A 55,245-nucleotide genomic window follows, 5' to 3' on the forward strand; every position below is an offset into this window, starting at 1 on the left:
CGCATGGCCATCTTGGCCATTGCCACGTGGATCCGCCCAGGGCGCACCCTGGACGCGTGGCCACTTGGTCTTTCGAAGCGCTCTGGCCCGACCGGGAGGCGAAGCTCTGGCGAGCGGTGGCCGTCCAAGCTCAGACGTTGGGCATCGTCCGCGTGGTGAGGGAGTTCTGGCGCTTCGAGGAGACGGGGGAGTTCTCAGAAACGGCGCTCATGGACCGCAGATCCTTCGAGCAGGAGAAGGTTGACATCGAGCTGCAAAACGCGGTCGCCGACCGCGACATCGACAAGGTGCGCCGCGCGCTGGCGAAGGGCGCCGACCCGGACTGCGACCAGGGATTCATTGGTCTCGCGGCCAAGGTCGCGACCGTCCACGACGAGGCGTTGCTCCCGATCTTGCGGGTGCTTATCGAAGGAGGCGCCGCCTTGGAAGGCGTGGAGATCGGGGACAAGGCCTGGTCCAGCCAACCACCGCTTTGGGCAGCCGCGCGCGAGGAGAACCTGCCTGCGGTGAAGCTGTTGTTGGAGCTCGGGGCGGATCCGGCTTGCGTCTACGACGGGCGCAGCGTTTTGGACTTCGACGAGGACGGCGGCTACGACCCCGACGTCGGGCGCGAGATCAAGGAGATCCTGCGTGCCGCCGTCGTCGAGAAAGAGCGAACGACCATCAAGGTCCACATTCCCGAGGCAAGTCCGGAGCCGGAGCAGGACGTGCGCAAGGACAGGTGGAAGAAGCCGGGCGGCCCGATATAGGCCAACCTGGCGCCTCAAAGGCGACCAGAACAGAGCCGGCAGGCCCCGCTAGCTTCGCTCTACTACGCTGACGGAGCGGGGCTGGCTTCGTTCGCAGCCTCGTGGATCCCAGTGCCCTCGATGGCGGCCTCGACGGCCGCGGCTTCATCGACCATCGTCCGCAGCCAAGGCTTGACGAACGAGCGATGCCTGGCTTCGCTGGCCCAACGGGCCCTCGCGGCCTCGAACGGCGGGAGCCAGACGCAGCGGATCTCGCCTCGCAGCAGGGCTTCGAAGAGCTCCTCGCGCTTGGGCTCGTCGAAGTCCCAAGCTGGCGCGATGAGGATGTCTCGAGCCTGCCTCTCAGTGGAGAGCGGCTCGGCGAAGAACGGCTCGCGGGCGGACACCCAGCCCAGCATCCCCGACTTCACGGCGACCTCGTGCGAGGTCACGCCCGTGCGCTTCTTCTTGTATTCGCGCAGCCCGCCCAATGGATACATCACCGCCTGGTTCTGGCCTCGCGCGCCGGGAAGCGTCACTTTGTAGAAGGGCGGGCCGTCGCCGCCATGCTCGCCGCCAGAGCGCTCAGGAGCTGGCTTTCGGAGTTCGAGCAGCGTGTCTTCCGAGACGCCAAGGTAGATGGCCGCCAGAGTCGCCGGCACGTCGGTGGAGTCGTCCATTGGCGCGAGCTCGTTGCGCACCCGCGCCTCGACCAGCATCTGGTCCACGCTCTTCTTGGTCCGGCCGCCCGTCTTCGGTTTCTTCGCCGCCCCGCCTTCCTGCCGCAAAGGCGTGACCTTGCCCGCTGTCGCCATGGCTCTCCTTAGTGGTTGAGCCATTCTAGGAGCCCGGCGCCTCCCGATTAGGCCGCGTCAGCCCCAGGTTCCATCGGCAGCCCGCTCGCGCCTTCCGCAGGTTGTGGCTTGGATCCAAGCGTCAGTTTCCTTCGAACCTTGATCTCCGGCTGCGCAGGCGCAGCCATTGTCTTGGACGCCATGGCCGGGCTGGGGAGCACCGATTCAATGATGTCGATCACCCGCTGCTTCTGAGCAAGCGGCACTCTGCCTCGTTTCAGCGTGTTCGGATCGTCTGGAAAGAAAGGCTCTTCCACCGGCAGCGCGACGTGCTTAGCGAAGTGAAACCGCGTCTGCTCGTCCAAACCGGTGCCGTTGCCGGCGTCGAGGTCGATCTCGGCAGGCCCGCAAGGCGGACCGTTCTTTTCGATGGTGCCCTGGCCCGTGCCGAAGACCACCAACGCCCACTGCTTGCCATTCGCCTCTTGGATGACGCGCGCGACCAGGACCCGGTGGAAACCTTGGGCGGCGCGGGTGGGATCGCCCCGCTCGGGGAACCTGCACCTGACGATCTCAAGCGGGCTTAGGCGAGTCGCCATGGCCGGCTACTTCTTGGGGGAGTAGCCGAAGGCCGCCTTGACGGCGTCGGGCACGCGATCCCATGCCGCGGCCAAGTCGTCGTCGGAGGGGAGCTCGGAAACGTCCTTCTCAACGAATCGCGCAGGAGTCGGGTTGGCGCGAACCCGGGCCCGTCCGGTCGACGGCGTCGCGGAACCCACCGCCGGGGTGAATGCCATGAAGTCGTTTCCGGGGCGTTTGCGGCTGCTCATTGGTTCTCCTGGGAGACATTTCTACCATGACACGGCAGCAGGTCAAGGAAAAGCGCTCGAACGGACAGATTAGGCCCGTCCGTCAGAACAGGAGCCCTCATGGCGATCACCTCGGGAGCCGCCTGGCCGCCCTCATGGCGCGCGCCGGATCGATCTTGGCCTCGGTGCCGCCTTCGATCCGAGCCCGGTTGCGAGGCCGCAGCGCGTTGTAGACGTCGGGGGCGGTCGCGAGGATCAGCTCCTCGATCTTGGCCATGCGGTTCGCGATGTCTGCCCATTCTGGCGACGTGTAGCGCCCGAGCGTCTCGCCCGCGGCCACTCCGTGGCCAAGCATCCGCTTGGTCTGCCGATCGGTGAAGCCAAGCTTCTCGCACGCCGCGCCAAAGGTGCGCCGCAGGTCGTGGCCGCGCAGGACCTTGATGCCGGCGCGCTCCTTGACCGTGTTCATAGCTACGCTCGGGTCGGAGTAGTGTCCCTTCTCGGAGTTGACCGACCTGGCGGGAAACACCCAGAGGGTCCCTTCGAGCTGAGACTCGCGCCGCAGCTTCAAGAGCTCCATGGCGCAGGGGCCGATCGGGAACTCGTGATCTCCCCGGTTCTTCGCGTCGTTCACGCGCGCCACCTTCTTGTCCATGTCGATCCATCGGTCGGTCACGGCCTCGGCGTCCGTGATCCGGTCGCGCCACTTGAACGTGCGGCACTCGTCGCCGCGCAGGCCCCAAAGCAGGTCGAGGATCAGAAAGTCGCCAGCGACCGGGTTCTCACGGCGGTATTCCCAGGCGGCCTGCACGAAGGGGCCGACCGACTCGGAGAACGAGAGCGGGTTGCGGATCCCCTTCTTCGCGTAGTCGCGCTCCAACTGCTTGGCGCTTCGGTATTTCTTCTTCGCGTGCAGGATGGTGAAGGGGTTGTAGGTGAGGGCCGGCACCCTGCCCTCAGCATGCGCGTCGTGAACTTCGATGTCGATCGCGTGGTTCACTGCGGCGGTGGCCCAACGCCCCATCGCCTCGGCCGCCGTCTTGTGCGCGAGCGTCTTCGCGTGGTAGTCGAAGCGTTCGATGACCTCCGCGGCCGTGATCAGCCGCACCTTCCGGTCCTCCCAATCCTTGAATTTGTCGCGCGCCTTGCGCACCGACAGCTCGGAATTCGGTTTGATCGGGTCGTCCTCGCGCTCCAACAAGTGCTTGATGTAGGCGTCCCAGACCTGTCCGAAGGTCAGCTCGGCGGCCTCCACCTTGTCCGCGATCTTTTTGGGATTCGTCCCGTGCTTGCGGGCGACCTCCACGAGCTTGAAAGCCTCCTCGCGCGCCGTGCCCAACGGCATCTGCTTCTCGGCGCCTTTTCGGCCGGATGCCAAGCCCACGTGGATCTTGAGCTTTTTGCCGGCGACCATCTTCTCGACAAGAAAAATCGACGCCTTCTTGCCAACTCGCAGCGCGAACCCAACAGGAGCGTCGCGGTGCGTGTCGTAAACCAGATAATTCGAAGGCGGCTGCTTGCCCTCGGCCAGGAGCTCTTGGTGGCGCTTCCGGGTAAGGCTCTCCCATTTCTCCATCGGCTCGCCCGCGTGCGGCTCGACCGCGAGACTGAGGTTGGAGACGAGGTCTCTGGTGAGTTGCAGCTTCACGAAGGCTCCCAGGAGTTGGCGGAGGCCTGGCACGGCTTTCCGCCAAAGATGAGCGATTATGGAGCAGCGCGGATAATTTGGCGCCGAGTTGGCGGTTTTGGCGGACCGCCGACTACCACCGACAGAGAGCGATTCCGACCGTTAGCGGTCGATAGAGATTGGACCTAACTTGTTGACTGAGAAGGGGATTTCCGCAGCGACAGAGACGAAGAGCCCGAAGACGGAGGGCCATACGCCAATGATGCAGCAGTACCTGGCCATCAAGGCGGAGCACCCCGACACGCTCGTCTTCTACCGCATGGGCGACTTCTACGAACTCTTCTTCGCCGACGCGGAGAAGGCCGCACGGCTGCTGGACATCACGCTCACCAAACGCGGCATGTCGGCGGGCGAGCCGGTCGTCATGGCGGGCGTCCCGTTCCACTCCGTCGAAGGCTATCTCGCCCGTCTCATCCGGCTCGGCGAGTCCGTCGCGATCTGCGAGCAGGTCGGCGAGGTCGGCGCGTCCAAGGGGCCGGTGGAACGCAAGGTCGTGCGCGTCGTCACGCCGGGCACGCTGACCGATACCGAACTGCTCAACGACAAGTCGGAGGCGGTCCTGCTGGCCGTGCAGCAGGGTGCGCGCAACCGCTGCGGGCTCGCTTGGCTGAGCGTCACGCAGGGCGCGGTGCAGCTCGCCGAATGCGCGTCCGACGACGTCGAAGGCTGGATCGCGCGCATCGCGCCGAGCGAACTGCTGTTCAGCGCGGACGCGACGGCGGCGTTCCAGCTGCGTCTCAAGGCGCTGAAGACGAATGTCACCTTCGCGCTCACGCAACGACCCGCCTTCCAGTTCGACGGCGGGCTGGGCACGCGCAAATTGCTCGAACAGCTCGGCGCGGCGTCCCTCGACGCCTGGAGCGCCAGCGATCTCGCGCATGCGCATGCCGCGGCGTCGGCGCTGCTCGCATTCGCCGAACACACGCAAGGCCGTGCGCTCTCGCACGTGCGCAGCCTGCAGGTGCAGCGCGACGACGAACTGATCGATCTGCCGCTGACCACGCGGCGAAACCTCGAACTCACGCAGACCCTGCGCGGCGAGGATTCGCCCACGCTCTTCTCGCTGCTCGACACGTGCATGACGGGCATGGGCAGCCGCATGCTGAAGTCCTGGCTCCTGCAACCGCGGCGCGAACGGAACCTCGCGCAGCGAAGGCACGATGCCATCGAACAACTGCGCGAAGGGCCGTGGCGTCTCCTGCGCGATGAACTCAAGGGGGTCAACGACGTCGAGCGGATCACCGCGCGGATTGCCTTGAGGCAGGCGCGGCCCCGGGAGCTCGTGGGCCTGAAGCAGTCGCTGGAGAAGGCCGGGGTCGTGGCGCGCATGCCCCCGCCCCAACCCTCCCCCAGCGGGGGGGCGAGCTTGCTCGCGAAGATCGCGGCGGATCTCGTGCCGCCTTCGGGCTGCAAGGAAAGGCTGCACCGAACGCTGCTCGCGGAGCCCGCGGCATTGGTCCGCGACGGCAACATCATCGCCGCCGGCTTCGATGCCGAGCTCGACGAGCTCCGTGCGATCCAGGACAACTGCGACGGCTTCCTGCTCGAACTCGAATCGCGCGAGCGCGCGCGCACGGGCATCGCCAACCTGCGCGTTCAGTTCAACAAGGTCCACGGCTTCTACATCGAAGTGAGCCAGGGACAGCTCGACAAAGTGCCCGCCGATTTCAGGCGGCGGCAGACGCTGAAGAACGCCGAGCGCTTCATCACGCCCGAGCTCAAGGCCTTCGAGGACAAGGCGCTCTCGGCGCAGGAACGTGCGCTCGCGCGCGAGAAGTTCATCTACGAGGCGCTGCTCGACGACCTGCAGGCGCACGTCCCGGCGCTCACGAAGCTCGCGAGCGCCATCGCCTCGCTCGACGCCCTCTGCGCACTCGCCGAGCGGTCCCTCACGCTGCACTGGTCGAAGCCGCAGTTCACGAAGGAACCCGGCATCGACATCGCGCGCGGCCGGCACCCCGTCGTCGAAGCGCGCCTTGCCGAGACGAGCGGCGGCGCCTTCATCGCCAACGACACGCGCCTCGGCCCGAAGCTGCGCATGCAGATCATCACGGGCCCCAACATGGGCGGCAAGTCGACGTACATGCGGCAGGTCGCGCTGATCGTGCTGCTCGCGTCCATCGGCTCGTACGTGCCCGCGCAGAGCGCGCGCATCGGGCCGATCGACGCGATCCACACGCGCATCGGCGCGGCGGACGACCTGGCCAATGCGCAGTCGACCTTCATGGTGGAGATGACCGAGGCCGCGCAGATCCTGCACGCGGCCACGCCGCACAGCCTCGTGCTTATGGACGAGATCGGGCGCGGCACGTCGACCTTCGACGGGCTCGCGCTCGCCTCGGGCATCGCCGCGCACCTGCACGACAAGGCGCAATCGTTCACGCTGTTCGCGACGCACTATTTCGAGCTGACGGATTTCCCCGCGAAGCATCACTGCGCCGTCAACGTCCATGTGAGCGCGACCGAGTCGGGCAGCGACATCGTCTTCCTGCACGAGATCCAGGGCGGCCCCGCCAGCCGCAGCTACGGCATCCAGGTCGCGCGCCTCGCGGGCATGCCGACCGTCGTCGTCAACCATGCGCGCCATACCTTGGCCGCACTCGAAAAGCACCAGGACGACGCGCGCGAGCAGGTAGACTTGTTTGCCCCGCCGCCCGCGGCCGAGGCGGCGGCGCCCAGCGCCGTCGAGGCGGCGCTGGCGGGCGTGGACCCCGACGCGCTCACGCCGCGCGAAGCCCTCGATGCGCTGTACTCCCTGAAGAAACTGGCAGCCAAGACATGACCTACTGCGTCGGCATCAAACTCAACGACGGACTCGTCTTCCTCTCCGACTCGCGCACCAACGCGGGTGTGGACAACATCAGCACCTTCCGCAAGATGATCGTCTACGAGAAGCCGGGCGACCGCTTCATGGTGCTGCTGTCGGCGGGCAACCTGAGCATCTCGCAGTCGGTGCGCGAGATGCTGCAGGTCGAGCAGCTCAAGGAGAGCGACGAGTCCGACCCCATCACGATCTGGAACGCCACGAGCATGTTCGATGCCTGCCGCGTGCTCGGGCAGGCCGTTCGGCACGTGTACGACCGCGACGCGAAGGCGCTGAAGCATGCCGGCGTGGAGTTCAACGTCAACGTGATCTTCGGCGGCCAGATCCGCGGCGAAGGCATGCGCCTGTTCCAGGTCTATTCGGCGGGCAACTTCATCGAGGCGACGCCCGAGACGCCCTACTTCCAGATCGGCGAATACAAGTACGGCAAGCCTGTGCTCGACCGCGTGATCACGCCGGAGACGGCGCTCGACGAGGCCGCCAAGTGCGCGCTCGTGTCGATGGATTCGACGATGAAGTCCAACCTCTCGGTCGGCCCCCCGCTCGACCTGGTGGTCTACGAGGCCAACCGCTTCGAGACAGACAAGGTGGTGTGCATCGACATGCAGAACCCTTACTTCCGCATGCTGCATTCGAGCTGGGGGCAGAAGCTGCGCGAGGTGTTCGACAGCCTCGACGATCCGGTCTGGGACGACGCGCACACCGACACGCCGCTGAAGGTGGACGACACGCGCAGCAAGCCGCTGAAGAAGATCACGCGGCCGGAAGAGCGGTTGATCTAACGGCTGATCCCGGGGGCGGTGCCGCGTTTCGCGGTCAATGCAGCGACGACAGAAACTGCCGCAGCTCCGCCGACCGCGGATTGCCGAAGACGTCCTGCGCCGGCCCCATCTCGTGGACGCGCCCCTGGTGCATGAAGATCACGCGATCGGCGACCTTGCGCGCGAAGTTCATTTCGTGCGTGACCATGAGCAGGGTCATGCCCTCGTCGGCAAGACCTTCCACGACCTTCAGCACCTCGCCCACGAGCTCGGGATCGAGCGCGCTGGTGATCTCGTCGCACAGCAAAACGGCCGGCTCCATCGCGAGCGCGCGGGCGATCGCCACGCGCTGCTGCTGGCCGCCGGAAAGCTGATCGGGCATCGACGCGAATTTCTCCGCGAGGCCCACCCGTTCGAGCAGCTTGCGCGCCTGCGCAGCGGCCGCCTCGCCGCCGGTCTTCTTCACGAGCGTCGGCGCGAGCATCACGTTGCGGCCCACCGAGAGGTGCGGGAACAGGTTGAAGCTCTGGAAGATCATGCCCACGCGCTGGCGCAGCTCGCGCATCGCGGCGGGATTGTCCTGCAGCAGCGGCTTGCCGTCGACGGTGAGCGTGCCGGCCTGGAAGGCTTCGAGCCCGTTGATGCAGCGAAGCAGCGTGCTCTTGCCCGAGCCGCTCTTGCCGATGATGGCGATCACCTCGCCGGGCTGCACGGCGAGGTCGATGCCCTTGAGCACCTCGTTCGCGCCATAGGACTTGCGCAGGCCCGCGATCTCAACGATGGGCGGCATTCAGCTTCCTTTCGAGGCGCTTCGCATACAGGCTGATCGGATAACACAGGGCGAAATACATCAGCGCGACGAAGCTGTAGACGACGAAGGGCTTGAAGGTGGCGTTGGTGATCATCGTGCCGGCCTTGGTGAGTTCCACGAAGCCGATGACGGACGCGAGCGCGGTGCCCTTGATGACCTGAACCAGAAAGCCCACGGTCGGCGGCACCGCGATGCGCAGCGCCTGCGGCAGCACGACGTGCCGCAACTGCTCGCGGAAATTCAGCGCGAGGCTTCGCGCCGCTTCCCATTGGCCGCGCGGGATCGCATCGACGCAGCCGCGCCAGATTTCGGCGAGGAATGCGCTGGTGTAGAGCGTGAGTGCGATACCCGCCGCGACCCAGGGCGAGGTGTCGATGCCGAAGAGCGCGAGGCCGAAGTACGCCAGGAACAGCTGCATGAGCAGCGGCGTGCCCTGGAACAGCTGCACGTACGCACCGACGGCGCGCCGCGCCCAGGGCGAGGGCGTGAGCCGTGCCACCAGCAGCGCCAGCCCCACGAGCCCGCCGCCGACGAAGGCGATAAGCGAGAGCAGCACCGTCCACCGCGCGGCCAGGAGCAGGTTGCGCACGATGTCCCAGGTGGAGAACTCGACCATCTCAACGCCCGAAGAGAAAGCGCGGGCCGAGCCAGTTCATCAGGCGGCGAACGGCGATGGAGAGCAACAGGTAGATCGCCGTCGCGACGATGAACGCTTCGAACGCGCGGAAATTGCGGCTCTGGATCAGGTTGGCGGCATAGCTCAGTTCCTGCGTGGCGATCTGTCCGCAGACCGCCGAACCCAGCATGACGATGATCACCTGGCTCACGAGCGCGGGCCAGACCTTGCGCAGCGCGGGCGGCAGCACGACGCGCATGAACACCTGCGCGCGCGTGAGCGCGAGGCTCATGGCGGCCTCGATCTGGCCGCGCGGCGTGGCCTCCACGCCGGCGCGGATGATCTCGGTGGCATACGCGCCGAGGTTCACCACCATCGCGATGATCGACGCCGCTTCGGGCGACAGCTTCACTCCGGCCGCGGGCAGGCCGAAGAACACGAAGAACAGTTGCACGATGAAAGGCGTGTTGCGCACCAGCTCGACGTAGGCGCCCGCGAGTGCGGCGAGCCACGTCGGCCCGTGGATGCGCGCCCAGGCCGCCGCGACGCCCACCGCGATGCCGGCGATGGCCGAGATCACGGTGAGGCCGAGCGTCCACGCCACGCCGTGCAGCAGCAGCGGCCACTGCGACAGCACGGCGGCGAAGTCGAGCGCGATGCGCACGCGGCGGTCCGCTCGCGCCTTACTCGGGCAGCGTGCCGGCCGGGCGGCCCAGCCACTTCTGCGCCATCTTGTCGATGTCGCCGGCCTTCTTGCCCGCCACGATGATCTCGTTGACCTTCAGGCGCAGCTTGTCCTCGCCCTTGGCCACGCCGATGAAATTGGGACTGTCCTTCAGCAGCAGCTTGTATTCGGCGCCGAGCTGCGGGTTGCGCTGCATCATGTTGCCGGCGACCGACGCGCCGGTCGCGATCACCTGCGTCTGCCCCGACACGAAGGCGGAGACAGTGGCGTTGTTGTCCTCGAAACGCTTGATGTCGGCTTTGGGCGGCGCGACCTTGGTGAGCTCCTGGTCCTCGATCGCGCCGCGCGTCACGGCGACGCTCTTTCCGGCCAGGTCGGCGAAGCTCTTGACGTTGAGCGACTTGGGCGCGAACACGGCCTGGAAGAACGGCGAATAGGCGACGGTGAAGTCGATCACCTTCTCGCGCTCCGGGTTCTTGCCGAGCGTGGAGATGACCAGGTGCGCCTTGTTCGTCTGCAGGTACGGAATGCGGTTGGCGCTTGTCACCGGCACCAGTTCCACCGGCACGCCGAGCTTCGCGCCGATGTAGTTGGCCATGTCGATGTCCAGCCCCTGCGGCTTGAGGTCCACGCCGACGAAGCCGTAGGGCGGGAAGTCGGTGGGGATGGCGATGACGATCTTCTTCGCCTTCATCACGTTGTCGAGGGCGGCTTGCGCGTGCGCGCCGCCGAAGCCGATTGCGAGGGCGGCCGCCGCCATGGCGGTCGCGAATCGGCGCTTGCTGGGGATCATGCGGGGTCTCCTGGGGTTCGGTTGTCTTGCGACAAGCCCCAAGCAACTCCCGTGCCCAGAAGACCCTAGGCCAATTTCACGCTCGTCGCGATCCCCCGGTGCAGCGCAGACCTCAGGCTTGCCACTGCACGAGCCCGGTCATCGAGGTCGCCAGCACGATCACGCCGAACGCGATGCGATACCAGGCGAAGGGCACGAAGCTGTGGCTCGAGATGTAGCGCAGCAGCCAGCGCACGCACACCCACGCGCTGAGAAACGAGAACACCAGCCCCACGCCGAACATCGGCAGGTCGGCCACGGAAAGCAGGTGCCGCTCCTTGAACAGGCTGTACGCGCCCGCGCCGATCAGGGTCGGAATGGCAAGGTAGAAGGAGAAATCGGTCGCGGCCTTGCGAGACAGCCCCAGCAGCATGCCGCCGATGATCGTGGCGCCGCTGCGGCTCGTGCCGGGGATCATCGCGAGGCACTGCACCAGGCCGACCTTCAGCGCGTCCTTCCAGGTCATGTCGTCGGCCTCCTGCACGCGCACATGCGACTGCGTGCGCCGCTCGGCCCAGAGGATGATGAAGCCGCCGATGATGAAGGCGGTGGCGACCACGCCCGGCGTGAAGAGGTGTTCCTTGATCGCCTTGCCCAGCGCCAGGCCGAGGACGACGGCGGGGAAGAAGCCGATGGCGACGTTGGCCGTGAAGCGCCGCGCCTGCGCCTGCGTGGGCAGGCCGGCGACCACCGTGCGGATCTTCTGCCAGTACACGATGATGACGGCGAGGATCGCGCCGGTCTGGATCGCGATGTCGAAGACCTTGCTTTTCTCGTCGTCGAAGCCCAGCAGCGCGCCCGCCAGGATGAGGTGCCCGGTGCTGGAGATGGGAAGGAACTCGGTGAGCCCCTCCACCACCCCCATGACGGCCGCCTTCAGCAGCAACAGCAGATCCACGCGCGCTCCCTCGCTTGATAGAAGCGCGGATTATCGCCGTGGCCGCCGATCACTGGGGCTCGAGGCCCACCTTCTTCACGAGCGCCGCGTACTTCGCGAGTTCCGCGCGGAAGGCGGCCTGCGCCTGCTCGGGCGTGCTGATGGCGATGGTGTTGCCCTGCTTGGCCATCGTCTCGCGCACCGCCGGGTCGGCGAAGGCGGCCACCACGGCGTCGTGCGCCTTCTTCACGTTGGCGGCCGACATGCCCTTCGGGCCGATCACGGCGAACCACGCCTCGACGGAGAAATTGTTCAGGCCCTGTTCGGCGAAGGTCGCGACCTCGGGCGCGGCGGCCACGCGCTGCGGCGTGAGCGTGCCGATCGCCTTGACGGCGCCCGAGCGGATGTGCTGCTGCACGCTCGGCAGCGCGGCCACGGCGAAGTCGATCTGGCCGCCCAGCAGGTCGGTCACCATCGGACCGACGCCCTTGTACGGGATGTGCTTGGCCGACGTGCCGGCGGCCTCCATCACAAGCTCCCCGGCAAGGTGCAGGATGGTGCCGTTGCCGCCGGAGCCAAAGTTGTACTGGCCCGGCTTGCCCTTGAGCAGGGCGATGAATTCGCGGCCGTTGCTCGCCGCCACCTTCGACGGGTTGGCTACGAGCACCATGGGCGTGGAGCCGACCACCGCGATGGGCGTGAAGTCGCCGGGCATGTCGAAAGGCAGCGACTTCAGGACGCTCGGGAAGATCACGACGTTGTTCGACACGACCGACAGCGTGCTGCCGTCCGGCGCCGACTTCGCGAGCGTCTGCAGGCCGAGCACGCCGCCCGCGCCGGGCTGGTTCTCGACCACCACGTTGGCGCCGAGCGCCCGGCCGAGCGCGGGCGCGGCGGCGCGCGTGATCGCGTCGACGCCGGAGCCCGTGGCGTTGGGCAGGACGAACTTGACGGTGCCCGACTGCGCGAAGGCCGCCAGCGGCGAGATTGCGCCGCCGACGGCGGCGAACGATGCGAGGGAGGTCAGCGCGGTCTGCGTGAATTGGCGGCGGTTCATGGTGGGGGTGTCTCCTGGTGCAAATACATGGACATGAACATGGCGCGCTCAGGCCACGATGGCCTTGGCGCGCAGTTCGTCGATCTCGGCATCCGCGAGTCCGAGGCCGGCGAGCAGCTCGCGGCTGTGTTCGCCCAGCCGCGGCGGGTCCAGGCGGACGCCGAGGCGCTGCCCCTCCATCGTGATGGGGAACAGCGTGGTCTTCACCTTCTCGCCCGCCTTCGGGCCGTCCGGCAGGGTCATGTCCGCCAGGCCGCCCGTGGCGAGCAGGTGTTCGTCATCGTACAGGTCTTCGGGTTTTCGGATCGGGGCAAAGGGCAAGCCCGCCTTCTCCATCAGCGATGCCAGCTCGGACGCGCTGCGATGGCGCAGGCGCTCGCCGAGCGTCTTCAGCAGGCGCGGGCGCTGCTCGACGCGCTGGTTGTTGGTGGCCAGCTCGGGCTCGGCCTTCAGGTCCGCGAAGCCCAGCGCATCGCAAAAACCCCGCCACTGCGCATCGCTCACGGCCGCCAGGAAGATCTGCTCCTCGCCGTTGCCGACGGAGAACACGTCGTAGATCGCCCAGGGGCTGATTCGCGCGGGCATCGGCGCCGGGTGCTTGCCGGTCATGGCGAACTGCAGCATGTGCTGGCCGACGAGGAACACGTTGTTCTCGTACAGCGCGGACTGGATTTCCATGCCCTTGCCCGTGATGCCGCGCTGCACCAGCGCGCCGAGCACGCCGATCGCGCCGAAGAGGCCGCCCATGATGTCGTTGACGCTGGAGCCCGCGCGCAGCGGGTCGCCGGGACGGCCGGTCATGTAGGCCAGGCCGCCCATCATCTGCACCACTTCGTCGAGCGCGGTGCGGTGGTCGTAGGGGCCGGGCAGGAAGCCCTTGTGGCTGGCGTAGATCAGCTTCGGGTTCGTCCTCGCCAGGGAGTCGTAGTCGAGGCCGTACTTGACCATCGTGCCGGGCTTGAAGTTCTCGGCCACCACGTCGGCCGTCGCGCACAGCCGGCGCGCGAGTTCGACGCCCTCGGCGTTGTGCAGGTCGAGGCCGATGCTCTTCTTGTTGCGGTTGAACATGGGGAAGAAGCCCGCGCCCGCGCCGAGCAGCCGGCGCGTGTTCTCGCCGGCCACGGGTTCGACCTTGATGACCTCGGCGCCCATGTCCGCGAGCACCATGCCGCAGGTGGGGCCCATCACCATGTGGGTGAACTCGACGACGCGCAGGCCCTTCAGCGGCTGCGGGACCTCAGGGGTCGGCTCAGGCATGCTCGGCCTCCTTCTTCATCGTCTTCGGCAGGCCCGCGCGCCACACGTTGCCGTGCAGCGCCTCGCCCTGCAGCCACTGCCCCACGCGGCCGCGCAGCGCGATCAGCCTGTCGAAATCCAGGCCGGTGTCCACGCCCATGCTCGCGAACATGTACGCGGCGTCTTCCATGGCGACGTTGCCGCTCGCGCCCGGCGCATGCGGGCAGCCGCCGATGCCGGCGATGGACGCATCGAAGCGGCGGATGCCCATCTCCCACGCCGCGAAGCAGTTCGCAAGGCCCAGGCCGCGCGTGTCGTGGAAGTGCGCGCAGTCGAGCTTGTCGCCCGCCACGCGCAGCACCTTCTCGTACAGGCGCTTCACCTGCGCGGGGTCGGCATAGCCCACCGTGTCGGCGAGGCCCACCGCGTCGACGCCTTCGTCGAGCACGGCCTTCACGAGGCGCACGACTTCGTCCTCGGGAACGTCGCCCTGGATCGTGCAGCCGAAGGCGGTGGAAATGCCGATTTCGATCTTCGTCTTCGCACCCATCGCGTCCCGCGCATCGCGGATGCGCGCGATGTCGGCAACCACCTCCTCGGGCGTCTTGCGCAGGTTGGCGAGGCTGTGCTTGTAGCTGGCCGACAGCGGCAGCAGCATCGCCTCGGCCTTGCACTCGATGGCGCGCTCGGCGCCCTTGAGGTTGGGCACCAGGACGGAGGCCTTGAGCCCCGGCAGCGTCTGCGCGAAGGCAAGGACTTCGGCCGTGTCCGCGAGCTGCGGCAGCAGGCGCGGCGGCACGAAGGAGCCGACTTCGATCTCGCGTTCGCCCGCGTCGTAGGCGTCGCGGATCCACTGGAGCTTGGCCGCCGTGGGAACGATCGTCGCGACGCTTTGCAGGCCGTCGCGCAGGCCGACTTCGCGGAGGATGGCGTGACGGGGTCCGGAGCTTGTAGGGTGCGTCATGAGGCAGGAGTTTAGGTTCTCCGCCTTGCGCGCGCCCGCGCGGGGCTACTCGTAGCGCAGAGCTTGAATCGGCAGCAGTTGCGACGCACGCCGCGCGGGATAGAAGCCGAAGAAGATGCCCACGAATGCCGAGAAGCCGGCGGCGAGCACGATCGAGGAGGCCGTGATGCTCACCTGCCAGCCCGCGAACTGGCCCACGGCCCAGGTCGCCACACCGCCGATGGCGATGCCGATGGCGCCGCCGATCAGGGACAGCGTGACGGCCTCGATCAGGAACTGCGTGAGGATGTCCTTGCCCCGCGCGCCGACGGCCATGCGCAGGCCGATCTCGCGCGTGCGCTCGGTCACGCTCACCAGCATGATGTTCATGATGCCGATGCCGCCGATCACGAGGCTGATGCCGGCCACGGCCGCGAGCAGCATCGTCATCACTCGGCTCGATGCCTCCTGCGCCTGCAGGATCTCGGTGAGGTTGCGGATGGAGAACGGATCGTCCGCGCCGGGCTGCACCTTGAAGCGCTGGCGAAGCAGTTCCTTGATGCTTTCCTCCACCGCCTTCATGTCCTGCCCTTCGCGTACCTTCACGCTCACGGAACCGATGCGCTTGAGCTTGCCCGCGCTCGACCCCTGCACGCGGTTGCGGTACGTGCTGATCGGGACGACGACCACGTCGTCCTGGTCCTGCCCCATGGAGTTCTGGCCCTTTTTCTCCAGGAGGCCGACGATGGTGACGGGCACCTTCTTCACGCGGATGACCTGGTCGAGCGGATCGGCGTCGCCGAACAGCTGCTGCGCGACGGTCTGCCCAATGATCGCGACCTTGGCGGAGCCTGCGATCTCGGCCTGCTCGAACTGGCGGCCGGACGCGAGCGACCATTCGCGCGCCTCGAAGTAGTCGTTGGTCGTGCCGAAGATCGAGGTGCTCCAGTTGGTGTTGCCCACCACCACCTGCGCGCCGGTGCGCAGTGTGGGTGCGGCCACCTGCACTTCGGGGATTTCGCGCGCGATCGAATAGGCGTCTTCCTCGGTGAGCGCCTGCCCCGTCTGCGCGCCGAGCCGCACCCCGCCCGCCGTGACGCCGCCGGGCAGCACCAGCATGATGTTGGAGCCCAGCCCCTTCATCTGCTCCTGCACGCGCTCGGTCGCCCCGCGGCCGACGGCGATCATCGTGATGACCGCGCCGACGCCGATGATGATGCCCAGCATGGTGAGCACGCTGCGCAGCTTGTTCGCCGCGAGCGCGCGCAGGGCGGACCGAAGGGCGGCGAGCGAGTTCATGCGGCGACCGCGTCATTCCCGCGAAGGCGGAAATCGGGATCCGACCCCAATTTATTCAATCTATCTTCGACGATGTGGCCGTCGCGGAAGACGATCTTGCGACGTGCCCAGGCGGCGATGTCGCTTTCGTGCGTGACGAGGACGACCGTCATGCCCTGGTCGTTGAGGTCGGTGAGCAGGCGCATGATGTCTTCGCTGGTCTGGGAGTCGAGCGCGCCCGTGGGCTCGTCGGCCAATATCAGCTGCGGCTCGTTCACGAGGGCGCGGGCGATGGCCACGCGCTGCTGCTGGCCGCCGGAGAGTTCCGAAGGCGTGTGGCTCCAGCGCTGCGCGAGGCCGACCTTCGCGAGCGAGGCCATCGCACGGTCGCGGCGCTCCGCGGCTTTCACGCCCGCATAGACCATCGGCAACTCCACGTTCTCGACCGCGCTCGTGCGCGGCAGCAGGTTGAACTGCTGGAACACGAAGCCGATGCGGCGATTGCGAATCGACGCGAGCTGGTCCGGCCGCATCGTCTCCACCGCTTCCGCGGCGAGCCGGTACTCGCCCTGCGTCGGCAGGTCGAGGCAGCCGAGGATGTTCATCAAGGTCGACTTGCCCGAACCCGACGCGCCCATGATCGCGACGAACTCGCCCGCCTCGATGTCGAGCGACACGCCGCGCAGGGCATGCACGGTCTGGTCGCCCATGGTGTAGACCTTGGTGAGCTCGCGGGCTTCGATGAGCGCCATGACTTCCTCGCGCCCGCGTCAGAACGGCATGCGCGGGCCTTGCGCCGGCCTCGCTGCGTTGGCCGCCCCGGCGCCGGCAATGCCGGTCACGACCCGCGCGCCTTCCTTCAGCTCGCCCGCGTCCGGCGCGTTCGGTGCGATCAGCAGCTCGGTGCTCGTGCCGTCGGTGATGCCCAGCCGCACGTTGAACGCCTTCGGCTTTCCGTCCGCGCCGAGCAGGTAGATCCGGCCGCGCGTGCTCGTGCGGCTGCCCGCTTCGGCCAGCATGGCGGTGTATTTCGTCTTCTGCTCGGGCGTGAGCAGGTCGCCGATGCGCGCCCGCACCTCGGCGGAGATCCGCTCGCGCGCCTTGGGCCGTTCCTCGGCCGGAAGCTCCCGCAGCTGGCCGAACTTGGGCCGCGCATCGGCGTAGATCGAATCGACCTTCTCGATCTGCGGCGGCGTGAGCGCGAGTTCGGTCACGAGACGGTTGCGGAATTCGGCGGCGGGTCCGGACATGCCGGGCGCCGGCGGGGGAACCGCGCGGCCGCCCGGTGCGGGCGACGCGGCAGCGGGGCCTCCCGACGGAGCGGCCGCCGACGGACCCGCGGCCTGCGGTCCCCCGGCCTGCGATGCGCCGCCTCGCGCTTGCGCACCGGCAGGCCCGCCACCCTGCGGCGCTCCCGCCTGGGGCCCCGGCCCGCGCGGCCCGGACGGCGCCCCCGGCCCACCCGCACGCTGCCCCTGCTGCTGCATCTCCGCGTACTTCGTTTTCTGCTTCGCATCGAGCATCGCGTTGATCTTGCCGCGCATCTCGGCCAGCGCCTTGTCGCGCGCGGCCCCGCGCTGATCCTCGGGCAGGTCGCGGATCGCGCCGAACTTCGGCCGCATCTCCTGCGCGATCGCATCGAGCTTCGCGAGCTGATCGGCACTCAGTTGCAGCTCGGATGCGAGCCGCTCGCGCATCGCCGCGAGTCCGCCGCCGCCGCCGCCCCCCGGCGGCCCGCCCTGCGCGAACGCCTGAGGGAACAAGGACCACGTGCCGGACGTCGTCGTGCCCGACGCGGCCCGTTGCGGCGGCTCCACGCCCGCGAGCCGCACGCGCAGCGCCGCGTTCGGCACCTTCAGCACGCTCTCGCGCGTGTCCGTCACCACGCGCACGTTCGCCGTCATGCCCGGCAGCAGCCGCCCCGCCGTGTTCGAGAAGCCGATCACCGCGATGTAGGTGACCACGTTCGCCACGTTCTGCGCGGCCTTGCGCACCTGCCGGATCTCGCCTTCGAAACTCTGGCCCGGAAACGCATCGACCGTGAAGGTGGCGCGCTGCCCCATGCGGATGCGGCCGACGTCGCTCTCGTCGATGCTCGCATCCACCTGCATGTCCTGCAGGTTCTGCGCGATCACGAACAGCTCGGGCGACTGCAGGCTCGCGGCCACCGTCTGACCCTTCTCGATCGCGCGCTTGATGACGATGCCGTTGACCGGCGAGGTGATCCTCGTGCGCGTCAGGTCCACCTGCGCCTGCGCGAGCGCCGCCTGCCGCTGCACCACGTTCGCCTGCGCGCTCTTCACCTGCGCATCGGTCACGCCCTGCTGCGCCTCGGTCGACTTGAGCGCCTCGCGCGTCGTATTGACCAGCGCCTGCGCGCGGTCGGCCTCGCTCTGCGCGATGAACTGCTTCTCGACCAGGAGCTTCTTTCGCTCCAGGTCGCGCTGCGCCTCGGCCAGGTCGACCTTGGCACGCGAGATCGCGGCGCCGGCCGCGGCGCGGTTGGCCTCGGCCGTCAGCACCGCCGAGCGCGCCGCATCCACATCCGCGCTCGCCTGCCGCACCCGGTATTCGAAGGTCTCCGGATCGATCATGGCGATCAGCTGCCCCGCCTTCACTTCCGAGTTGAAGTCGACGTGAAGCTCCTTGATCTGCCCCGACACCTGCGTGCCCACCGACACCTGCGTCACCGAGTTCACGGTGCCCGAGGCCGACACGGTGGACTGCAGGGCGCCGCGCTCGATGACGGCCGTGCGGTACGCCACCGGCACAGTACGCGCCTGCGTCCACCACCATGCGCCGCCGCCCGCGGCCAGCAGCAACACGAGGAGACCGAGCGGCAGCTTCCATGAGAACTTCTTCATGAGGCGCAATTGTAGGAAGGGGCTTACAAAACCGCACCCGGTGTTTCATGTCCGCTGCGTAAAGCGTCTGCATTTCGCGCCAGTCCGGGCGCGTTTCGCCACGCGCCTGCGTCGTTTCGTCCCCTCGAGGTCGCCTGCGGCACTGCGGCCGGCCACAGTCCATCCCATCGATCCCGGAGAAACCCCATGGACCCCAGCCCCGCCATCGCCATCCACGTCGCGTCCGCCCTCGGCGCGCTCGTCCTCGGCCCCGTCGCCCTCTGGGCCCGCCGCGCCGGCGCGGCCAGGCCCAGGCTGCACCGCGCCGCCGGCTACGCCTGGGTGACGCTCATGATCGCCACCGCCGTCTCCGCGATCTTCATCCGCAGCGGCGCGGGGCCGAACATCGCGGGCTTCTCGCCGATCCACCTGCTGATTCCGGTGACGCTCGGCATGCTGGTCCTCGCCTTCGTCGCGCTGGCGCGCGGCCGGATTTCCCTGCATCGCAAGACGATGAAGGGTCTCTACATCGCCGCCTGCCTCATCGCCGGGTTCTTCACGATGCTGCCGAATCGCATGATCGGAAGGTTCCTCGGCATCACGAGCGGCTCGCAGCTGCTCGCGATGCTCGCCGTCGCCGCCCTCGGCTATGCCGCATGGCGCCTCCTTCGCAACCGCGGCACGCTGGCCGCATGAACACCGCACAACCCTTGATAAGCTCCTCCACCATGACGACCGTACGCACCCCCGAAGAGATCGAACGGCTCGCGCGCAAGCGCGCCGGCGCCAAGCTGGGCTGGTACATCCATGCCGCCGTCTACGTGGTCGTGAACTTCTTCATCTTCGCGGTCTCGGTCTACGGCTTCGGCCACCGCCCTTGGTCGATCTTTCCGCTGCTCGGCTGGGGCCTGGGTCTCCTGTTGCACGGCCTGTCGGTGTTCGTGCTCGGACAGGGCAGTGGCCTGCGCGAGAGCCTCGTGCAGAGGGAGCGCGAGCGGCTGCAGCGCGAGCAGCAGCGATAAACGCGGCGGGGCGCATGCGAATCGACTGGATCTCGAAGCTGCAGCACCTGCTGCAGGCCATCGCGTTCTGCCTCGCCATCGCGACCCTCCACTACGGCTTCGCGCCGCAGCAGCCATACGCGCCGGCGGTGGTGTTCTCGCTGTGTATCGGCATCACCATCTGGTTCGTGATCGACATCGGGCGGCACTTCTTCCCCTCCGCCGCCGAGACCGGGTGGCCGCGCGGCTGGATCGGCTTCGCGCTGGTCGCCGCCGGCATCGCCGCGGGCTTCGTCGTCGGCCGGGCGCTGGGCGACCTCATCTGCCCGGCGATGGGCCTGTGCACCCCGGGCATGCGCCACAACCGCGAGGCCGACTTCCGCAGCACGCTGCTCATTACCGTGATCGCGGGCCTGGTCGGCAGCTACTACTTCTACAGCCGCAGCCGAAGCTCCTACCTCGAACGCAAGATGGGCGAAACGCGGCGGCTCGCCGACGAGGCGAGGCTCAAGCTGCTGGAAAGCCAGCTCGAGCCGCACATGCTGTTCAACACGCTCGCCAACCTGCGCGCGCTGATCGGCGTCGATCCGCAGCGGGCGCAGCGCATGCTCGACCACATGATCGCGTACCTGCGCGCCACGCTTGCGGCTTCGCGCGCGCCGCGGCACACCCTGCGCGCGGAGTTCGACCGGCTGCGCGACTACCTCGAGCTCATGGCCGTGCGCATGGGCCCGCGCCTGGCGTACGAGCTGCACCTGCCGCCCGAACTCGCGCAGGCGCTCGTGCCCACGCTGGTGCTCCAGCCGCTCGTCGAAAACAGCATCCAGCATGGCCTGGAGCCGAAGGTGGGCGGCGGGCGCATCGACGTCCGCGCGACGGCGGTGGGCGCAACGCTCATCCTCGAAGTGACGGACACGGGCGTTGGCGCCGCCGATGCGCCCACGGCCGGCAAGGGCTTCGGCCTCACGCAGATCCGCGAGCGCCTCGCCACCCTGTACGGCAGCGGCGCGTCGCTGTCGTTCGACGCGACGCCGGAGGCCGGCGCCCGTGCCATCGTCACGCTGCCCCTGCAATCGTCATAGGTCGCCATGCCCACCGCACTCATCGCCGAAGACGAACCGCTGCTCGCGCAGGCGCTGCAGGCCGAGCTCGCGCGCGCCTTCCCCGAGATGCAGGTCGTGGCCATCGTGGGCGATGGCCGCTCCGCGGTCGCCGAAGCGCTCGCCCGCCTGCCCGACGTGCTGTTCCTGGACATCCGCATGCCGGGGCAAAGCGGCATGGACGCCGCGGCGGAGATCGCGGACGAGTGGCCGGCGTCCCGGCCTTTCCCGGCGCTCGTGTTCGTGACGGCCTACGACCAGTACGCGGTGCAGGCCTTCGAGGCGCAGGCCGTCGACTACCTGCTCAAGCCGGTCCAGCCGGAGCGACTCGAGAAGACCGTGCAGCGCGTGAAGGCGTGCCTGGCGAGCCGCGAGGCCGGGTCCGTCGACGACACCCTCGAGAAGCTGCGGCATCTGCTGGGCGCCACGCCGGTCTCGCCCTCCACGGCTGCTGCACCCGCGGCCCGGCCGCTCGAGGTGCTGCAGGTCGGCGTGGGCAATTCGATCCGCATGGTGTCCATCGAGGACGTGCTGTACTTCGAAGCCGCCGACAAGTACGTGCGCGTGCTCACGGAGGGTCACGAATACCTGCTGCGCACCCCGCTCAAAGAGCTGCTGCCCCAGCTCGACGCGCAGGCGTTCTGGCAGATCCACCGCGGCACCATCGTGCGCGCGACCGCCATCGACGCCGTGAGCCGCGACGAAGCGGGCAAGCTGCACCTGGCGCTGCGCGGCCGCGCCGAGAAGCTGGCGGTAAGCCGGCTGTACGCCCATCGCTTCAAGGCGATGTAGCCGGGGTCGGCGACGGCGCCGCCGCACGCAGGCGGCGAGCCCGCGCCTCTGGAATTCGTCCGTCAACGCGCGTGGGCGTCGTCCTACAAGCTTCGTCGCATCGGGCGGCTCTACTACGTCCATGTTCTTGCACGGCGTCCCCGGATCGTGCGCCAAGGTGGCCCTCACCGGTGCGTATGGAGCGGGGTTGATCGTGGGAACCGCGGCGCTGATCGCGCTGACGGGTCCGACGCAGGACGAATGGCAGAGCCGGGCGAACTCGCCCAGCCGAGCCGAGGTGGTGATGCGGGAGTCGCTCCAGCGAAACCTGGCGTCGCCGAAGTCCGGCTTGTGGGCCGGCATCGAATCGAGCGAAAGGCGCGGTCTCTAGAAGCAAAGCAACAACGCGTTGGTTTTCGTCAGGATCACCCCGACTCCTCTGAGTCCCCTCCTCCTCCGGGGTGAGCTGGTCCGGCCCTCCGTCCCGCGACTGGCATTGTTACCCCCAGGTCCACTAGCCTGGGGGTTCTTTTTTTTCATGGCTGCGTCAACCCTGTCCGACCTGCACGACCGTAGATGGACGGCATGCCAACTTTGTCACCGGCCTTAACCTTGCGGCAACAGAGACAAGGACCAGAGGACAAGCCATGAACGACAAAGACAAACCCAGCCGGGGCCCGGACCCCGGTCGACGACGACCCGCGGCGATCCGCTCGGGCATCCGCCTGCAGGGCAGCGGAATCGGCCGCGCCGAAGCGACGGCCGATGAGGAAGACGCGGGTCGCAGCGGCTACGGTTCGGAGAGCGTGCGGCCGTACCTGCGGGCACAGTTGCGCCAGAAGGAACTCATGTCCGGCCCCCAGCTGGGCTGGGAAGGTTCGCGCAGGCGGCCCAAGCCCTAATCCCCTGCGCGGGCCGCGGCTCGGCCGCATGACAGAATCGGAACCCTATGGCTTCCCCTGTCGACAGCAACAAGAACGTCCCCCGGCCGAGCAATTTCCTGCGGCAGATCATCGAACGCGACCTCGACCAGGGCACGTACGCCGCCCGCCGCTGGGGCGGCACGCCCGGCGACAGGGCGCACCACCAGGCGGGCGAGCCCGACCCCGCGAAGATCCGCACCCGGTTCCCGCCCGAGCCCAACGGCTACCTGCATGTGGGCCATGCCAAGAGCATCTGCCTGAACTTCGGGCTTGCGCGGGACTACGGCGGCGTGTGCCACCTGCGCTTCGACGACACCAACCCGGAGAAGGAAGACCAGGAATACGTCGACGCGATCCGCGACGCAGTGCATTGGCTGGGCTTCCGCTGGGACGCCAACGGCACGGACCACGACTACCACGCGAGCGACTACTTCGACTTCATGTACCGGGCGGCCGAGTACCTGGTCGAGGCGGGCCATGCCTATGTCGACGAACAGTCGGCCGAGGAGATGCGCGTGAACCGGGGCGACTTCTCTCGCCCCGGCGTCGACAGCCCCTACCGTTCGCGCTCGATCCAGGAGAACCTGCAGCGCCTGCGCGACATGCGCGACGGCAAGCTCGCCGACGGCGCGGCGGTGCTGCGCGCGAAGATCGACATGGCGAGTCCCAACATCAACCTGCGGGACCCGGCCATCTACCGCATCAAGCACGCGGAGCACCACAACACCGGCAGCAAGTGGTGCATCTACCCCATGTACACCTTCGCGCATCCGATCGAGGACGCGCTGGAGAACATCACCCACAGCATCTGCACGCTGGAGTTCGAGGACCAGCGGCCCTTCTACGACTGGCTGGTGGAGCATCTCGCCGAGGGCGGGCTCGTCAACACGCCGCCGCCGCGCCAACATGAATTCGCGCGGCTGAACCTCACCTACGTGATCACGAGCAAGCGCAAGCTCAAGCAGCTGGTCGACGAGGGCCACGTGAGCGGCTGGGACGATCCCCGCATGCCGACCATCGTGGGCCTGCGCCGCCGCGGCTACACGCCCGAATCGCTGCAGTTGTTCGCCGAGCGCATCGGCGTGAGCAAGGCCGACAGCTGGATCGACTACTCCACGCTCGAGATCGCGCTGCGCGACGATCTCGACGCGAAGGCGGCACGCGCGATGGCGGTGCTCGATCCAGTGAAGCTCGTCATCACGAACTGGGACGCGCTGATGGGCGCGGGCTTTCTCGACGCGTGCTCGGCGCCGGTCCATCCGCACGCGCCCGAGCGCGGCCGACGCGAGTTCACGCTGGGGCGCAAGGTGTGGATCGAGCGCACCGACTATGAAGATACCCCGCCCAAGGGGTTCTTCCGCCTGTTCCCGGGGAACAAGGTGCGATTGAAATACGGGCACGTGATCGAGTGCATCGGGGCCACGCGCGACGCCTCGGGCGTGCTGGTCGAGGTGCAGGCGACGCTGGTGCCGGACACCAAGAGCGGCACCCCCGGCGCCGACGCGATCAAGGTCAAGGGCAACATCACCTGGGTCGGCGTCGCCGACGGCGTGAAGGCCGAAGTCCGCCTCTACGACCGCCTGTTCGCCGTGCCCCAGCCGGGCACCGGCGACAGGGATTTCCTGGAGGAGATCAACCCCGACAGCCTGCGCGTGGTCACGGCCTATGTCGAGCCGTCACTGGCCGCGGCGAAGCCCGACGAGAAGTTCCAGTTCGAGCGGCACGGGTACTTCGTGGCGGACCGGAAGGATCACCGCGAGGGAGAGGCGGCGGTGTTCAACCGCGTGACGGGGATGAAGGATTCGTTCGGGAAGTAGAGGGGTTTCACCTCACCCGGCACCGCATCACCTTCCCCTGGTTGATCCAGGTCCCTTCACTCCCCGCCGCCCTGAACTCATAAGGCGGCGCGCCGAAGCGGCCGCCGGGCTGCTGCGCGAGCCCCAGCTCGAGGCCGCTGTTGAGCATCGCACGCGCATCGCGCTGCCCTTCCGTGAGCACGATCGTCGTCAGGTCCTCGCACGCATACGTCGCGGAGCGGGCGAGCGGATGAACAACCTGCGCGCCGGGATTCGGCATGACGGGCGGCACGCCGCCGGGCGAGTAATAGGGGCCGGACGCACAGGCGGTGAGCAGGACGGCGGTGGCGGCAAGGGCGATGTGGCGCATGACGATTCTCCGAGTGGCAACCCGGGCATTGTGAACCGACTCGACCGTCCGCTCGCGGCATGCGATCAGGGAAAGCCCGGAGCCCCGCTGCCGCCAAGGCGTCACCTCGCCGCTTGCGCGCTCGTGTAGAACGACGAAGCCGGCGACCCGCCGGATCACAGGCGGGCGAGGTGAAGCAAACTCAAGGAGACATCCATGCTGCCCGCCACCCACTCGCGCGTCCAACGCGCAGCCCTTGCCCTCCTCGCCGCTGCCGCGCTCGCCGCCTGCGGCGGAGGCAACGACAACGACGGAACCGAACTGCCGCGCGCGCAGGACAACCGAACCACCTTCGCCGTCGTGCCGTTCAGCAACACGACGGCCTACCCGGACTTCGAGGCGTCCGCGAGCGGCGCGGCGAGCTTCCGCGCCCTGACCGGCACGACGTCGACCGGCGGCGCGCTGCCCGCGACCAGCCGCTGGACCGGCACGCTCAACGGCGCGGGCTACCGCATGGAAGTCCCGGCCAACTGGAACGGCCGGCTCGTGATGTACGCGCACGGCTATGCCGGCACGGGCGACAACCTCACCGTGACGACGCCCTCCGCGCTGCGCAGGTATTTGATCGAGAACGGCTACGCGTGGGCCGCATCGACCTATTCGAAGAACTACTACGACGTGCGCGCCGGCATCGAGGACACCAACGCGCTTGCCAACGCCTTCGTGCGCATCGCCGCGGACAACGGCCGCACGCTCGCGGCCCCGAGCAAGATCTACATCACCGGCCATTCGATGGGCGGCCACGTCGCGGCCGCGGCGGTGGAAGCCGAAGCGCTCGCCACGGCGCGCAACAAGGTCGCCTATGCCGGCGCGGTGCCGATGTGCGGCGTGACCGGCGACACCGCGCTCTTCGACACCTTCACCGCCATGCAGATCGCGGCGCAGACGGTCGCGGGCGTGCCGGCGGTCCCGCTGACGCGCTGGCCCGAGATCGCGACGCAGGTGAACACGGCCCTGTGGACGGTGGCGCCGGCCGCGGCCACGGCGACCTCGCCCATCACGCCCACCCCGGTGCTCGGCGAACGCTACGTCGGCATCCTGAAGAACCTCACGGGCGGCGAGCGTCCGCTGTTCCGCCTCGGGCTGCAGCGCGGCGGCTCGTTCCCGTCGGCTTACGGCACCTTCGGCAGCGACGGCACGATCAACGGCATCCTCGACAAGGACGGCACCGACACGACCGCAATCACCTACACGATCGACGGCGACACGGCGGCGAGCGCGGCCATCAATGCGGCCGCGCAGAAAGTCACGGCCGACCCCGACGCGAACCGGCTGCGCCGCGACGGCCTGCGCTGGATTCCGAAGGTCAACGGCCAGATCACGGTGCCGGTGGTGGCGATCCACACCCTCGGCGACCTGTTCGTTCCATTCCACATGATCCAGGCGTACCGCAACCGCGCGAATGCGGCCGGCACGGGCAACCTGCTCGTGACGCGGGCGATCCGCGGCATCAGCCATTGCGACTTCACGGTCGCCGAGCAGGTGGAGGCATTCGACGCGATGATCCGCTGGGAGGGCGGCGGTGCGCGCCCCGCCGGCGACGATGTGACGACCGCGTCCGTGGTGGCGCAGCCGACCTATGGCTGCACGTTCACGCGCGCGGCGGTCTCGGGCACCGACTCGGCGACGACGACGGCGCTGCGCGGGTTGATCGCGGCATCGGGCGGGAGCTGCGCGCCGTAGAAGTCATCTACCGCGCCGGCTGCCCGTGTTCAGGGGCGCGGCTTCGGGCCGCCCCCGACCATCCAGGGCGTGCCGAAGCGGTCGGTCAGCATGCCGAACGCATCGGTCCAGAAGGTCTCGGCCATCGGCATCGTGACGCTGCCGCCGTCGGCGAGCTTGTCGAAGATCTTCCGGGCCTCGTCGGCCGTGGCGTAGTTGAGCGCGAGCGCGAAGCTCGCCATTTTCGGCTGCGGCATGCCCGCGGGCGTATCGGAGGCCATGAGCATGCGCCCGTCGAGCATCAGGCACGCGTGCATGATGCGGTCGCCGGCGGAGGTGTCGACGCCGGCGCACGACTCCTGCCCGGGGGCGTCGCTGTACTTCATGAGCGCTTCGAGCTTGCCGCCGATCGTGCGCTCGTAGTAGCGCATGGCTTCGGCGCAGGCGCCGTCGAAAAAGATGTAGCTGTCGAGCTGGGGCATGACGGTCTCCGGTCGGTGGGTGGGCGGCGGCACGGATGTCGGGTCCGCCTGGATCACGACGAACGAGCGCGGGCGGAATCGACATCGGACGGCGCCCGCGCCAGACGATAGCGTGTTCCGCGGCCCTGGCCGCTGCGAATGAGCAGGCCGAGTTCGCTCAGGTGCGTCAGCTCCCGGTAGGCCGTGGCACGTGACGCGCCGGTGAGGTTCACGTACTTCTCCGTGCTCATGCCGCCGGCAAATCCGGCCGGCTCGGCCTCCAGCAACCGGCCCAGCGCCTTGCGCTGCGAGGCGGTGAGCGTCGCGTGCCGTGCATTCACGTCGTTCCAGTAGACGGACTGCGACAAGGCCTTTTGCATGCTTTGAAGGGAGGCGTCGAAGGCCGACTCGATGCGCCCGAGGAACCATTGCACCCATGAGGTGACGTCGAGCCCCCCCTGGCCCGTCACGGCCTGAAGCTGCGCGTAGTAGCCGGCGCGATCCTGCGCGAGCTGCGCCGAGAGGCTGAAGAGCCGGCGGTCGCTGCGCATGTCCTGCGCCAGGGCAAGCTCAGCGAGCGCGCGCCCGATGCGTCCGTTGCCGTCCTCGAAGGGATGGATCGCCTCGAACCACAGGTGCGCGATGGCCGCGCGCACCAGACCATCGATTTCCGGTCGCCGGCTATGCACGTTGAACCATTCGAGCAGTGCCGTCATGTGTTGGGGCACATGGGCCGAAGGCGGCGCCTCGTAGTGAACGACGTCCGGCTTGCGCCAGTGCGGCGTGACGATCTGCATGGGCTCGGCATGCGTGCGCCAGCCACCCACCACGATGCGCGTCGCGCCGCTGCGGCCGGTAGGGAACAGCGCGGCATGCCAGGCGAAGAGATCGTCCTGCGTGATCGGTCGCTGCCACTGCGTGATGGCGGCCTCGAGCACTTCGAGCGTCGCCTCGGCCCGGGGGTCGCTCGCCGAGACGGCGTGGTCGGCCAGACCCAGTCGCCGTGCCGCCGATGCGCGCACCGAATGCAGCTGAAGGTTCTCGCCCTCGATGGCGGCCGTGGCCAGCGCCTCCTGCGTCCAGCCGGCCAGTTGCAGCGACGCCATGTCGGCCACGCCCAGCGTCGAGGCCAGGCCCAGCATGCGGCCTTCGGCGATTCGCGCGCCCGCGATGGCCGAAGTGGTGGCCAGCGCGTCCCAGCGCATGGCGGGCCAGCGGGGGGCTTGCCAGAGATACATGAAGCGCATTTTAGCGATTTACGCTTCACATTTGAAGCGTAAATGCCGGATTTGCGGTTCAACCCACCACCGCGAGCGCTCGCCGCCCGCACAATGCTCCTCATGGAACAAACCATCCCCCACGCCGCAACCGGCCCCATCGCCCTCGTCGGCATCGGCTCCATGGGCCGCGGCATCGCGCAGTGCCTGCTGCGCGGCGGACATGAGCTGCATGCGTACGCGCGTCGCGCGGAGGCCGCCGCGCCGCTGGCGCAGCTCGGCGCGGTGGCCGCGGCGACACCGGCCGCCCTGGGCAAGTGCAGGCTGGCGATCCTCAGCCTGCCGGATGCCGACGCCGTGCGCGATGTTCTCTTCGGCCCGCAGGGACTGGCCGATGCCCTCTCGCCCGGCAGCGTCGTCGTCGACACGAGCACGATTGCCGCGACGGATGCGCGCGAGATCGGACAGCGGCTGGGGTCGCGAGGTGTCCACATGCTCGACGCGCCCGTGAGCGGCGGCCAGCAGGGCGCGGAACAGGGCACGCTCGGCTGCATGGTCGGTGGAGAGGCCGAAGTGCTGGACAGCGTGCGGCACGTCCTCTCGGTGTTCTGCAAGTCGATCACGCACGCGGGCGGACCCGGCGCCGGCCAGACCGTGAAAGCGTGCAACCAGGTGGCCGTGACGGGCGCGATGCTCGGCATGATCGATGCGCTCGCGCTCGCGCGTGCCCAGGGCGTCGACCCTGCCGTCATGCGCGACGTTCTGCTCGGCGGCACCGCGCGCAGCTTCGTGCTCGAGCATCGCGCGCCGAAGATGATCGCCGGCGACTTCGCGCCCGGCTTCCGTGCGCGCCTGATGCGCAAGGACCTGCGCATCGCGCTCGACACGGCGCAGGCGGCGGGCGTGACCCTCGGCGCGGCCCGCATGGCCGAGCGGATGCTCGACGGGATGTGCGAAGCGGGCGACGGCGACCTCGACTGGTCGGCCCTTGCCCGAGCGCGCACTGGCGCTGCATGATCGCGGGATGACGTCCCCCATCGACCACGACGCGAGCGAGCTCTCGCGCCTGATCCACGCGCGCGCCATCTCCTGCGTCGAGGCGATGCAGGCGTATCTCGCGCGAATCGACGAGCGCAACCCGACGTACAACGCCATCGTCAACCTCGCGCCGCCCGACGTGCTGCTCGCACAGTCGCACACCTGCGACGCGGAGCTTGCCCAGGGCCGCAGCCGCGGCTGGCTGCACGGCATGCCCATCGCCATCAAGGACGCGGCGGATGCGGCGGGCTTCCCGACCACGAAAGGCTGCGAGCTTCTCGCCGCGAACATGGCCGCGCGCGACAGCGTGATGGTCGAGCGCCTCAAGGCCGCGGGCTGCATCGTGATCGGCAAGACCAACCTGCCCGAACTCGGCCTCGGCTCGCACACCTTCAACACGCTTTTCGGCGCGACGCGCAACGCGTGGGACACGGCCGTCTCCGCGGGCGGCAGCAGCGGCGGCGCGGCGGTGGCCCTGTCGCAACGGATGCTGCCCATCGCCGACGGCTCGGACTTCCTGGGTTCGCTGCGGAACCCGGCGGGATGGAACCACGTCTACGGCATGCGGCCGACGCAGGGCCGCGTGCCGACCGGGCCGGGGCCCGACGTGTGGATCGACCAGCTGTCGACCGAGGGGCCGATGGCACGCAGCGCGCGCGACCTCGCCCAGTTGCTGCGAACGCAGTCGGGCCATGATCCGCGCCTGCCGCTCTCGCTGCAATCGTCGCCCGACTTCGCGACGACGCCCGGCGACTCGACGCCGCTGAAGGGCTTGCGCATCGGCTGGCTGCGCGACCTCGGCGGCTACCTTCCCATGGATGACGGCGTGCTCGCCGCGTGCGAGGAGGCGCTGGTCGCGATGGAAGGCGCCGGCGCCGTGCTCGAACCCGCATCGCTCGACATCGACCTGCCGGCGCTCTGGGAATGCCTGCTCACCTGGCGGCGCGCGCTCGTCGGCCCGCGCGTCGAGGCGCTGATCAACATGCCGCACGCGCGCGAGAAGATCAAGCCCGAGGCGCTCTGGGAATACGACAACTCGCTCGCGCTCACCTTCATGGATTTCATGAAGGCGAGCCAGGCGCGCACGCGGTATTACCAGCATGTGATGTCGCTCTTCGACCGCTTCGACGTGCTCGCGCTGCCCTCGGCGCAGGTGTGGCCCTTCTCGATCGAGGAACGCTGGCCGAAGGAGATCGCCGGGCGCAGGATGGACACGTATCACCGCTGGATGGAAGTCACCCTCTACGCGACGCTCGCCGGCCTGCCCGCCTTGTGCGTTCCGGCCGGGTTCCATCCGCAACGCGGCTGGCCGATGGGGCTGCAGCTCATCGCGAAGCACAGCGCGGACGATCTGCTGCTGCGCGTGGCCGCCGCATACGAAACCGTGCGCGGGGATTTCCTCGCGCGGCGTCCGTCGAACTGAGGCCGCCCGCCCGGTACGAAGTCTTCGCCAAAGTCCTTGCGTCCCGCGCGGTTCGCACGCGGCCCTAGAATCTTCTCCGCCGGCCTCCACGGGCCGGCAGCGTTCTCAGGGCGGGGCGAAATTCCCCACCGGCGGTATTCGCGGCTTGCGCCGCGAGAGCCCGCGAGCGCCCGGCAGGCACCGAAGGGTTGCGCGCCGGGGTCAGCAGACCTGGTGAGATGCCAGGGCCGACGGTCACAGTCCGGATGAAAGAGAAACGCGAAGCGCGTGGCTCGCGCGCGGCATCCTCACGTGCCGCGCCGGGCCGTGCCGCCGCGTGCGCCCTGATTCTGGTCATCCACCTTGCAATCCGGGACACCCATGAATCAGACCCCAGCTTCCACTCCCCTTGGCGCGGTGTCGCGCCGCAAGCCGCCGCCGCGCGCGCAACGCCGCGTGGCCGTCGTCTGCTCCAACTGGCACCGCGACATCGTCGAGCAGGCGCGCGACTCGCTGCTCGCCGAGTTCGAGCGCAACGGCCTGCCTGCGTCGCAGGTCGACCGCTTCGACGTGCCGGGCGCTTTCGAGATTCCGCTGTATGCCAAGGCGCTCGCGCAATCGGGCCGCTACGACGCCATCGTGGCCTGCGCGCTGGTGGTCAACGGCGGCATCTACCGGCACGAGTTCGTCACGTCGGCCGTGATCGACGGCCTGATGCGCGTGCAACTGGACACCGATGTTCCCGTGCTCTCGGCCGTGCTGACGCCGCGCGATTTTCACGAGCACGAAGACCACCTGAAGTTCTTCCGCGAGCACTTCGTCAAGAAGGGCGTGGAAGTGGCGCAGGCTTGTCTGCAGATCCTGGGTGCTCGCGAAGCTCTGCAGGAGACGCAGGCAGCCTGACCCTAGAACAAGCTTCCCGTCTCCGGCTTCGGCGGACGCACCGTCCGCACGCTGCTCGCCTTCGGCGCGCGAGGCGGCAGCGGGACGGGTTCGGCAAGCAGCGGGCCGTCCCACTGGCGGAAGAACCTGGCTGCGTCCTCGACCGGGCACGACAGCCACTCGGCATAGTCGGCCGGCCGCAGCATCACCACCATGCGCTTCTCGTCCTCGGGCCGGTGGAAGCGCTTCATCAGCGGATGTCCGTCCGCGTTCACCGTGAGCATCGCGAAGCTGTAGACCTCGCGGTTGTCCTTCGGGTCGCGCCAGCGGCGGTAGATGCCGGCGATGCCCATGGGGATGAAACCCTCCTGGTGGATCGCCCAGCGCACGCTCTGGCCCGTCTCCCAGTTCGGCTCGTAGATCGACTCGGCCGGGATGATGCAGCGCCAGCCCTTCGCCCACGCCTCCTTGAAGCTCGGAAGCACGCGCACCGTCTCGCTGCGCGCGTTGTACGTGCGGCGGCCGTAGCTCACCTCGGTGGCGAAGTGCGGCAGCAGGCCGAAGAGGCCGTCGCTCACGACGCGCACTTCGCCGCCGGCCAGGTGGATGAAAGGCGCCATGCCGACGGGCCACGCGTCGGTGGCGGGATCGTCGCGTTCGCGCTCGACGCCGAAGAACGTCAGCAGCCGGTCGCGCCGGGACACCGGAACATAGTTCGAGCACACGTTCAGCGCGCTCCCGCCGCGCGCAGCATCCCGGCGATGCGCGACTGCCCGCGCTGCTCGGCGTGGCGCAGGGGCGTGACGCCCTGCCGGTCGGCGAGGTTCACGTCGGCCTTCGCGCCGACCAGAAGGCGCACGATCTCGGCATGCGCCGCGCCGCCGTCGCCCAGGATCACGGCTTCGAGCAAGGCCGTCCAGCCGAGGTTGTTGACGTGGTTCACGTCGATGGCCGTCGTCAGCAGATAGCGGACCGTCTCGACATGGCCGTAGTGGCATGCGGGGATCAATGCCGTGCCGCCGTAGCGGTTGGTGCTCTTCAGGTTCGCACCGGCGCCCACGGCGGCGCGAACGATGTCCATGTGGCCGCGCGCGCCCGCCAGCAGAAAGGCGCTGTCGCGAATGTCGTCCTGCGCATTGACGTCCGCGCCGCGCGCGATGAGGAACTTCGCGAGCTCCACGTGCGCGCCCTGCGTGGCCGCAAGGACGGCATTGCGCCCGCGCGCGTCGCGCGCGTTCACCGCGGCGCCGTCGGCCAGGAGCTTTTCGACACGCGCACGGTCGCCGGCCGCGGCTGCCTCGACGATCGCGACGGCAGCGGCGGACGGCTGCGCGGCGACGACGCTGGCCAGGAAGGGGAACGCGACGAGCAGCGGGCGGCGTGACATACTCATCCGATGATGATCGCAGAAGAAGTGAAGGTCCTCGCGTTCGACATCTTCGGCACGGTGGTCGACTGGCACGGCAGCATCGTGCGCGAGATGGCGCAGTTGCATCCGGCGGTGGACGGCGACGCCTTCGCCCGCGCATGGCGCACCGGCTACAAGCCGGCCATGGCACGCGTGGCAAGCGGCGAACTCGGCTGGACCCTGATCGACGACCTGCACCGCATCATCCTCGACGACATCCTGCCGCGTTTCGGCCTGCAGGATCTCGACGAGGCGCAACGCCGCCACCTCAACAAGGTCTGGCACCGCCTCGACGCCTGGCCGGACGCGGTGGAAGGGCTCACGCGCCTGAAGCGCAAGTACACGATCTGCACGCTGTCGAACGGCAACATCGGGCTGCTGACGAACATGGCGAAGCGCGCGGGCCTGCCCTGGGACTGCGTGCTGTCGGCCGAGGTGTTCCATGCCTACAAGCCCGATCCGCGCACCTATCTCGGCGTGGCGAAGGTGTTCGACGTTCAGCCGCGCGAAGTGATGCTCGTGGCCGCGCACCACGACGACCTCGCCGGAGCCCGGGCGTGCGGGCTGCGCACGGCGTACGTGGAGAGGCCGCTCGAGTTCGGCGCGGCGCAGCCGAAGGATGTGACGCCGCGCGAGGGCAACGATTTCCACTGCCGGGATCTCGTGGGGGTGGCCCAGGCGCTGGGAGCGTAGCGGGCCGAGCCGTGCTATTTTCCCGGGGATGAAGTTCCGTCACGCCCTCTCCTGCCTCGCCCTGGCGCTCGCGCCGTTCGCGCTTCCCGCTTTCGCACAGCAACCCGTCCTCGAAGAAGTCCCCTTCGTCACCTCCCCGGACAACGTCACGCTGGAGATGCTGCGCATCGCGAACGTCGGGCCGACCGACCATGTCATCGACCTCGGCTCGGGCGACGGACGCATCGTCATCCTCGCGGCACGCCGGTTCGGCGCCTCGGGGCTCGGTGTGGAGATCGACCCCGCGCTGGTGGAGCGCAGCATCCGCAATGCGCGCGACGCGGGCGTCTCCACCCGCGCCGAATTCCGCGTGCAGGATCTGTTCAAGACCGACCTCTCCGCGGCGACGGTCGTCACGATGTACCTGCTGACCGAGGTCAACCTCGCGCTGCGCCCCACGATCCTCAAGCTCAAGCCGGGCACGCGCATCGTCTCGCACGACTGGGACATGGGCGACTGGAAGCCCGACCAGACAACGGAGGTTCCCGTGCCCGACAAGAAGGTCGGCCTGGCCAAGAGCAGCAAGATCCACTTCTGGACCGTGCCCGCGAATATCGACGGCCTGTGGTGCGGTGTCGGCATGCTGCGCGGGGGCAGCCTGCAGGTGGCCCAGCGCTTCCAGGAGTTCAGCGGCACCCTGCGCTGGCGCAACCGTGCGCGCGACGTGGCCGGGCGGCTGCAAGGCGCGAAGATGCAGATGACGGGAGGACGGCACCAGATGGCGCTGGAGGCGGTCGGCGACGAGTTGCACGTCCTCGACGGCCAGGGCGACATGGCGCTCGGACGCGGCCAGCGCTTCCGGCGGGCCAACGGTCCGGCTTGCGAAGGCGCAGTTCGCTGACAGCGCGGCCGCGCCCGGCGCGCTTCAATGGGCTTTCAACAAGGAGCCCCCATGACCCAGCACGCCGTCATTCGAGGTGAAGTGTGTTTCCGTGCCGGCGACGGCATGCCCGTCGAGATTCCGGACGGCCCGGTCGACATCGAGGTCGCGCCGGACAGCGTGACGCTGAGCTGGAGCGACAGCGAAGGCAACACCGGCACCGCCGCCATCACGCGCGACGAGTACGCGCGGTATCTGAAGGAAGGCAAGATCCGGCTCGCGCAGTGATTTTTCCCGCACAACCCGGCCCCATGATGTAACGGAAACCCTGTCGCGGCGCGGGCTGGCGCGAACCACTGTACGATCATCCAGTGGATCTGAATGCCAAGCTCGCCATCCTCGCCGACGCAGCCAAGTACGACGCCTCGTGTGCGTCCTCCGGCGGCGTCAAGCGCGACTCGGTCGGCGGCCGCGGCGTCGGCTCGAACGAAGGCATGGGCATCTGCCACAGCTATGCGCCGGACGGCCGCTGCATCTCGCTGCTGAAGATCCTGCTCACGAACTACTGCCAGTACGACTGCCTGTACTGCGTCAACCGCGCGACCAGCAACGTGCCGCGGGCGCGCTTCGCGATCGACGAGGTCGTGCAGCTCACGCTCGACTTCTACCGGCGCAACTGCATCGAAGGCCTGTTCCTGTCCAGCGGCATCATCCGCAGCCCGGACTACACGATGGAGCAGGTGGTCGAGGTCGCGCGCGCGCTGCGCGAGGACCATGACTTCCGCGGCTACATCCACCTGAAGACGATTCCCGATGCCTCGCCCGAGCTGCTGGCCCGCGCGGGACGGTACGCCGACCGGCTGTCGATCAACATCGAGCTGCCGACGAAGCAGGGGCTCGACGAACTCGCGCCGCAGAAGGACGGCGCGGCGATCCGGCGGACCATGGCGCGCGTGCGCCTGCAGATCGAGGATGCACGCGGCGCGGCGTGGGAACAGAAGCGCGTGCGTTCGCTCGCCGCCGCCCCGGCGAAGCCGGCGCAGGCACCGCCGTTCTCCGCCGCCGGCCAGAGCACGCAGATGATCGTCGGCGCCGACGGCGCGAACGACGCGACCATCCTCGCCACGAGCGCGCAGCTCTACGGCTCGTATCGCCTCAAACGCGTCTACTACTCCGCGTTCAGCCCGATTCCCGATGCGTCGTCCTCGCTGCCGCTCGAAGCGCCGCCGCTCGTGCGCGAGCACCGTCTCTACCAGGCCGACTGGCTGATGCGCTTCTACGGCTTCGATGCGAGCGAGATCGCGCTGCCGGCGACGGGCATGCTCTCGCTCGACGCCGACCCGAAGCTCGCCTGGGCCTGGGCGCACCCGGAACGTTTCCCGGTGGACATCAACCGCGCCCCGCGCGAGATGCTGCTGCGCGTGCCGGGCCTCGGGGTGAAGGCGGTCGACCGCGTGCTGCTTGCGCGCCGCGTGCGGCGCCTGCGCGCCGACGATCTCAAGCGGCTGCACGTGCCGGTGCGCAAGGTGCTGCCCTTCGTGATCCTCGCCGACCACCGCCCCACCCGCCAGGCCGCGCCCGCCCCCGCCGTCATTCCCGCGAAAGCGGGAATCCAGGGCTCCCTCTCACCGCAACAAGCCGCGCTGTTCTAAGTCCTGGTGCAGTACTCGTTCGACACCTTCCGCGTCCGCGCGCGGGCGCTGCTCGCGCAGGGCGTCGAGCCCGACGCGGCCTCCTGGCGCGAGGACGATCTTTTCTCTGCCGACGACGCATCGTCGGACGTCGTCGACAACGCAGCGCCCACGCTCGCCGTTCCGCCGACCTTCCTCGCCCTGTGCCGCTCGGTCGTGCTGCACCGCGACCCGTCGCGCTATGCCCTGCTCTACCGCCTGCTGTGGCGGCTGGCGCGGGAGCCCCTGCTGCGCGACGACCCGCTCGACACCGACATGCTTGCCGCGCGCCGCATGGCCCACGCCGTGCATCGCGACATCCACAAGATGCGCGCCTTCGTGCGATTCCGCGAGGTCGACGACGAAGCGGGCCGGCTTCACGTCGCCTGGTTCGAGCCCGACCACTTCATCGTCGAGGCGAATGCGCCGTGGTTCAGCCGGCGCTTCGCGCAGATGCGCTGGGCGATCCTCACGCCCGACCGTTGCGCGTCGTGGGACGGAGCGCACCTCGCCTTCGCGCCCGGCGCCACGCGCGAGGACGCGCCGCCCGCCGATGCCGGCGAGCAGTTGTGGCTCACCTACTATCGCCACATCTTCAATCCGGCGCGCCTGAAGGTGAAGATGATGGAGCGCGAGATGCCGAGGCGCTACTGGAAGAACCTGCCCGAGGCGGCGCTGATCGCGCCGCTCGCGGCCGAGGCCGGCGCGCGCAGCGCGCGCATGCTCGAGGCGCCCGCGCCCGTGCCGCTGCGCAAGATTCCCGTGGTCGGTCCCCGGCCCGAAACACTGCCCGCCCTGCACGAAGCCATGGAGCGCTGCCGCGAATGCCCCATTGGCGCGCAGGCGACGCAGGCCGTGCCGGGGCGCGGGCCGCGCGAGGCGCGGCTGATGTTCGTGGGCGAGCAGCCGGGCGACCAGGAAGACCTGGCGGGCGCGCCCTTCGTCGGGCCGGCGGGCCAGCTGCTGCGGCGCGCATTCGATCGGGTGGGCATCGATCCCGCCGCCGTGTTCCTCACCAACGCCGTGCGCCATTTCAAGTTCGAGCTGCGCGGCCGCAGACGCATCCACAAGACGCCGTCGCAGCGCGAGGCCGCGGCCTGCGCGCACTGGCTCGAAGAGGAAATCGCGCTCGCCCGGCCGCGCGCGCTCGTCGCGCTCGGCGCCACGGCCGCGCGGACGCTGCTGGGGCGCGACGTCGCCGTCACCCGCGAGCGCGGCGCCTGGCACACACGGCCCGACGGCTTGCGCGTCCTCGTCACGCTGCATCCGTCCGCCCTGTTGCGCATGCCGCCGCACGAGCAGGCGGGTGCGTTCGAGGCCTTCGCCGCCGACCTCGCGCGCGCGGATGCCGAGGCCTGACCCCGTCGCGCGCGCGACCGAACGCGCCCCGTTCCTACAAACAGGCATTGTCCGCCGGCCGAAAAATGGCGAAACTGGCTCTGCGTGTGATGGAGGGAACTGTGCAAGACGCCGCTTTCCGAACCCTGCTGTACCGCTATTTCTTTTTCGGCTGGCTGTTCAAGGACATGAACAGGGGCAGCCTGTTCGAGCGCGCGGCCGCGTGGCGGCACAACCGCGAGCAGGCGCGCTGGCTGCCGACCTACATGCGCCGCTGGATGTGGTGCGGCGCCGCCTTCTATGCGCTCGGCGGCTTCGTCGAGCTCATGCTCCACCTGCCGGGGGCCTCGGCGTTCTTCTACGTGCCCAGCGCCATCAGCGTGCCCGTCAATGCCGTGATCGCCGCCGCGTGGCTGGGGTTCAAGGCGATGCCCGGACCCGTCTGAGGGGAAGCCCGGGCTTCGCGTCCGCTCAGCGCGCCGACTGCACCAGCCGCAGCTCGTTCGCCCCCTGCTCCGCGCCGCTTCCCGGCACGGTCTCGCCCGTGCGGTCCATCACGCGCGCGAGCTGCGCCGCCAGGCGTTCGGGCGCTTCGTCGCCCGTGCCCACATGCACGCCCCGCGTCAGCGTGATGTGCGCCGCCTCGAAGCCGCCCGCGCCCGCGCAGAGGATCGCGCGCGTGGGCGCGTCCTCGCTCGCGAGCACCAGCATCGCCGGCACGACGTTCTGCGGACTGAACGCCGCCACCATGTCCTGCGGGAACAGGTTCTCGGTCATGCGCGTCGTCGCCGTCGGCGCGAGCGCATTCACGCGGATGCCGTGCTTCTCGCCCTCGATCGCAAGCGTCTGCATGAAGCCGACCTGCGCGAGCTTCGCCGCGCCGTAGTTCGTCTGGCCGAAGTTGCCGTAGAGGCCGCTCGACGAAGTCGTCATCACGATGCGGCCGTACTTCTGCGCCTGCATGAAGGGCCACACGGCCTTCGCGCAATGCACCGCGCCCATCAGATGGACCTCCAGCACGAGGCGGAAGTCCGCGAGGTCCATCTTCGCGAAGCTCTTGTCGCGCAGGATGCCGGCATTGTTGACGAGGATGTCGACGCGGCCCCAGGTGTCGACCGCCTGCTTGACCATCGCCTGCACGGCGTCGAAGTCGGTGACCGACGCGCCGTTGGCGAACGCTTCGCCGCCGGCCGCGACGATCTCGTCGACCACGGCCTGCGCCGCGGAGACGGAGCCGCCGGAGCCGTCGACGGCGCCGCCGAGGTCGTTGACGACGACTTTCGCCCCGCGCTTCGCGAGCGCGAGCGCGTGCTGACGGCCCAGGCCGCCGCCGGCCCCCGTGACGATGGCCACGCGGCCGGTGAAATCGAGAGACATGCCTTCCTCTTCCGGGTTGCTAATGGAACAGGCCCGTATCATGCACCGGCACGCCGCCCAGCAAGGTGGCGAGGACCTGCGTCTGCGGAATCCGATCGAGGTCCACCGTCATGATGTCGTCGGACAGGATGGCGAGGTCGGCGAACTTGCCCACCTCGATGGAGCCCGCCGCATGGTCCCAGAACGCGGCCATCGCCCCGTGCAGCGTGCAGCAGCGCAGCGCCTGCTGGCGCGTGAGCGACTGCGCGGGCGTCGCGAGCTCCCGGCCCGTGATCGCATCGCGCCGCGCGAGCATCTGCCAGAAGCCGAACAGCGCCTCGTGCGGGCGCGCGTCGGACGACTGCGCGACGGGGACGCCCGCGTCGAGCCAGGCACGAAACGGCATCGAGTCCGCAGCGATCTTCTCGCCGAAGGCGCGCAGGTACACGCTGCCGTACAGCCAGAGAAAGTTCGCGCTGGTGGTCGGGATCACGCCCAGCTCGCGGCAGTCGCGCATGTTCTCGGCCGAAGGAAACTGGCAGTGCTGGATCGTCCAGCGCAGGCCGCGGATCGGGATCTCCTCGTTCACCGACTTGTACGTTGCCATCACCTTGTCGATGGCCGCGCCGCCCGCGCACAGCGTCTGCACGCGCACGCCGGCACGCGCACAGCGCCGCACGATGTCCTCGTATGCGACGTCGCGCACCAGCTGCACGCCGTTCCAGAGCTGGCCCTTCGGCCCGTTGTACGGCTCGCGCATGCAGCACGCGCCGATGGCCGCGGCGCTGTCGAAGCCGAGGCCGAGGCCGCCGAACTTCAGCAGGTCGTCGCCGAACCCCGCGCCGCCCGCGTAGCGCGCGGTGTGGTCGATCAGCTCCTGTGCCTTCTGCGCGTCGCCGTACAGCGCGAACGGAAACTGCATGACGAAGTAGGTGCGGATCGTGAGCTCCTTGCGCTGCCACACGTCGAGGTACGCACGCTGCGTTCCGGGCGCGAGGCCGTGCCCCTCGTAGCTCATGGTCGTGCCGGCGCGGTTGAACGCCTTCACGCCTTCGACGACGGTGCGCGCGATGTCCTCGCGGCTGAGCGGCGGAATCGCCGGGAACAATGCGCTCGACTTGAACGCGCCGTCGACCAGCGCGATCTTCTTGGGAAATCCGCTGTCGAGGAACAGGCCGGTCGGCTCGCCCTCGGCGTCGACCACCATCTCCACGTTCTCGGGCATCACGCTGTCGCGCGTGATGCCGTTCGCGCGCAGGGCCAGCGTATTCATGATCGCCGCGCCGGGCGACGAGAGCGAAGGCGGCTCGATGTAGACCGGATGATCGGGGCACGCGAGATCGAGGTCGCGCCGGTCGGGCCAGCGCTTCTCCGCGAGCCGGCCGGGGTACTCCAGCATGTCCGGCTCGGTCGCGACCGGGTTGCACAGGATCCATTCGCCCGCGGGGCGCTTCGCGGCTTCGCCCCGCAGCACGTCGATCACCTGCTCGATGCGCGAGGGATTGCCGAACGAGGGCTTGATGAGGCGCACCCCCACCATGTCGACGTGCGGATGCGCGTCGACGAAGCCCGGCACCACCGTCTTGCCACGCAGGTCGACGACGCGCGTGCCCGGCCCGCGCAGCGCGAGGATGGGCCCCGACTCGCCGACGGCGACGATGCGCCCCGCCGACACCGCGATGGCCTCGGCCACCGAGTCGTCGGCATCGACCGTGTGGACGATGCCGTTGTGCAGGATGAGGTCGACCACGCCGGGCCTTATTCGCGCGTCATTTCGGCATCATTCCGGTGACCGTCATGATGCTCTTCCACTCGACGAGCCCGCGCCGGATCGCGGCCGCATGTTCGTCCGCCGTGCTGCCGACCGGCGTGAGCGCCAGGTCGTTCAGGCGCGAGCTCACGTCCGGCTGCCTGATCGCCGCGGCCGCGGCGCGCGAGAGCTTGTCGACGATGGCCTTCGGCGTTCCCGCCGGCGCGAGCATGCCGTACCAGCCCACCGCATCGAACTGCGGATAGCCCTGCTCCTTGAACGTCGGCACGTCCGGCAGGAGGGAGGTGCGGGTCGGCCCGGTGACACCGAGGGCGCGCAGCTTGCCGGCCTTGATCTGCGCCTGCGAGGACGCGACCGTGATGAAGCTGCACGACACCTGCCCGGCCAGGATCGCGTTGACCGCGAGCACTTCGCCCTGGAACGGCGCATGCACCATGTCGAGCCCGGCCGCCTTGTTCAGCATCTCGCCGAACAGGTGCAGCGTCTGCGCGATGCCGCCGGAGCCGAAGGAATGCTTCTTCGGCTCGCGCTTGACGAGCGCGATGAACTCCTGCAGGTTGTTGGCGGGCAGCGCGGGATTGATGACGAAGGAATTGGGCGCGAGGTTCAGTTGCGAGACCGCCTCGAAGTCCTTCACCGGATCGTAGATCGGCTTGGTGGCGAGCAGCGGCGCCTGCAGGAAGCCGGTGTTCGTGACGAGCAGCGTGTAGCCGTCGTTCGCCGCGCGCTGCACCGCTTCGGCGCCCACCTGGCCGCCGGCGCCGCCGCGGTTTTCCACCACGACCGCCTGGCCGAATTCCTTGCTCATCTTCTCGCCCACGAGCCGAGCGACGATGTCGGTGGCACCACCTGCGGGGAAGGGCACGACGATGCGGATCGGCTTGGTGGGGTAGTCGGACTGGGCGAGCGCGGCGGCGGGCACGAGCCCCGCGAGCGAAGTGGAGGCGCCTGCGAGCAGCAGGGCGCGCCGGTTGCGGTCGATCATGGTCTGGGCTCCTTCTTGCGCTGACTCTACATTGGATCGATGTTTTCGCTTTTTACCGATTACCCTTAGAGCGGCGGACCGACGAGCCAACGATCGATGTTGGCGCTTCCTGCCCCCGGTCGTCAGGGCGGCGGGTCGCGTAATCCCTATGCAATGGAGGGTGCTTGCCGACTAACAATTTGACGCTCAAGCCGCCCGGAGAACCCATGCAAGCAGCGACAACCCCCCGCCCGCAAGGGCTGCCCCTGCGACGCCGCAGTCTGCTCGCGGCGGCCGCAGGCGCGCCACTCGCACATGCCGGTCTTGCCGGACTCGCTGCGCTGGGTCCGGCGACCAGCGCAGCGCAGCAAACCCGGACACCGGAAGGGGCCTGGCCGACCAAGCCGGTCCACCTGGTGATTCCCGCGGCGGCCGGCGCCGGTCCCGACGTGCTGTCGCGCATGCTGGCCAGCAAACTGTCGGAGACGTGGGGCCAGCCCGTTGTGGTGGAGAACCTGGCCGGCGCGGGCGGCAACATCGGCCACGAGAAGGTCGCGAAATCGACGCCCGATGGCTACGCGCTGCTGATCGGAATGATCGGGCCGATGGCGATCAACCCCAGCCTCTACGACAAGATGGCGTTCGACGCGACCCGCGACTTCACGCCGATCTCCATGGTGGCGCGCTATCCCAACATGCTGGTGGTCCACCCGAGCCTGCCCTTGCGCAGCGTGTCGGAGCTGATCGCGTACGCCAAGGCGAATCCCGGCAAGCTGCGCTACGGCAGTGTCGGCACCGGCACTTCGCCGCACCTGTGCGGCGTGATGCTCGAATCGATGGCAGGCATCACCATGGTGCAGATCCCCTACAAGTCCAGCGCCCAGATGACGACCGACGCCATTGCCGGGCACTTCGACCTGATGTTCCTCAATCCGCCGGCCATCCTGCAGCATGTGAAGTCCGGCGCGCTGCGCGCGCTGGCCATCACCAGCGCAACGCGCCAGTCCTATGCGCCCCAGGTCCCGACCATGGGCGAGGCGGGGGTGCCGGGCTTCGAACTGACCTCCTGGTACGGGCTGTTCGCGCCGGCAGGCACGCCCGCCGCGATCGTTTCGCGCATCAACGGCGACCTGGCGCGCGTGATGGCCCGGCCCGATGTGCGCGAGCAGTTCGTGCAGCGCGGCGACGAACCTTTCGGCGGGCGGCCGGAAGAAGCGAGCCAGTTCGTGCGCGCCGAGATCGCGAAGTGGAACCGCGTGATCAAGCAGGCGAATATCAAGATCGAATGACCTTGCGGACGCGGCAGCTAGTGTGCCGCCCCCAGCACGCCGCGCTCGCGCAGCGAGACGATTTCCTCGCCGCTGTAACCGAGCTCCCGCAGGACCTCATCCCCATGCTCGCCCAGGTTGGGCGCCAGCCGCGCGGGCTCTGGCGGTGTGGCCGACCAGCGGGTCGGCACGCGCATCGAACGGATCGAGCCTTCGGTCGGATGCTCCACCTGCTGAAAGAAGTCCTTGCGCGCCAGATGCGGATCGTCGATCAGGTTGTGCAGGGTGTTCATCGGTCCCGCCGGAATGTCGGCCTTCGCCAGCAACTCGAGCCACTGCGCCGTGGTCTTTCCGGCCAGGGCCCGCGCCAGCATTCCGTACAGCTCGTCGATGTGCTCGTTGCGCCCCCGCATGCTGCCGAAGCGCGGGTCGGCGAGCAGGTCGCCGCGGCCGATCAGGTTGAAGAAGTCGCGCCAGTGCTTGTCGTTGTACACGAGGATGCAAAGCCAGCCGTCGGACGTGCGGTAGGGGTGGCGCTGCGGGGACAGCACGCGCGGGTAGCCCGGCTCGCCGATCGGCGGCACGAACGTGTGCCCGTAGATCTGGTCGGCCAGCACGGTGTGGGCGACGGTTTCGAACATCGGCACTTCCACCGCCTGCCCCTCGCCGCTTCGCTCGCGGTGCATCAGCGCGCCGAGGATCGCCACGACCGCGTGCAGGCCGGCCACGCGGTCGGCGATCGGCGTCGGAACATAGTGCGGCTCGCCCGCGGATTGCGCGTACAGCGCCGGCAGCGCGGCCAGGCCCTGGATCAGGTCGTCGTAGGCCGGCTGTCCGGCATAGGGGCCATCGCTGCCGAAACCCGTGAGCGCGCAATAGACGATGCGCGGATTCACCGCGCGGACGCTGTCGTGGTCGAGGCCGATGCGCCGCGCCGCCTGCGGACGGATGTTGAGCACCAGCACGTCGGCGCGCTCGATCAGCCTGTGCATCACATCGCGGCTGGCCGGATTCTTGAGGTCCAGGACCACGCTGCGCTTGCTGCGGTTCATGTTCAGGAAATTGGAACCCATGGTCGGCGAGCGGCCCGGCCCGATGCGGCGCGTGGTGTCGCCATCCGGAGGCTCGATCTTGATGACGTCGGCCCCCATGTCACCGAGCAGCTGCGTGGCCGAAGGACCCATCAGCACCGCGCTGAGGTCGAGAATGCGAATGCCCGCCAGAGGTCCTGCCATGTCGTCTGCTTCCTGTGTCGTCGCGCGAGGAATCCGTCCGCCAAAATTGGCGTGATGCAGAATAACACCCAACAAAACGGACAAGGAGACATGACTTGAACATCATCCGCAGCTGGCTGATTGCCCCTGCCAACCGCCCCAGGTTCCTGGCGAAATTCCCAACCGTCGGCGCCGACTGCAGCGTGGTGGACCTCGAGGACGGCACGCCGGAAATGCACAAGCGCGAAGAGCGCGAGCGGCTGTCGGAAACCATCCGCGGCCTGCGCGAGGCGGGCCTGAACAAGGGGCTGCATGTGCGGGTCAACCACCCGCGCTCCCCGCATTACCTCGACGATCTGAAGGCTGCCGGCGCGGCGGGCGTGGACGGCGTCTCGATCCCGAAGATCGGCACCGTGGCCGAGCTGAAGGCGGCGGTGAATGCGCTGGCTGCGGCCGAACAGAAGCTGGGGCGCCAGATCAGCATCATCTGCGGCATCGAATCGGCGATGGGCGCGTTGAACGTCTCCGAACTCGCCTTCGCCGATCCACGCGTCGAGGCACTCTACTTCGGCTCGGAAGACTTCGTCACCGACATGCTGGGTGCGCGCCGCACGCGTGAAGGCACCGAGGTGCTCTACGCCCGCTCGCGCATCGTGCTGGCCGCCAAGGCGGCGCGCATCGGCGCGATCGATCAATCGGTGCTCGAAATCCGCGACGACAAGCTCTTCGAGAAAGATTCGCTGGAGGGACGCAACCTCGGCTTCGACGGCAAGATCTGCCTGAACCCGATCCAGACCGCGTTGGCGAACCGCATCTTCGGCCCGACGCCGGACGAGGTCGAATTCAGCCGCCGCCTCATCGCCGCGGCCCACAAGGCCGAGAGCGAAGGCATCGGCACGATCGACTTCGAAGGCCGCATGATCGACGGGCCGCTGATCAAGCGCTGCGAACACATCATCGCCATGGCAGCCGCCCAGCAGAGGAGCACGACGTGAGCAAAAAACTGAACGCGGAAGTCGCGCGTGCCAAGGAGCATTTCACTTCCTTGCTCGGCACGCTGCCGGAACCCATCCGCGCCATGGCGGACTACGCGCCGGAGGCGCTGGTGGCGTACCTCGCCTTCAAGGACTACCTCTACCACCCGCAGGACGGCAAGGGGCTCGACCTGAAGAGCAAGCAGCTCGTCTACGTCGTCCTCGATACCGCGACCGGCAACCTCGCGGGCGCCAAGAACCACCTGCGCGCCGCGATGGATGCGGGCCTCACGATCCCCGAGCTCGCACAGGCGTTGATCCAGGTGATGAACGTTTGCGGCATCACGACTTGGGGCCAGACCGGCTATCTCGTCATGGACGAAGCGGCGCGGCTGGTGCGCGAGAAGCACGAAAAGAGCAACCCCCCGGCCAAGGCTGCAAAGACCGGCCGCACAGCACGGAGGCAGACGAAATGAAACGCCGCGACATCGCATGGGGCCTCGGCCTCGCAATGGCAGGCCTGGCCGGCCGCAGCGCCTTCGCGCAGGCTTACCCCGCGCGCCAGGTCCACCTCGTCGTCACCGGCACGCCCGGCCAGGGCACCGACATCGTTTCGCGGCTCATCGCGCAGAAACTCTCCGAGAGGCTCAAGCAGCAGATCGTGGTCGAGAACCGCGCCGGCGCCGGCGGCAACATCGCCGCCGAGTACGCGTCCAAGGCGCCCGCCGACGGCTACACATTGCTGATGGCGACCAACGCCACGCACGCGGCCAATCCGGCCATGTATGCCAGGCTGCCTTACGACCCGACGGCCGATTTCACTCCGATCTCGCTGGTCGGGCTGCTGCCCATGATGATTTCCTCATCGCCTGCCCTGCCGGTAAGCAATGTGCGCGAATTCGTCGCGCTGGCGCGGTCCAAGCCCGGCGCGATCAATGTGGCCGTGCCCAGCTCTTCGGCCCGGGTCGTGCTGGAGCTGTTCAACCAGCTCGGCAAGGTGGAACTTTTTCCGGTCAGCTACAAGGGCAGCGGGCCGGCTTTCATCGACCTCTTCGGCGGACGCATCCAGGCCACCATCGACACGGTGAGCGCCACGATGCCCCAGATCGCGGGAGGCAAGGTCAAGGCGCTGGCGGTGTCGACCGCGCGGCGCTTCGAGGCGGTGCCCGACGTGCCGACACTGGCCGAATCCGGCGTGGGCGATTTCGATCTCGCGCCCTGGAACGGGCTCATGGCGCCGCGCGGGACGCCGCGCGAGATCGTGAACCTGCTGAACATGCACGTGGCCGCCATCCTGGCCGAGCCCGACACACGCAAGCGCATGGTGGACCTCGGCATCCAGCCGGCCAGCGGCACGCCCGAGCAGTTCGACCGCTTCGTGCAGGGAGAAGCGCGCAAGTGGGGCGACCTGATTCGCAAGGCGAACATCAAGGCCGAGTGAATCGCGGCGCTTTCCTCCAGGGGAGGATGTCGAGTTGCCCGAGCCGGGGCTGAGGCAACTCGACGCGTGGACGCGCCGCCCGGGTCCTCGACAGGACCCGCCTTACTTCTTCTCGCCCCCCGGCACCTTCCCCTCGACACCCTTCACGTAGAAGTTGATGCCGCCCAGGAAGTTGTCGTCGGCCACCGCGTCCTTCGCCAGCACTTCCTTGCCGGCGTTGTCGACGATCGGGCCTTTCCAGATCGAGAACGAGCCGTCCTTCAGGCCGGCCTTGATCTTCTCGACCTGCTGCTTCGCGTCGTCCGGCACGTCGGCGGCGATGGACACCATGTCGATCGCGCCTTCCTTCACGCCCCACCAGATCTTGGACTGGGACGTCTTCCACTTGCCTTCCAGCGCGTCGCGCGTGGCCTGCGTGTAGTACGGCACCCAGTTGATGATGGCCGAGCCCAGGTGCGCCTTGGGGCCGTAGGAAGTCATGTCGCTGTCCCAGCCGAAGGCGCGCTTGCCCATCTTCTCGGCCGTCTGCAGCACGGCCGACGAGTCGGTGTTCTGCATCAGGACGTCCGCGCCGCCGTTGATGAGCGCCGTCGCCGCTTCCGTTTCCTTCGCCGGCTTGAACCACTCGCCGACCCACACGACCTTGGTCTTCACCTTCGGATTGACCGACTGCGCGCCCATCGTGAAGCTGTTGATGTTGCGGATCACCTCGGGAATCGGGATCGAGCCGACCACGCCCAGCGTGTTGGTCTTGGTCATCTTGCCGGCGATCACGCCGGCCATGTACGCGCCCTCGTAGGTGCGGCTGTCGTACGCGCGCAGGTTCTCGTCGCTCTTGTAGCCCGTGGCGTGCTCGAACTTCACGTCCTTGAAGTCCTTCGCCACCTTCAGCATCGGCTCCATGTAGCCGAAGGTGGTGCCGAAGATCAGCTTGTTGCCCTGGCTGGCCATGTCGCGGATCACGCGCTCGGCGTCGGCGCTCTCGGGCACGTTCTCGACGAACGAGGTCTGGATCTTGTCGCCGAATTCCTTCTCGATCGCCTTGCGCGCGTTGTCGTGCGCGAAGGTCCAGCCGCCGTCGCCCACCGGGCCGACATAGGCGAACGCGATCTTCAGCGGCGCGGGCTTCGGCGCCGGCGCGGGCGCGGCCGCCACCGGGGCAGGCGCGGGAGCCGGCGGCTCCTCTTTCTTGCCGCAGCCGACAACAGCCGCGGTCGCCGCGGCGAGCGCACCCAGCGTGAGCAGGCGGCGTTTGGTCAGATCGTTCATCGGTTTCATTCCTTCGGTCGGGCTTCCAACGAAAACCGGGATTATGTCCCCGGATAAAAAGGTTTACCAAGCGAGGCCGGCATGTTGACGCGGATCCACGCGGGGTTGCGCGAGATGATCGCGAGCACCACGATGGTCGCGACGTAGGGCAGCATGTTCAGGTACTCGCTCGGCAGGTCGACGCCCGCGCCCTGCAGGTGGAATTGCAGCATGGTGACGCCGCCGAACAGGTAAGCGCCAAGCAACACGCGTGCCGGGCGCCAGGTCGCGAAGGTCGTCAGCGCCAGCGCGATCCAGCCGCGCCCGCCCACCATGTTCTCGACCCACAGCGGCGTGTAGATGATGGCGAGGTACGCGCCGGCCAGGCCGCACAGAGCGCCGCCCGCCACCACCGCCATCATGCGGATGCGCCGCACGTTGTAGCCGAGCGCGTGCGCCGATTCCGGCGACTCGCCCACCGAGCGCAGCACGAGGCCGGCGCGCGAGCGGTAGAGGAACCACACGAGCCAGGCCGCGAACGCGACGGCGAAATACACGAGGGGGTGCTGGCGGAAGAGCGCGGGGCCGAGCAGCGGAATGTCGGACAGCAGCGGCACGGCGAAGGCGGGCCGCTCGGGCAGCTTCTCCTGCACGTACTTGATGCCGGCGAAGGCCGAGAAGCCGGTGCCGAACAGGCTCAGGGCGAGGCCCGTCGCGTACTGGTTGGCGTTCAGCCAGATCGCGAGCACGCCGAAGACGGCGGCCGCGAGCGCGCCCGCGCCGATGCCGGCGGCGAAACCGATCCAGTCGTTGCCGGTCTGCACCACGGTGACGAATCCGGCGACGGCAGCGCACAGCATCATGCCCTCCGCACCGAGATTGACCACGCCGGCTTTTTCGTTGATCAGCAGGCCGAGCGCGGCGAGCGCGAGGACCGTGCCCGCATTCAGCGTGGCCGCGATGAGGAGTGCGTAGCTTTCCATGTCAGCGCGCGCCCGCCGTGGGGGCGACCCGTTCGGCCCGCACCCAGCGCAGCCGATACGCCATGAGCGTGTCGCAGGCCAGCAGCGTGAACAGCAGCAGGCCCTGGAACACGCCCGTCAGCGAGCGCGGCAGGCCCAGGCGCGACTGCGCGAGTTCGCCGCCGATGTAGAACATGCTCATGAGGATGGCGGAGAAGATCATGCCCACCGGATGCAGGCGGCCCACGAAGGCCACGATGATCGCCGCGAAGCCGTAGCCGGCCGGCACGTAGGGCGTGAGCTGGCCGATGGGGCCGGCGACTTCGAGCGCGCCGGCCAGGCCCGCCGCGCCGCCCGACACGAGCAGCGCCACCCACAGCGCGCGCCGCGACGAGAAGCCGGCGTAGCGCGCCGCCGCCGGCGCGAGCCCGCCCACCTGCTGCGCGAAGCCCGCGCGCGTGCGGAACAGGAAGACCCACAGCGCCGCCGCCGCGGCCAGCGCGATGAGAAGGCCGATGCTCACGCGCGAGCCGGCCATGAGCCGCGGGATCTGCGTCGCGGCCTCGAAGGTCTTCGTCTGCGGAAAGTTGTAGCCGCCCGGGTCCTTCCACGGACCGAACACGAGGTAGTTCAGCACCGAGGTCGCCACGTACACGAGCATGAGGCTCACGAGGATTTCGTTCGCATTGAACCGGTCGCGAAGCAAGGCGACGATCGCGGCCCAGGCCATGCCGCCCGCGAGGCCCGCGAGAAGGATCGCGAGCACGATCCAGCGGCTCGTGTCCTTGCCCGCCAGCAGGGCCACGCCGCCCGCGAACACGGCGCCGATCACGAACTGGCCTTCGGCGCCGATGTTCCACACGTTGGAGCGGAAGCACACGGCGAGGCCCAGCGCGATGAGCAGCAGCGGCGTCGCCTTCACGGCCAGCTCGCCGATGCGGCTGGCCGAAGCGAGCGGCTCCCAGAAAAATACCTGCAGGCCGCGCACCGGGTCCTTGCCGAGCGCGACGAACAGGAGCGTGCCGAGCACGACCGTGATCGCCAGCGCGAGCAGAGGCGAGGCGATGCTCCAGAATTTCGACGGCTCGGGCCGCGCTTCGAGCTTCAGCATGGCGCTGCCGCCCCCGTTCCCGTCCACAAGCCGCTCATCCACTCGCCGACGAGGGACACCGTTGCCTGCGCGCGGTCGATCGAGGGCGACAGCCGCCCCTTCGCGAGCACATGCATCCGGTCGCTGATCTCGAACAGCTCGTCGAGCTCCTCGCTCACCACGAGCACGGCGCAGCCGGCATCGCGCAGCGCGAGGATCTCGCCGCGAATCTGCGCGGACGCGCCGACGTCGACGCCCCAGGTCGGCTGCGACACGATCAGGAGCTTCGGCCGGGCGTCGATCTCGCGGCCGACGATGAATTTCTGCAGGTTGCCGCCCGAGAGCGAGCGCGCCAAGGCGTGCGGGCCGCCCGCTTTCACCTTGAAGTTGGCGATGATCCGCCCGGCCTGCGCCTGCAGGTCTTTCACGTCGATCCAGCCGCTGCCACGCACCGACTCGCGGCGCGTGAGCAGCAGGTTGTGCGCGAGGCCCATCGCCGGCACGGCGCCGCGGCCGAGCCGCTCCTCGGGCACGAAATGCAGGCCCAGCTCGCGCCGCCGCGCGGGGCCGAGCCGGCCGGCGGCCTGTCCGCCGACGCGGATCGAGTCGGCCGGGGCGCGCGCGTCCTCGCCCGACAGCGCGTACAAGAGTTCGCGCTGGCCGTTGCCGGAGACGCCCGCGATGCCGACGACCTCGCCGGCGCGCACTTCGAAATCGATGTTCTCCAGGTCGACGCCGAACTGGTCCTCGCGCGCGAGCGACAGCGCCTGCACGCGCAGCACCGCCTCGCCCGGCCGGCGTTCGCGATGCGCGAGCTTCGGCGGCTCCGCGCCGATCATCATGCGCGAGAGCGAGGCATTGGTCTCGCCGCGCGGGTCGCACTCGCCGGTCACCTTGCCGCCGCGCAGCACCGTGCATGCCGTGCACAGCTCCCGGATCTCGTGCAGCTTGTGGCTGATGTAGAGGATGCTGCAACCCTCCGACGCGAGCTGGCGCAGCACGACGAAGAGCCGCTCGACCGCCTGCGGCGTGAGCACCGAGGTCGGCTCGTCGAGGATCAGCAGCTTCGGGTTCGTGAGCAGCGCGCGGATGATCTCCACGCGCTGCATCTCGCCGACCGAGAGCGTATGCACCGGCCGCGTCGGGTCGATGTCGAGCCCGTACTCCGCGGCCTTGGCGCGGATGCGCTCGGTCACCTGCGCGAGCTTCAGGGACTTGTCGAGGCCGAGCCACACGTTCTCGGCCACGGTGAGCGTGTCGAACAGGCTGAAGTGCTGGAACACCATGCTGATGCCCAGCGCGCGCGCCTCCTGCGGGTTGCGCACCTGCACCGGAGCGCCGTCGAACGCGATCGTGCCGGCGTCGGGCTTGACCGCGCCGTAGATGATCTTCATGAGCGTCGACTTGCCCGCGCCGTTTTCGCCGAGCACCGCGTGCGTCTCGCCGGCACGCACGGTCAGCGACACGTCGTCGTTCGCGACGACGGCGGGGTAGGCCTTGGTCACGTGGGCAAGCTGCAGTCGCGCAATCGTGGGCAGTGGGTTCACATGTTCACTTTCGACTTGCTCGCGCGCGCCTGGCACGGGCGGTGCATGCGGTAGCCTCCCGCAATGGAAGCGACCATACTCGATACGCATGGAACCTCGTGAGATCCGATTCGTGCGCCGCGGCGAGCTCGTCAGCGTGGGCAATGTACCACCGGCGCGCACGCTGCTCGAACTGCTGCGCGAAGACCTCGGCTGCACCGGCACGAAGGAAGGCTGCGGCGAAGGCGACTGCGGCGCCTGCACGGTCGTGGTGGCCGAGCCGGACGGCGACGCCTTGCGCTGGCGCGCGATCAACAGCTGCATCGCGCTCGCGCACGGCATCGACGGCAAGGCGCTGTGGACGGTGGAGGACCTCGCCTCCGACGACGGCACGCCGCACCCCGCGCAGGAGGCGATGGTGCGCTGCCACGGCTCGCAGTGCGGCTTCTGCACGCCGGGCTTCGTGATGAGTCTGTTCGGGATGTATCGCAATCACGTCGCACGAGGCGAGGCCGTGACGCGCGAACTTGCGACGGAGGCGCTCTCGGGGAATCTGTGCCGCTGCACGGGCTATCGGCCGATCCTGGATGCGGCGCAGGCGATGGGGGCGCTGCCCGTCGCCGCGGTGGACGAAGCTCGCATCGCGGCGTTGCTGAGCCGTCCCGCCTTCGCGGGAATGACGGTGAGCGAGCTCCTTGCCGCGCGCGCCGCCGATCCGGAGGCCCAGGTCGTGGCCGGCTGTACCGACGTCGGCCTCTGGATCACGAAGCAGCACAGGCAGTTCGACCGCATCCTCGACGTCACCCGCTGCGACGAACTGCGGCGCGTCGACGTGACGGACACCCACCTGACGATCGGCGCGGCCGCCACGCTCACCGACGCCTTTGCCGCGCTCGTCGCCGACCGCCCGCAACTGCGCGCATTCGCCGGCCGCTTCGCCGGGCTGCCGGTGCGCAACGCCGGCACGCTCGGCGGCAACATCGCCAATGGCTCGCCCATCGGCGACTCGATGCCCTTGCTGATCGCGCTCGACGCACACATCGTGCTCGCGAGCGTGCGCGGCGAACGCACGATGGCGCTGACGGACTTCTACACGGGCTACCGCAGGAACGTGCTCGCGCCGGACGAACTGCTCGTTCGCATCGAGGTACCGCGCGCGCGGCCGGGCGAATTCCTGCGCGCCTACAAGATCTCGAAGCGCTTCGACGACGACATCTCCGCGGTCTGCCTGGTGATCGACATGACGGTGACGGACGGCAAGGTCGCGCACGTCTCCATCGGCGCGGGCGGCGTGGCTGCGACGCCGGTGCGCGCGGCGAAGACCGAAGCCGCATTGCTCGGTCGCGACTGGACCGAAGCCATTGCGAAGGACGCGGCCGAGGTGCTGCGCACCGAATTCCAGCCGATCGACGACATGCGCGCTTCGGCGGCGTACCGCACGCAGGTGCTCGGCAACCTGATGCGTCGCTACTGGCTCGAATCGCAGGGCATGACCGACATCAATCTCGAAAGCTTCCAGCTCGACGAGGCGCCCGAATGAACGCGCCCGGGAAATTTCTCGATGCGGGCGCCGAAGCCCCCGCACCCGCCATGGCCGCCCCCCTCCCGCACGAAAGCGCTCGCGCGCACGTGGCCGGCAGCGCGACCTACATCGACGACATTCCCGAAATCAAAGGCACGCTGCACGCCGCGCCCATCCTCTCGACCGTCGCGCATGGCCGCCTGCGCGGCGTCGACACGCGAGCGGCCGAGGCGATGCCCGGCGTGCGGGGCGTGCTCCTCGCGCGCGACCTCCCCGCCGACCCCCTGCTCGCCACCTTCGCGCACGACGAACCGATCTTCGCGCTCGACACGGTCGAGCACATCGGCCAGGTCGTGGGCCTCGTCCTCGCCGACACCACCATGCAAGCGCGCCGCGCGGCGCGTGCGGTGAAGCTCGACATCGAGGAACTCGCGCCCATCCTCACCGCGCGCGAGGCCGTCGCAGCACAGAGTTTCGTCCTGCCCACGGTCACCGTGCGCCGCGGCGAGCCCGAACGGGCGCTTGCCGCAGCGCAGCACACGCTGAGCGGCGAGCTCGAAGTGGGCGGGCAGGAACACTTCTACCTCGAAGGCCAGGTCGCCTACGCGATGCCGCTGGAGCAGAACCAGCTGCGCGTGCATTCCAGCACGCAGCACCCCGCCGAGGCGCAGCACTGGATCGCGCACGCGCTCGGCTGGCCGTCGAGTTCGGTGGTCGTCGAATGCCGGCGCATGGGCGGCGGCTTCGGCGGCAAGGAAACGCAGTCCGGCCACATGGCCGTGTGGGCCTCGCTCGCGGCCGTGAAGTTCGGCCGCGCGGTGAAGCTCCACCTCGACCGCGATGACGATTTCCTCGTCACCGGCAAGCGCCATCCGTTCTCGTACGACTACACGGTGGGCTTCGACGACAGCGGCCTCGTCACGGGCCTGAAACTGACGATGGCGGCCAACTGCGGCTTCAGCGCGGACCTGAGCGGCCCCGTGTGCGACCGCGCCGTCTTCCACGCCGACAACGCCTACTTCCTCTCCGACGTCGAGATCGTCTCGCACCGCTGCAAGACGAACGTGCAGAGCCAGACCGCCTTTCGCGGCTTCGGCGGGCCGCAGGGGATGATCGTCACCGAGGCGATTCTTTCGGACATCGCGCGCCACCTGGGGCTCGATCCGCTCGACGTGCGCAAGCGCAACCTGTACGGCACGACGCAGCGCAACGTCACGCACTACCGCATGAGGGTGGAAGACAACATCCTGCATCCGCTCATCGCGCAGCTCGAAGCTTCGAGCGACTACCGCGCGCGGCGCGGCGAGATCGCGCGGTGGAACGCGAAAAGCCCGGTCATCAAGCGCGGACTCGCCCTCACGCCCGTGAAGTTCGGCATCTCCTTCACCGCCACCTTCTTCAACCAGGCGGGCGCCCTGGTGCATGTGTACACCGACGGCAGCGTCCAGGTGAACCACGGCGGCACGGAGATGGGCCAGGGCCTCAACACCAAGGTCGCGCAGATCGTGGCGGACGAACTGGGCGTGCCGTTCTCGCGCGTGCGCGTCACCGCCGCGGATACGGGCAAGGTGCCCAACGCGAGCGCCACCGCCGCATCGAGCGGCACCGACCTCAATGGACGCGCCGCGCAGTTCGCGGCACGCCGGGTGCGCGAGCGGCTCGCGCAATTCGTCGCGGACAAGCAGGGCTGCCGGCCCGAGCAGGTCGTGTTCGCGAACGGGCACGCCAGAGCGCCGGATGCCCACATGGCCTGGGAGCAGCTCGTGGACGATGCGTTCAAGTCGCGCATCCAGCTCTGGAGCGACGGGTTCTACAAGACGCCGAAGATCCACTACGACAAGGCCACCCTCACCGGCCGCCCGTTCTTCTACTTCGCCTATGGCGCCGCCTGCACCGAGGTCGCCATCGACACGCTCACCGGCGAGAGCCGCGTGCTGAAGGTCGACATCCTCCACGACGTGGGCCGCTCCATCAACCCGGCCATCGACCTCGGGCAGATCGAAGGCGGCTTCGTGCAGGGCATGGGCTGGCTTACGACGGAGCAGCTCGTCTGGACCGGCAAGGGCGCGCTCGCCACGCACGCGCCGAGCACGTACAAGATTCCGACGGCGGGCGACGTGCCCGAGCACTTCCGAATCGCGCTGTGGCCCGAGGCGAACCCCGAGGACAACGTGGGCGGCAGCAAGGCCGTCGGCGAGCCGCCCTTCATGCTCGCGATCAGCGTGTGGGAGGCGCTGCGCGACGCGGCCGCCTCGGCGCGCGGCGGTGCGGTGCGGATGGACGCGCCGGCCACGGCGGAGAGCGTGCTGAAATCCCTCGCGTGAGCTTTTCCACGTTGCATGTTGCATGGCGTTACCGCCTGCCTCTGCCTTCGGAGAAGTCCTACAGCCGGGGCATGGGGCGATCCCCTAGCCTCTGGGCATGGAAATCCTTGCCAACCAGAACGAGCCTGCCGGGTTCCGGCAGATCCAGCAGGCCTTCGACACGGCGCGCCAGCT

General features: G+C 68.7%; 55 protein-coding genes and 1 riboswitch (2 of these 56 running past the window's edge). Of the genes, 27 read left to right on the forward strand and 28 right to left on the reverse strand.

Features of this window, described 5'->3' with window-relative positions; all coding sequences use genetic code 11:
* A protein-coding gene (locus AB7E83_RS09810; protein ID WP_428568438.1) for a hypothetical protein crosses the window boundary here: on the forward strand, positions 1-749 show its 3' portion. It extends 244 nt beyond the left edge of the window; 749 of the gene's 993 nt are visible here — the last part of the coding sequence; the start codon falls outside the window, past its left edge; the stop codon is at positions 747-749.
* Between the two features lie 62 nt (positions 750-811).
* Here AB7E83_RS09810 and AB7E83_RS09815 read toward each other — a convergent pair whose 3' ends face one another.
* From AB7E83_RS09815 to AB7E83_RS09830, 4 genes are all read right to left on the reverse strand, one after another.
* Positions 812-1,543 carry a hypothetical protein gene (locus AB7E83_RS09815; RefSeq protein ID WP_428568440.1) on the reverse strand — a complete coding sequence of 244 codons (732 nt, stop codon included), beginning with the start codon at positions 1,541-1,543 and terminating at the stop codon, positions 812-814.
* 47 nt (positions 1,544-1,590) lie between these two features.
* On the reverse strand, positions 1,591-2,121 hold the full coding sequence (locus AB7E83_RS09820) for a hypothetical protein (protein ID WP_428568443.1): 531 nt from the start codon (positions 2,119-2,121) through the stop codon (positions 1,591-1,593).
* A gap of 6 nt (positions 2,122-2,127) precedes the next feature.
* Complete coding sequence (locus AB7E83_RS09825; protein WP_428568446.1) at positions 2,128-2,352, reverse strand: hypothetical protein; 225 nt, start codon at positions 2,350-2,352, stop codon at positions 2,128-2,130.
* Between the two features lie 106 nt (positions 2,353-2,458).
* A complete protein-coding gene (locus tag AB7E83_RS09830; protein WP_428568449.1) occupies positions 2,459-3,979 on the reverse strand; it encodes a tyrosine-type recombinase/integrase in 1,521 nt (506 codons plus the stop codon).
* A gap of 238 nt (positions 3,980-4,217) precedes the next feature.
* Here AB7E83_RS09830 and mutS point away from each other — a divergent pair, with 238 nt between their 5' ends.
* Both mutS and AB7E83_RS09840 read left to right on the forward strand, forming a co-directional pair.
* A complete protein-coding gene (gene mutS / locus AB7E83_RS09835; protein WP_428568452.1) occupies positions 4,218-6,800 on the forward strand; it encodes a DNA mismatch repair protein MutS in 2,583 nt (860 codons plus the stop codon).
* Positions 6,797-7,624, forward strand: coding sequence for a peptidase (locus AB7E83_RS09840; protein ID WP_428568455.1), 828 nt, complete (start codon positions 6,797-6,799; stop codon positions 7,622-7,624). The genes mutS and AB7E83_RS09840 overlap by 4 nt, the downstream gene beginning before the upstream one ends.
* 34 nt (positions 7,625-7,658) lie before the next feature.
* Here the strand turns inward: AB7E83_RS09840 and AB7E83_RS09845 are convergent, their stop codons facing one another.
* The 11 genes from AB7E83_RS09845 to AB7E83_RS09895 all read right to left on the reverse strand — a co-directional run bounded on the left by AB7E83_RS09845 (position 7,659) and on the right by AB7E83_RS09895 (position 18,802).
* The gene (locus AB7E83_RS09845; protein WP_428568457.1) at positions 7,659-8,393 is read right to left on the reverse strand and encodes an amino acid ABC transporter ATP-binding protein; all 735 of its coding nucleotides are present in this window, start codon (positions 8,391-8,393) and stop codon (positions 7,659-7,661) included.
* Entirely contained in the window at positions 8,377-9,030 is a 654-nt protein-coding gene (locus AB7E83_RS09850) for an amino acid ABC transporter permease (protein ID WP_428568460.1), read from the reverse strand. The genes AB7E83_RS09845 and AB7E83_RS09850 overlap by 17 nt, the downstream gene beginning before the upstream one ends.
* Position 9,031: 1 nt before the next feature.
* Positions 9,032-9,694: an amino acid ABC transporter permease gene (locus AB7E83_RS09855; RefSeq protein WP_428568463.1), complete on the reverse strand. Its 663-nt coding sequence runs from the start codon at positions 9,692-9,694 to the stop codon at positions 9,032-9,034.
* A gap of 19 nt (positions 9,695-9,713) precedes the next feature.
* Positions 9,714-10,508 carry a transporter substrate-binding domain-containing protein gene (locus AB7E83_RS09860; protein ID WP_428568466.1) on the reverse strand — a complete coding sequence of 265 codons (795 nt, stop codon included), beginning with the start codon at positions 10,506-10,508 and terminating at the stop codon, positions 9,714-9,716.
* 112 nt (positions 10,509-10,620) lie between these two features.
* Positions 10,621-11,445, reverse strand: a complete 825-nt coding sequence (locus AB7E83_RS09865) for an undecaprenyl-diphosphate phosphatase (protein WP_428568469.1) — start codon at positions 11,443-11,445, stop codon at positions 10,621-10,623.
* Between the two features lie 49 nt (positions 11,446-11,494).
* Positions 11,495-12,481 carry a Bug family tripartite tricarboxylate transporter substrate binding protein gene (locus AB7E83_RS09870; RefSeq protein WP_428568472.1) on the reverse strand — a complete coding sequence of 329 codons (987 nt, stop codon included), beginning with the start codon at positions 12,479-12,481 and terminating at the stop codon, positions 11,495-11,497.
* 48 nt (positions 12,482-12,529) lie between these two features.
* Complete coding sequence (locus AB7E83_RS09875; RefSeq protein WP_428568475.1) at positions 12,530-13,738, reverse strand: CaiB/BaiF CoA transferase family protein; 1,209 nt, start codon at positions 13,736-13,738, stop codon at positions 12,530-12,532.
* On the reverse strand, positions 13,731-14,681 hold the full coding sequence (locus tag AB7E83_RS09880) for a hydroxymethylglutaryl-CoA lyase (RefSeq protein ID WP_428568478.1): 951 nt from the start codon (positions 14,679-14,681) through the stop codon (positions 13,731-13,733). The genes AB7E83_RS09875 and AB7E83_RS09880 overlap by 8 nt, the downstream gene beginning before the upstream one ends.
* A 45-nt stretch (positions 14,682-14,726) precedes the next feature.
* Positions 14,727-15,959 (reverse strand): ABC transporter permease, encoded by a 1,233-nt coding sequence (locus AB7E83_RS09885; RefSeq protein WP_428568481.1) that lies wholly within the window; start codon positions 15,957-15,959, stop codon positions 14,727-14,729.
* Complete coding sequence (locus AB7E83_RS09890; RefSeq protein WP_428568484.1) at positions 15,956-16,690, reverse strand: ABC transporter ATP-binding protein; 735 nt, start codon at positions 16,688-16,690, stop codon at positions 15,956-15,958. The genes AB7E83_RS09885 and AB7E83_RS09890 overlap by 4 nt, the downstream gene beginning before the upstream one ends.
* Positions 16,691-16,708: 18 nt before the next feature.
* The gene (locus AB7E83_RS09895) at positions 16,709-18,802 is read right to left on the reverse strand and encodes an efflux RND transporter periplasmic adaptor subunit (RefSeq protein WP_428568487.1); all 2,094 of its coding nucleotides are present in this window, start codon (positions 18,800-18,802) and stop codon (positions 16,709-16,711) included.
* 186 nt (positions 18,803-18,988) lie between these two features.
* Here AB7E83_RS09895 and AB7E83_RS09900 point away from each other — a divergent pair, with 186 nt between their 5' ends.
* The 7 genes from AB7E83_RS09900 (at position 18,989) to AB7E83_RS09930 (ending at position 24,393) form a co-directional block, all read left to right on the forward strand.
* Complete coding sequence (locus AB7E83_RS09900) at positions 18,989-19,477, forward strand: DUF2306 domain-containing protein (protein ID WP_428568490.1); 489 nt, start codon at positions 18,989-18,991, stop codon at positions 19,475-19,477.
* A 32-nt stretch (positions 19,478-19,509) separates the two neighbouring features.
* Positions 19,510-19,803, forward strand: coding sequence for a 2TM domain-containing protein (locus AB7E83_RS09905; protein ID WP_428568493.1), 294 nt, complete (start codon positions 19,510-19,512; stop codon positions 19,801-19,803).
* 14 nt (positions 19,804-19,817) lie between these two features.
* On the forward strand, positions 19,818-20,864 hold the full coding sequence (locus tag AB7E83_RS09910) for a sensor histidine kinase (protein ID WP_428568496.1): 1,047 nt from the start codon (positions 19,818-19,820) through the stop codon (positions 20,862-20,864).
* Positions 20,865-20,870: 6 nt separating this feature from the next.
* Positions 20,871-21,674: a LytR/AlgR family response regulator transcription factor gene (locus AB7E83_RS09915; RefSeq protein WP_428568499.1), complete on the forward strand. Its 804-nt coding sequence runs from the start codon at positions 20,871-20,873 to the stop codon at positions 21,672-21,674.
* Between the two features lie 187 nt (positions 21,675-21,861).
* Positions 21,862-22,044: a hypothetical protein gene (locus AB7E83_RS09920; RefSeq protein WP_428568502.1), complete on the forward strand. Its 183-nt coding sequence runs from the start codon at positions 21,862-21,864 to the stop codon at positions 22,042-22,044.
* A gap of 256 nt (positions 22,045-22,300) precedes the next feature.
* Complete coding sequence (locus AB7E83_RS09925) at positions 22,301-22,555, forward strand: hypothetical protein (protein WP_428568506.1); 255 nt, start codon at positions 22,301-22,303, stop codon at positions 22,553-22,555.
* Positions 22,556-22,602: 47 nt separating this feature from the next.
* Positions 22,603-24,393 (forward strand): glutamine--tRNA ligase/YqeY domain fusion protein, encoded by a 1,791-nt coding sequence (locus AB7E83_RS09930; protein ID WP_428568509.1) that lies wholly within the window; start codon positions 22,603-22,605, stop codon positions 24,391-24,393.
* A 7-nt stretch (positions 24,394-24,400) separates the two neighbouring features.
* Here the strand turns inward: AB7E83_RS09930 and AB7E83_RS09935 are convergent, their stop codons facing one another.
* Positions 24,401-24,742 carry a hypothetical protein gene (locus tag AB7E83_RS09935; protein WP_428568512.1) on the reverse strand — a complete coding sequence of 114 codons (342 nt, stop codon included), beginning with the start codon at positions 24,740-24,742 and terminating at the stop codon, positions 24,401-24,403.
* A gap of 195 nt (positions 24,743-24,937) precedes the next feature.
* On the opposite strand from AB7E83_RS09935, the gene AB7E83_RS09940 reads away from it, so the two are divergent.
* A complete protein-coding gene (locus tag AB7E83_RS09940) occupies positions 24,938-26,464 on the forward strand; it encodes an alpha/beta hydrolase (RefSeq protein ID WP_428568515.1) in 1,527 nt (508 codons plus the stop codon).
* A 29-nt stretch (positions 26,465-26,493) separates the two neighbouring features.
* Here AB7E83_RS09940 and AB7E83_RS09945 read toward each other — a convergent pair whose 3' ends face one another.
* Positions 26,494-26,925 (reverse strand): VOC family protein, encoded by a 432-nt coding sequence (locus tag AB7E83_RS09945; protein ID WP_428568518.1) that lies wholly within the window; start codon positions 26,923-26,925, stop codon positions 26,494-26,496.
* Positions 26,926-26,978: 53 nt separating this feature from the next.
* On the reverse strand, positions 26,979-28,151 hold the full coding sequence (locus tag AB7E83_RS09950; RefSeq protein ID WP_428568521.1) for a Fic family protein: 1,173 nt from the start codon (positions 28,149-28,151) through the stop codon (positions 26,979-26,981).
* A 93-nt stretch (positions 28,152-28,244) separates the two neighbouring features.
* Between AB7E83_RS09950 and AB7E83_RS09955 the strand changes: the two genes are divergently transcribed.
* The 3 genes from AB7E83_RS09955 to AB7E83_RS09965 all read left to right on the forward strand — a co-directional run bounded on the left by AB7E83_RS09955 (position 28,245) and on the right by AB7E83_RS09965 (position 31,464).
* Positions 28,245-29,138 (forward strand): NAD(P)-dependent oxidoreductase, encoded by an 894-nt coding sequence (locus tag AB7E83_RS09955; RefSeq protein ID WP_428568524.1) that lies wholly within the window; start codon positions 28,245-28,247, stop codon positions 29,136-29,138.
* A 7-nt stretch (positions 29,139-29,145) separates the two neighbouring features.
* Complete coding sequence (locus AB7E83_RS09960; RefSeq protein WP_428568526.1) at positions 29,146-30,582, forward strand: amidase; 1,437 nt, start codon at positions 29,146-29,148, stop codon at positions 30,580-30,582.
* 97 nt (positions 30,583-30,679) lie between these two features.
* Positions 30,680-30,844, forward strand: a riboswitch (FMN riboswitch).
* Positions 30,845-30,942: 98 nt separating this feature from the next.
* Positions 30,943-31,464: a 6,7-dimethyl-8-ribityllumazine synthase gene (locus tag AB7E83_RS09965; RefSeq protein WP_428568529.1), complete on the forward strand. Its 522-nt coding sequence runs from the start codon at positions 30,943-30,945 to the stop codon at positions 31,462-31,464.
* 2 nt (positions 31,465-31,466) lie between these two features.
* Here AB7E83_RS09965 and AB7E83_RS09970 read toward each other — a convergent pair whose 3' ends face one another.
* Positions 31,467-32,168: an SOS response-associated peptidase gene (locus AB7E83_RS09970; protein WP_428568532.1), complete on the reverse strand. Its 702-nt coding sequence runs from the start codon at positions 32,166-32,168 to the stop codon at positions 31,467-31,469.
* Between the two features lie 2 nt (positions 32,169-32,170).
* Positions 32,171-32,830 carry an ankyrin repeat domain-containing protein gene (locus tag AB7E83_RS09975; protein ID WP_428568535.1) on the reverse strand — a complete coding sequence of 220 codons (660 nt, stop codon included), beginning with the start codon at positions 32,828-32,830 and terminating at the stop codon, positions 32,171-32,173.
* A gap of 9 nt (positions 32,831-32,839) precedes the next feature.
* Between AB7E83_RS09975 and AB7E83_RS09980 the strand changes: the two genes are divergently transcribed.
* The 6 genes from AB7E83_RS09980 to AB7E83_RS10005 all read left to right on the forward strand — a co-directional run bounded on the left by AB7E83_RS09980 (position 32,840) and on the right by AB7E83_RS10005 (position 37,857).
* Positions 32,840-33,544 carry a haloacid dehalogenase type II gene (locus AB7E83_RS09980; protein WP_428568538.1) on the forward strand — a complete coding sequence of 235 codons (705 nt, stop codon included), beginning with the start codon at positions 32,840-32,842 and terminating at the stop codon, positions 33,542-33,544.
* A gap of 28 nt (positions 33,545-33,572) precedes the next feature.
* The gene (locus AB7E83_RS09985) at positions 33,573-34,424 is read left to right on the forward strand and encodes an SAM-dependent methyltransferase (RefSeq protein ID WP_428568541.1); all 852 of its coding nucleotides are present in this window, start codon (positions 33,573-33,575) and stop codon (positions 34,422-34,424) included.
* Between the two features lie 51 nt (positions 34,425-34,475).
* Positions 34,476-34,691: a hypothetical protein gene (locus AB7E83_RS09990; protein WP_428568544.1), complete on the forward strand. Its 216-nt coding sequence runs from the start codon at positions 34,476-34,478 to the stop codon at positions 34,689-34,691.
* Positions 34,692-34,774: 83 nt separating this feature from the next.
* On the forward strand, positions 34,775-36,055 hold the full coding sequence (locus AB7E83_RS09995) for a putative DNA modification/repair radical SAM protein (RefSeq protein ID WP_428568547.1): 1,281 nt from the start codon (positions 34,775-34,777) through the stop codon (positions 36,053-36,055).
* 6 nt (positions 36,056-36,061) lie between these two features.
* Positions 36,062-37,432, forward strand: a complete 1,371-nt coding sequence (locus AB7E83_RS10000) for a UdgX family uracil-DNA binding protein (protein ID WP_428568550.1) — start codon at positions 36,062-36,064, stop codon at positions 37,430-37,432.
* A 101-nt stretch (positions 37,433-37,533) separates the two neighbouring features.
* Positions 37,534-37,857, forward strand: coding sequence for a hypothetical protein (locus tag AB7E83_RS10005; protein ID WP_428568553.1), 324 nt, complete (start codon positions 37,534-37,536; stop codon positions 37,855-37,857).
* A gap of 25 nt (positions 37,858-37,882) precedes the next feature.
* Here AB7E83_RS10005 and AB7E83_RS10010 read toward each other — a convergent pair whose 3' ends face one another.
* From AB7E83_RS10010 to AB7E83_RS10020, 3 genes are read right to left on the reverse strand one after another with little or no spacing between them, the layout of a single operon-like run.
* Entirely contained in the window at positions 37,883-38,788 is a 906-nt protein-coding gene (locus tag AB7E83_RS10010) for an SDR family NAD(P)-dependent oxidoreductase (RefSeq protein ID WP_428568556.1), read from the reverse strand.
* 19 nt (positions 38,789-38,807) lie between these two features.
* Complete coding sequence (locus AB7E83_RS10015) at positions 38,808-40,517, reverse strand: amidohydrolase (protein WP_428568558.1); 1,710 nt, start codon at positions 40,515-40,517, stop codon at positions 38,808-38,810.
* A gap of 19 nt (positions 40,518-40,536) precedes the next feature.
* Entirely contained in the window at positions 40,537-41,523 is a 987-nt protein-coding gene (locus AB7E83_RS10020) for a Bug family tripartite tricarboxylate transporter substrate binding protein (RefSeq protein ID WP_428568561.1), read from the reverse strand.
* A gap of 206 nt (positions 41,524-41,729) precedes the next feature.
* Between AB7E83_RS10020 and AB7E83_RS10025 the strand changes: the two genes are divergently transcribed.
* Positions 41,730-42,791, forward strand: coding sequence for a Bug family tripartite tricarboxylate transporter substrate binding protein (locus AB7E83_RS10025; RefSeq protein ID WP_428568564.1), 1,062 nt, complete (start codon positions 41,730-41,732; stop codon positions 42,789-42,791).
* A gap of 17 nt (positions 42,792-42,808) precedes the next feature.
* Here AB7E83_RS10025 and AB7E83_RS10030 read toward each other — a convergent pair whose 3' ends face one another.
* On the reverse strand, positions 42,809-44,005 hold the full coding sequence (locus tag AB7E83_RS10030) for a CaiB/BaiF CoA transferase family protein (protein ID WP_428568567.1): 1,197 nt from the start codon (positions 44,003-44,005) through the stop codon (positions 42,809-42,811).
* Between the two features lie 95 nt (positions 44,006-44,100).
* Here AB7E83_RS10030 and AB7E83_RS10035 point away from each other — a divergent pair, with 95 nt between their 5' ends.
* The 3 genes from AB7E83_RS10035 to AB7E83_RS10045 are packed head-to-tail and all read left to right on the forward strand — an operon-like array spanning position 44,101 to position 46,399.
* Entirely contained in the window at positions 44,101-44,979 is an 879-nt protein-coding gene (locus AB7E83_RS10035) for an HpcH/HpaI aldolase/citrate lyase family protein (RefSeq protein WP_428568570.1), read from the forward strand.
* On the forward strand, positions 44,976-45,434 hold the full coding sequence (locus AB7E83_RS10040) for a carboxymuconolactone decarboxylase family protein (protein WP_428568572.1): 459 nt from the start codon (positions 44,976-44,978) through the stop codon (positions 45,432-45,434). Before AB7E83_RS10035 ends, AB7E83_RS10040 begins: the two co-directional genes overlap by 4 nt.
* A complete protein-coding gene (locus tag AB7E83_RS10045; RefSeq protein ID WP_428568574.1) occupies positions 45,431-46,399 on the forward strand; it encodes a Bug family tripartite tricarboxylate transporter substrate binding protein in 969 nt (322 codons plus the stop codon). The genes AB7E83_RS10040 and AB7E83_RS10045 overlap by 4 nt, the downstream gene beginning before the upstream one ends.
* 102 nt (positions 46,400-46,501) lie before the next feature.
* Here AB7E83_RS10045 and AB7E83_RS10050 read toward each other — a convergent pair whose 3' ends face one another.
* The 4 genes from AB7E83_RS10050 to AB7E83_RS10065 are packed head-to-tail and all read right to left on the reverse strand — an operon-like array spanning position 46,502 to position 51,336.
* The gene (locus AB7E83_RS10050; protein ID WP_428568576.1) at positions 46,502-47,668 is read right to left on the reverse strand and encodes a BMP family ABC transporter substrate-binding protein; all 1,167 of its coding nucleotides are present in this window, start codon (positions 47,666-47,668) and stop codon (positions 46,502-46,504) included.
* A gap of 41 nt (positions 47,669-47,709) precedes the next feature.
* Positions 47,710-48,630 carry an ABC transporter permease gene (locus AB7E83_RS10055; RefSeq protein ID WP_428568579.1) on the reverse strand — a complete coding sequence of 307 codons (921 nt, stop codon included), beginning with the start codon at positions 48,628-48,630 and terminating at the stop codon, positions 47,710-47,712.
* Position 48,631: 1 nt separating this feature from the next.
* On the reverse strand, positions 48,632-49,720 hold the full coding sequence (locus AB7E83_RS10060) for an ABC transporter permease (protein WP_428568582.1): 1,089 nt from the start codon (positions 49,718-49,720) through the stop codon (positions 48,632-48,634).
* Positions 49,714-51,336: an ABC transporter ATP-binding protein gene (locus AB7E83_RS10065; protein ID WP_428568585.1), complete on the reverse strand. Its 1,623-nt coding sequence runs from the start codon at positions 51,334-51,336 to the stop codon at positions 49,714-49,716. The genes AB7E83_RS10060 and AB7E83_RS10065 overlap by 7 nt, the downstream gene beginning before the upstream one ends.
* On the opposite strand from AB7E83_RS10065, the gene xdhA reads away from it, so the two are divergent.
* The 3 genes from xdhA to AB7E83_RS10080 all read left to right on the forward strand — a co-directional run.
* Entirely contained in the window at positions 51,335-52,765 is a 1,431-nt protein-coding gene (gene xdhA, locus AB7E83_RS10070; RefSeq protein ID WP_428568587.1) for a xanthine dehydrogenase small subunit, read from the forward strand. The genes AB7E83_RS10065 and xdhA overlap by 2 nt on opposite strands.
* Positions 52,762-55,071: a xanthine dehydrogenase molybdopterin binding subunit gene (gene xdhB, locus AB7E83_RS10075; RefSeq protein WP_428568590.1), complete on the forward strand. Its 2,310-nt coding sequence runs from the start codon at positions 52,762-52,764 to the stop codon at positions 55,069-55,071. Before xdhA ends, xdhB begins: the two co-directional genes overlap by 4 nt.
* Positions 55,072-55,168: 97 nt before the next feature.
* Positions 55,169-55,245: the beginning of a hypothetical protein gene (locus tag AB7E83_RS10080; protein WP_428568592.1), read on the forward strand. Its footprint extends 232 nt past the window's final position; only the first 77 of its 309 coding nucleotides appear in the window; it begins with the start codon at positions 55,169-55,171; its stop codon lies off the right edge, out of view.

Source organism: Ramlibacter sp. (assembly GCF_050250995.1).
In the GTDB taxonomy this organism is placed as follows: domain Bacteria; phylum Pseudomonadota; class Gammaproteobacteria; order Burkholderiales; family Burkholderiaceae_C; genus Ramlibacter.

Bases quoted from the DNA above. Each gene is read 5' to 3' on its own strand.
- AB7E83_RS09815 (WP_428568440.1), bottom strand. From the start codon at position 1,543: ATGGCGACAGCGGGCAAGGTCACGCCTTTGCGGCAGGAAGGCGGGGCG.
- AB7E83_RS09820 (WP_428568443.1), bottom strand. From the start codon at position 2,121: ATGGCGACTCGCCTAAGCCCGCTTGAGATCGTCAGGTGCAGGTTCCCC.
- AB7E83_RS09825 (WP_428568446.1), bottom strand. From the start codon at position 2,352: ATGAGCAGCCGCAAACGCCCCGGAAACGACTTCATGGCATTCACCCCG.
- mutS (WP_428568452.1), top strand. From the start codon at position 4,218: ATGATGCAGCAGTACCTGGCCATCAAGGCGGAGCACCCCGACACGCTC.
- AB7E83_RS09840 (WP_428568455.1), top strand. From the start codon at position 6,797: ATGACCTACTGCGTCGGCATCAAACTCAACGACGGACTCGTCTTCCTC.
- AB7E83_RS09845 (WP_428568457.1), bottom strand. From the start codon at position 8,393: ATGCCGCCCATCGTTGAGATCGCGGGCCTGCGCAAGTCCTATGGCGCG.
- AB7E83_RS09850 (WP_428568460.1), bottom strand. From the start codon at position 9,030: ATGGTCGAGTTCTCCACCTGGGACATCGTGCGCAACCTGCTCCTGGCC.
- AB7E83_RS09860 (WP_428568466.1), bottom strand. From the start codon at position 10,508: ATGATCCCCAGCAAGCGCCGATTCGCGACCGCCATGGCGGCGGCCGCC.
- AB7E83_RS09870 (WP_428568472.1), bottom strand. From the start codon at position 12,481: ATGAACCGCCGCCAATTCACGCAGACCGCGCTGACCTCCCTCGCATCG.
- AB7E83_RS09875 (WP_428568475.1), bottom strand. From the start codon at position 13,738: ATGCCTGAGCCGACCCCTGAGGTCCCGCAGCCGCTGAAGGGCCTGCGC.
- AB7E83_RS09880 (WP_428568478.1), bottom strand. From the start codon at position 14,681: ATGACGCACCCTACAAGCTCCGGACCCCGTCACGCCATCCTCCGCGAA.
- AB7E83_RS09885 (WP_428568481.1), bottom strand. From the start codon at position 15,959: ATGAACTCGCTCGCCGCCCTTCGGTCCGCCCTGCGCGCGCTCGCGGCG.
- AB7E83_RS09890 (WP_428568484.1), bottom strand. From the start codon at position 16,690: ATGGCGCTCATCGAAGCCCGCGAGCTCACCAAGGTCTACACCATGGGC.
- AB7E83_RS09895 (WP_428568487.1), bottom strand. From the start codon at position 18,802: ATGAAGAAGTTCTCATGGAAGCTGCCGCTCGGTCTCCTCGTGTTGCTG.
- AB7E83_RS09900 (WP_428568490.1), top strand. From the start codon at position 18,989: ATGGACCCCAGCCCCGCCATCGCCATCCACGTCGCGTCCGCCCTCGGC.
- AB7E83_RS09905 (WP_428568493.1), top strand. From the start codon at position 19,510: ATGACGACCGTACGCACCCCCGAAGAGATCGAACGGCTCGCGCGCAAG.
- AB7E83_RS09910 (WP_428568496.1), top strand. From the start codon at position 19,818: ATGCGAATCGACTGGATCTCGAAGCTGCAGCACCTGCTGCAGGCCATC.
- AB7E83_RS09915 (WP_428568499.1), top strand. From the start codon at position 20,871: ATGCCCACCGCACTCATCGCCGAAGACGAACCGCTGCTCGCGCAGGCG.
- AB7E83_RS09925 (WP_428568506.1), top strand. From the start codon at position 22,301: ATGAACGACAAAGACAAACCCAGCCGGGGCCCGGACCCCGGTCGACGA.
- AB7E83_RS09930 (WP_428568509.1), top strand. From the start codon at position 22,603: ATGGCTTCCCCTGTCGACAGCAACAAGAACGTCCCCCGGCCGAGCAAT.
- AB7E83_RS09935 (WP_428568512.1), bottom strand. From the start codon at position 24,742: ATGCGCCACATCGCCCTTGCCGCCACCGCCGTCCTGCTCACCGCCTGT.
- AB7E83_RS09940 (WP_428568515.1), top strand. From the start codon at position 24,938: ATGCTGCCCGCCACCCACTCGCGCGTCCAACGCGCAGCCCTTGCCCTC.
- AB7E83_RS09945 (WP_428568518.1), bottom strand. From the start codon at position 26,925: ATGCCCCAGCTCGACAGCTACATCTTTTTCGACGGCGCCTGCGCCGAA.
- AB7E83_RS09950 (WP_428568521.1), bottom strand. From the start codon at position 28,151: ATGCGCTTCATGTATCTCTGGCAAGCCCCCCGCTGGCCCGCCATGCGC.
- AB7E83_RS09955 (WP_428568524.1), top strand. From the start codon at position 28,245: ATGGAACAAACCATCCCCCACGCCGCAACCGGCCCCATCGCCCTCGTC.
- AB7E83_RS09960 (WP_428568526.1), top strand. From the start codon at position 29,146: ATGACGTCCCCCATCGACCACGACGCGAGCGAGCTCTCGCGCCTGATC.
- AB7E83_RS09965 (WP_428568529.1), top strand. From the start codon at position 30,943: ATGAATCAGACCCCAGCTTCCACTCCCCTTGGCGCGGTGTCGCGCCGC.
- AB7E83_RS09975 (WP_428568535.1), bottom strand. From the start codon at position 32,830: ATGTCACGCCGCCCGCTGCTCGTCGCGTTCCCCTTCCTGGCCAGCGTC.
- AB7E83_RS09980 (WP_428568538.1), top strand. From the start codon at position 32,840: ATGATGATCGCAGAAGAAGTGAAGGTCCTCGCGTTCGACATCTTCGGC.
- AB7E83_RS09985 (WP_428568541.1), top strand. From the start codon at position 33,573: ATGAAGTTCCGTCACGCCCTCTCCTGCCTCGCCCTGGCGCTCGCGCCG.
- AB7E83_RS09990 (WP_428568544.1), top strand. From the start codon at position 34,476: ATGACCCAGCACGCCGTCATTCGAGGTGAAGTGTGTTTCCGTGCCGGC.
- AB7E83_RS10010 (WP_428568556.1), bottom strand. From the start codon at position 38,788: ATGTCTCTCGATTTCACCGGCCGCGTGGCCATCGTCACGGGGGCCGGC.
- AB7E83_RS10020 (WP_428568561.1), bottom strand. From the start codon at position 41,523: ATGATCGACCGCAACCGGCGCGCCCTGCTGCTCGCAGGCGCCTCCACT.
- AB7E83_RS10025 (WP_428568564.1), top strand. From the start codon at position 41,730: ATGCAAGCAGCGACAACCCCCCGCCCGCAAGGGCTGCCCCTGCGACGC.
- AB7E83_RS10030 (WP_428568567.1), bottom strand. From the start codon at position 44,005: ATGGCAGGACCTCTGGCGGGCATTCGCATTCTCGACCTCAGCGCGGTG.
- AB7E83_RS10045 (WP_428568574.1), top strand. From the start codon at position 45,431: ATGAAACGCCGCGACATCGCATGGGGCCTCGGCCTCGCAATGGCAGGC.
- AB7E83_RS10050 (WP_428568576.1), bottom strand. From the start codon at position 47,668: ATGAACGATCTGACCAAACGCCGCCTGCTCACGCTGGGTGCGCTCGCC.
- AB7E83_RS10055 (WP_428568579.1), bottom strand. From the start codon at position 48,630: ATGGAAAGCTACGCACTCCTCATCGCGGCCACGCTGAATGCGGGCACG.
- AB7E83_RS10060 (WP_428568582.1), bottom strand. From the start codon at position 49,720: ATGCTGAAGCTCGAAGCGCGGCCCGAGCCGTCGAAATTCTGGAGCATC.
- xdhA (WP_428568587.1), top strand. From the start codon at position 51,335: ATGGAACCTCGTGAGATCCGATTCGTGCGCCGCGGCGAGCTCGTCAGC.
- AB7E83_RS10065 (WP_428568585.1), bottom strand. From the start codon at position 51,336: ATGCGTATCGAGTATGGTCGCTTCCATTGCGGGAGGCTACCGCATGCA.
- xdhB (WP_428568590.1), top strand. From the start codon at position 52,762: ATGAACGCGCCCGGGAAATTTCTCGATGCGGGCGCCGAAGCCCCCGCA.